Source organism: Neobacillus cucumis, from assembly GCF_023715505.1.
Map to the genome: position 1 here is coordinate 1 of NZ_JAMBOH010000035.1, position 44,719 is coordinate 44,719.

Annotated in this window: 35 protein-coding genes, 1 rRNA gene and 3 pseudogenes; 30 read left to right on the forward strand and 9 right to left on the reverse strand. The window is 38.3% G+C overall.

What is annotated here, in order from left to right:
• Positions 1 to 889 precede the first annotated feature (889 nt).
• Positions 890 to 2,245 (forward strand): MFS transporter, encoded by a 1,356-nt coding sequence (locus M3226_RS27450; RefSeq protein ID WP_251572134.1) that lies wholly within the window; start codon positions 890 to 892, stop codon positions 2,243 to 2,245.
• A gap of 104 nt (positions 2,246 to 2,349) precedes the next feature.
• Here M3226_RS27450 and M3226_RS27455 read toward each other — a convergent pair whose 3' ends face one another.
• Positions 2,350 to 4,314 (reverse strand): XylR N-terminal domain-containing protein, encoded by a 1,965-nt coding sequence (locus M3226_RS27455; protein ID WP_251572136.1) that lies wholly within the window; start codon positions 4,312 to 4,314, stop codon positions 2,350 to 2,352.
• Between the two features lie 250 nt (positions 4,315 to 4,564).
• Between M3226_RS27455 and M3226_RS27460 the strand changes: the two genes are divergently transcribed.
• From M3226_RS27460 to M3226_RS27520, 13 genes are all read left to right on the forward strand, one after another.
• The gene (locus M3226_RS27460) at positions 4,565 to 5,743 is read left to right on the forward strand and encodes a thiolase family protein (RefSeq protein WP_251572138.1); all 1,179 of its coding nucleotides are present in this window, start codon (positions 4,565 to 4,567) and stop codon (positions 5,741 to 5,743) included.
• Between the two features lie 23 nt (positions 5,744 to 5,766).
• Positions 5,767 to 6,222 carry a Zn-ribbon domain-containing OB-fold protein gene (locus M3226_RS27465; protein ID WP_251572139.1) on the forward strand — a complete coding sequence of 152 codons (456 nt, stop codon included), beginning with the start codon at positions 5,767 to 5,769 and terminating at the stop codon, positions 6,220 to 6,222.
• Between the two features lies 1 nt (position 6,223).
• Complete coding sequence (locus M3226_RS27470) at positions 6,224 to 7,540, forward strand: CaiB/BaiF CoA transferase family protein (RefSeq protein ID WP_251572142.1); 1,317 nt, start codon at positions 6,224 to 6,226, stop codon at positions 7,538 to 7,540.
• 13 nt (positions 7,541 to 7,553) lie between these two features.
• Entirely contained in the window at positions 7,554 to 8,762 is a 1,209-nt protein-coding gene (locus tag M3226_RS27475) for a CaiB/BaiF CoA transferase family protein (protein WP_251572144.1), read from the forward strand.
• Positions 8,763 to 8,946: 184 nt separating this feature from the next.
• Positions 8,947 to 9,393, forward strand: a complete 447-nt coding sequence (locus tag M3226_RS27480) for a hypothetical protein (RefSeq protein WP_251572146.1) — start codon at positions 8,947 to 8,949, stop codon at positions 9,391 to 9,393.
• Entirely contained in the window at positions 9,384 to 9,602 is a 219-nt protein-coding gene (locus M3226_RS27485) for a hypothetical protein (protein WP_251572148.1), read from the forward strand. The genes M3226_RS27480 and M3226_RS27485 overlap by 10 nt, the downstream gene beginning before the upstream one ends.
• Positions 9,589 to 10,254 (forward strand): hypothetical protein, encoded by a 666-nt coding sequence (locus tag M3226_RS27490; RefSeq protein ID WP_251572150.1) that lies wholly within the window; start codon positions 9,589 to 9,591, stop codon positions 10,252 to 10,254. Before M3226_RS27485 ends, M3226_RS27490 begins: the two co-directional genes overlap by 14 nt.
• Before the next feature lie 89 nt (positions 10,255 to 10,343).
• Positions 10,344 to 11,585: a dipeptidase gene (locus M3226_RS27495; RefSeq protein ID WP_251572152.1), complete on the forward strand. Its 1,242-nt coding sequence runs from the start codon at positions 10,344 to 10,346 to the stop codon at positions 11,583 to 11,585.
• Positions 11,586 to 12,099: 514 nt separating this feature from the next.
• Positions 12,100 to 13,380 carry a Rieske 2Fe-2S domain-containing protein gene (locus tag M3226_RS27500; protein WP_251572154.1) on the forward strand — a complete coding sequence of 427 codons (1,281 nt, stop codon included), beginning with the start codon at positions 12,100 to 12,102 and terminating at the stop codon, positions 13,378 to 13,380.
• 252 nt (positions 13,381 to 13,632) lie between these two features.
• Positions 13,633 to 15,051, forward strand: coding sequence for an amidase (locus tag M3226_RS27505; RefSeq protein ID WP_251572156.1), 1,419 nt, complete (start codon positions 13,633 to 13,635; stop codon positions 15,049 to 15,051).
• Positions 15,052 to 15,119: 68 nt separating this feature from the next.
• Positions 15,120 to 15,506, forward strand: a complete 387-nt coding sequence (locus M3226_RS27510; protein WP_251572158.1) for a VOC family protein — start codon at positions 15,120 to 15,122, stop codon at positions 15,504 to 15,506.
• A 224-nt stretch (positions 15,507 to 15,730) separates the two neighbouring features.
• Positions 15,731 to 16,645, forward strand: a complete 915-nt coding sequence (locus M3226_RS27515; protein WP_251572161.1) for a catechol 2,3-dioxygenase — start codon at positions 15,731 to 15,733, stop codon at positions 16,643 to 16,645.
• Positions 16,646 to 16,693: 48 nt separating this feature from the next.
• The gene (locus M3226_RS27520; protein WP_251572163.1) at positions 16,694 to 17,023 is read left to right on the forward strand and encodes a 2Fe-2S iron-sulfur cluster-binding protein; all 330 of its coding nucleotides are present in this window, start codon (positions 16,694 to 16,696) and stop codon (positions 17,021 to 17,023) included.
• A 762-nt stretch (positions 17,024 to 17,785) separates the two neighbouring features.
• Here M3226_RS27520 and M3226_RS27525 read toward each other — a convergent pair.
• Positions 17,786 to 18,345: pseudogene (locus M3226_RS27525) on the reverse strand (IS4 family transposase); the annotation flags it as partial.
• A gap of 290 nt (positions 18,346 to 18,635) precedes the next feature.
• Here M3226_RS27525 and M3226_RS27530 point away from each other — a divergent pair.
• The 3 genes and pseudogenes from M3226_RS27530 to M3226_RS27540 all read left to right on the forward strand — a co-directional run.
• Positions 18,636 to 18,875, forward strand: a complete 240-nt coding sequence (locus M3226_RS27530) for a hypothetical protein (protein WP_251572165.1) — start codon at positions 18,636 to 18,638, stop codon at positions 18,873 to 18,875.
• Between the two features lie 210 nt (positions 18,876 to 19,085).
• Positions 19,086 to 19,295 (forward strand): TM2 domain-containing protein, encoded by a 210-nt coding sequence (locus M3226_RS27535; protein ID WP_308211996.1) that lies wholly within the window; start codon positions 19,086 to 19,088, stop codon positions 19,293 to 19,295.
• Positions 19,296 to 19,534: 239 nt separating this feature from the next.
• Positions 19,535 to 20,093, forward strand: a pseudogene (locus tag M3226_RS27540) (IS3 family transposase); the annotation flags it as partial.
• 132 nt (positions 20,094 to 20,225) lie between these two features.
• On the opposite strand, the gene M3226_RS27545 reads toward M3226_RS27540, so the two are convergent.
• The 5 genes from M3226_RS27545 to M3226_RS27565 form a co-directional block, all read right to left on the reverse strand.
• Positions 20,226 to 21,503 (reverse strand): MFS transporter, encoded by a 1,278-nt coding sequence (locus M3226_RS27545; RefSeq protein WP_251572167.1) that lies wholly within the window; start codon positions 21,501 to 21,503, stop codon positions 20,226 to 20,228.
• Between the two features lie 93 nt (positions 21,504 to 21,596).
• Complete coding sequence (locus tag M3226_RS27550) at positions 21,597 to 22,733, reverse strand: mandelate racemase/muconate lactonizing enzyme family protein (protein ID WP_251572168.1); 1,137 nt, start codon at positions 22,731 to 22,733, stop codon at positions 21,597 to 21,599.
• A 333-nt stretch (positions 22,734 to 23,066) separates the two neighbouring features.
• Complete coding sequence (locus M3226_RS27555) at positions 23,067 to 23,831, reverse strand: SDR family oxidoreductase (protein ID WP_251572201.1); 765 nt, start codon at positions 23,829 to 23,831, stop codon at positions 23,067 to 23,069.
• A gap of 42 nt (positions 23,832 to 23,873) precedes the next feature.
• Entirely contained in the window at positions 23,874 to 24,890 is a 1,017-nt protein-coding gene (locus M3226_RS27560) for a zinc-dependent alcohol dehydrogenase (RefSeq protein WP_251572170.1), read from the reverse strand.
• A 410-nt stretch (positions 24,891 to 25,300) separates the two neighbouring features.
• Entirely contained in the window at positions 25,301 to 26,095 is a 795-nt protein-coding gene (locus M3226_RS27565; RefSeq protein WP_251572171.1) for an IclR family transcriptional regulator, read from the reverse strand.
• Positions 26,096 to 26,835: 740 nt separating this feature from the next.
• Between M3226_RS27565 and M3226_RS27570 the strand changes: the two genes are divergently transcribed.
• From M3226_RS27570 to M3226_RS27595, 6 genes are all read left to right on the forward strand, one after another.
• The gene (locus M3226_RS27570; RefSeq protein WP_251572173.1) at positions 26,836 to 27,066 is read left to right on the forward strand and encodes a hypothetical protein; all 231 of its coding nucleotides are present in this window, start codon (positions 26,836 to 26,838) and stop codon (positions 27,064 to 27,066) included.
• Between the two features lie 323 nt (positions 27,067 to 27,389).
• Complete coding sequence (locus M3226_RS27575; RefSeq protein WP_251572175.1) at positions 27,390 to 27,581, forward strand: hypothetical protein; 192 nt, start codon at positions 27,390 to 27,392, stop codon at positions 27,579 to 27,581.
• A 2,229-nt stretch (positions 27,582 to 29,810) separates the two neighbouring features.
• Positions 29,811 to 30,749 carry a 1-phosphofructokinase gene (gene pfkB, locus M3226_RS27580; protein WP_251572177.1) on the forward strand — a complete coding sequence of 313 codons (939 nt, stop codon included), beginning with the start codon at positions 29,811 to 29,813 and terminating at the stop codon, positions 30,747 to 30,749.
• A 13-nt stretch (positions 30,750 to 30,762) separates the two neighbouring features.
• On the forward strand, positions 30,763 to 32,184 hold the full coding sequence (locus M3226_RS27585; RefSeq protein ID WP_251572179.1) for a PTS fructose transporter subunit IIC: 1,422 nt from the start codon (positions 30,763 to 30,765) through the stop codon (positions 32,182 to 32,184).
• Between the two features lie 17 nt (positions 32,185 to 32,201).
• Complete coding sequence (locus M3226_RS27590; RefSeq protein WP_251572181.1) at positions 32,202 to 32,654, forward strand: PTS sugar transporter subunit IIA; 453 nt, start codon at positions 32,202 to 32,204, stop codon at positions 32,652 to 32,654.
• 79 nt (positions 32,655 to 32,733) lie between these two features.
• On the forward strand, positions 32,734 to 33,735 hold the full coding sequence (locus tag M3226_RS27595) for a tagatose 1,6-diphosphate aldolase (protein ID WP_251572183.1): 1,002 nt from the start codon (positions 32,734 to 32,736) through the stop codon (positions 33,733 to 33,735).
• Between the two features lie 656 nt (positions 33,736 to 34,391).
• Here the strand turns inward: M3226_RS27595 and M3226_RS27600 are convergent.
• A complete protein-coding gene (locus M3226_RS27600; protein ID WP_251572185.1) occupies positions 34,392 to 35,168 on the reverse strand; it encodes a MurR/RpiR family transcriptional regulator in 777 nt (258 codons plus the stop codon).
• A gap of 652 nt (positions 35,169 to 35,820) precedes the next feature.
• Between M3226_RS27600 and M3226_RS27605 the strand changes: the two genes are divergently transcribed.
• The 6 genes from M3226_RS27605 to pfkB (M3226_RS27630) are packed head-to-tail and all read left to right on the forward strand — an operon-like array spanning position 35,821 to position 42,119.
• Positions 35,821 to 36,777: a substrate-binding domain-containing protein gene (locus M3226_RS27605; protein ID WP_251572187.1), complete on the forward strand. Its 957-nt coding sequence runs from the start codon at positions 35,821 to 35,823 to the stop codon at positions 36,775 to 36,777.
• 60 nt (positions 36,778 to 36,837) lie between these two features.
• On the forward strand, positions 36,838 to 38,328 hold the full coding sequence (locus M3226_RS27610) for a sugar ABC transporter ATP-binding protein (RefSeq protein WP_251572189.1): 1,491 nt from the start codon (positions 36,838 to 36,840) through the stop codon (positions 38,326 to 38,328).
• A 41-nt stretch (positions 38,329 to 38,369) separates the two neighbouring features.
• Entirely contained in the window at positions 38,370 to 39,335 is a 966-nt protein-coding gene (locus M3226_RS27615) for an ABC transporter permease (RefSeq protein ID WP_251572191.1), read from the forward strand.
• Positions 39,336 to 39,348: 13 nt separating this feature from the next.
• Positions 39,349 to 40,278 carry a sugar kinase gene (locus M3226_RS27620; protein WP_251572193.1) on the forward strand — a complete coding sequence of 310 codons (930 nt, stop codon included), beginning with the start codon at positions 39,349 to 39,351 and terminating at the stop codon, positions 40,276 to 40,278.
• Between the two features lie 46 nt (positions 40,279 to 40,324).
• Positions 40,325 to 41,194, forward strand: a complete 870-nt coding sequence (locus tag M3226_RS27625; protein ID WP_251572195.1) for a tagatose bisphosphate family class II aldolase — start codon at positions 40,325 to 40,327, stop codon at positions 41,192 to 41,194.
• Positions 41,181 to 42,119 (forward strand): 1-phosphofructokinase, encoded by a 939-nt coding sequence (pfkB, locus tag M3226_RS27630; protein ID WP_251572197.1) that lies wholly within the window; start codon positions 41,181 to 41,183, stop codon positions 42,117 to 42,119. Before M3226_RS27625 ends, pfkB (M3226_RS27630) begins: the two co-directional genes overlap by 14 nt.
• A gap of 1,451 nt (positions 42,120 to 43,570) precedes the next feature.
• On the opposite strand, the pseudogene M3226_RS27635 reads toward pfkB (M3226_RS27630), so the two are convergent.
• A pseudogene (locus M3226_RS27635) lies at positions 43,571 to 44,023 on the reverse strand (IS4 family transposase); the annotation flags it as partial.
• Positions 44,024 to 44,622: 599 nt separating this feature from the next.
• Between M3226_RS27635 and M3226_RS27640 the strand changes: the two are divergent.
• Positions 44,623 to 44,719, forward strand: a 16S ribosomal RNA gene (locus M3226_RS27640); the annotation flags it as partial.

The following is a 44,719-nucleotide window of genomic DNA, read 5'->3' on the forward strand; positions in this document are numbered from 1 at the left end:
GGTCTAATTGTAAATAAATTTCCAAATGGATGGAGCCACCTTTGATTGGGTATTTACTTTTTTGGCTCTAAATAAGAAAGATGACTAAACTGAAAATTACGACATTTTTAATGCAACACTAGTGAAAAATAACATTAAACTATATATGTAAACATATATGATAAAACATATTGTAAAATATATTATGAAAAAATCTGGCTTACTGTATTCTTCTTATTATGGTCTATGATCCTAAGATGCATGTGGTATTCAGCCGGTTCTGGATAAGGAGTTAATTTTTGAAAAAAAGTCCCCCTTTTCATGGGGGATTTCCTATGGGGCTAGAATCTTGTTGTACTAATAATATACCCTTCCCTTAATAATAGTATGAAGGGATTATGTAAGATGGGATAAATTTGTCTGATTCAATTTTTAAAATTAATCTCATTTCACGGACGCTGTTTTCAGGGGTAGTGGCACTTGCCTTTCTTTTCAGTGGTCCAGTTGCAATTGGGCCCCTAATTATAGTCGTTTCGCTGGGGCCGATTGTCGCGTTCTTTTACCCACGGATGGAGCATCTTTTTCTGAGATTAAACTATAAAAGTTAGATTGTTATTAAAACAATAAATAGAGAAGGATAAAAATATCATGAAAAAACCCTATATAGAAAACAGTGGAAATCGGTTGGTTCTAACTTAATGATACAGAATAATTAAATTTTTCCTGCAGGTTCTGCAGGATACAAATTGATTAAATTTTCTGTATAATCAATTTACAACTAAGTCATAGTAGAAAAAAGGAGGTATGAATCTAAAATAGTTGTTCTAATAGAAAAAGAAAGGTCATGAGAGGTTTGTTAAGAAATGGGGGTAGCCTTGCCCGCAATTGGAATCTATCGGAGGTGTAAATATTGTCTAGCATTCATGCAAATGAAATCTCACAAAAAAAAATGTCAAGAAGGGCACTAATTGGATCTACCTCTGGTGCGATTATCGAATGGTATGACTTTTCGCTTTATGCTACTGCTTCAGCTGTCATTTTTCCAGAACTATTTTTTCCGAATACAGACCCGTTTATCGCAACGATTCTGTCATTCGCTACTTTTGCCTCTGGTTTCTTAGCAAGACCGATAGGAGCGATTATCTTTGGACATTTTGGGGATCGAATTGGACGAAAGAAAGCATTAATTGTTACCTTATGGATGATGGGTTTGAGCAGTGCCGCAATGGGATTAATACCAGGCTATGACACGATTGGAATATGGGCTCCCATCTTGCTTGTGTTGATGAGATTAATTCAAGGAATAGGCGTTGGAGGCGAATGGGCAGGAGCTATCCTATTATCAATGGAATGGGGAAAGAAAAAGCAGCAAGGATTTATGGCTAGTATCCCAAATGCTGGAGTAGGAGCGGGGATGTTACTTTCTTCTGCGATAATAGGGTTGTTTATTACTCTAGGTGGGGACAATTTCTACGTATGGGGATGGAGAATTCCGTTCTTAGCTAGTTTATTGCTATTAGTGGCAGGGCTTATTATTCGCTCAAAGATCGATGAAACACCATCCTTCCGCAAAGTTCAAGATGGCGAAAGTGTTTCAAAACTGCCAATTCTAGATGTTATGAAAAAACATCCAAAACAGATACTTTATTCAGCATTAGTTAAATTAGCTGAACATACGCCGTTTGCTATCTATACAACATTCTTGATTAATTACAGTATTAATAATTATCATGTGAGTTCGTCCTTTATGGTCAATGCGAATACCGGAGCAAGCTTCTTATTATGTATTTTCATCCCGCTCTTTGGCTACCTTTCTGATAAGGTTGGAATTAAACGTATGTCTAGGATGGGGATCGCTGCCACACTGATTTGGGGATTTGTATTTGTAGGGTTAGTCAATACAGGTGTACATGCTCTCATCGCAGCTGCTATGATTATTTCTATGGTTCCATTTTGTATGCAGACAGGTGCACTTCCTGCTTTAGCTTCACAGGCATTCCCTGCCCGGTTACGCTATAGCGGTGCTTCACTAGGTACGCAAATCCCTGCCATCTTTGCAGGAGGGATTGCTCCAATGGTTTGTACGTATTTGATACAGGAAACAGGTACAATTTGGTCACTTGGAATTTATATCGCGGTTGTGTCTATTCTTGGCCTGATTGGTACATACAAACTTAAGAATCTAGCAACTGAACAGGAAGGTACAGTAAGTGCAGGCCGTGAAAGTGGATTGATCGTAAAAACTCCGGAAGATTTAAAAGCATAATAGTTGTTTTAAAAACAGGCTTCTTTATGAAATGGTAAAGAAATGTCCTTCATCAAACGATGAAGGACATTTTTTTATAGGATTCGGTCTAATGAGAGGAAAAATTAATATTCTATCGTATCTTCCTCATGCTCCAGTAAGCTGTCAGGCAGTTTTCCAAAAGCAACATATATATCTAAGGCCATTTGTACCTCACGTCGTGTAGCGGAATCCATCATATCAATGTTAAATCTATCTTTTAAATTCGCAAGGCGGTAACGCATGCCGCCAATGGACAGGTTAAGGATGCGGGCGGTTTTATGCAAATTGCATTCATTATTTAAATAAAAATAAAGGGTTTTCAACAGTTCTGAGGACTTCTGAATATCATAGTCATAGATAGAACCTAAAATGTTATCGGCATAGTTCTCTAATTCTTGCGGATTTCTGGCATCTAATAAAATGGAAATATGTCCAATCGCCGAGAATAAGAACACTTGCTGTTTTTGCTTATTGATTTGAGCAATTTCTAATGCCTTTTTAGCTTGTTTGTAACCTTCGTGAGTTCTATGAATACTTGGACATATATTGCTTATTCCAATACGTAGCTGTGCTGAAGGTAATTTCTGCTTTACTTCTTTTAATATGTATATCACGAATTTTTCTTCGCTCATATGGCAAGCCTTTAATAAATCTACGGAAATAAGTGCTTGAATCTGTCCAAACGAGTGCGAGATTAGTATATTTTCTCCTGCAATAGAAGATGAATATTTTCGAAGGATATTCATAATCACTTCCTTTTCATCATTTACAAATTCATCTTTTGGCAAATCAAAGGATTGATTTTGTAAGTGAAAAATAAACACATAATGAGGTTTGTTAATCTTATAGCCTAGTAAAGATAATTTTTTCGTAATGTTAGCATCTAAATTTGGCTTTAGTAAGACCTCGTCTAATAGTTCTCCTTTCATTCGCTGCTCTGTATCAATAGCGGTTTTTTCATTTAGAATGTGCAGTGCACAAATATTTGCTGCCCGCTCGGCAAAAGAAGACTCTAGTTCTTCCATTTCTTTTGAGTTTTTAATGATTGAAATATAACCATATACACGGTTTTGTACGATAATCGGTGTAATTAACGGATAGTAAGAGAATCCTTGTTCCTTTAAAAAATTTAGTTGGATAGTAGTGGCTCGCTGTTGTAACATCTCATTGATTTTATCCTTGTCTGATGAGTGAAGATGTACCTTGTTCTCGATAATGTTTTTTAAAGAATAATCTAATATATCCCCATATTCTGACAGGGTTTCAAAATCCTTGTTGGATATAACAATGCCGCATTTCAAGCTGCGTCCAAGTGTCTGGGCGATTGAGTCAAGCCCTTTTCCTTGTAAGACAATTTCTGTCAATTGGTTGCTTAACAAATTCATTCGTTTTAATATTTCCCTTTGTCTTTCGATTCGTTTATGTGCTTGATCCAGTTCGTCTCCAATATCTTCACGTTCGTAATCAACCAATTCAGGTGAAATATCATCTCCCCAAAGATCCAATGTTTTTCCGATAAAATGGCAATTAGGATCCCCTTTTCCGATACACTCAACTTCTTTAAATACTACTCTTTTGCCTAATGAGGTGCTGCAGTAGCCGCTTGCATATCCTTCTAAAAAGTAGCAGACAGGTTCGGAATGAGTGGGGAAGTGCTGCAAATATTGTTTCGCTTCATAAGAATCATGCCAAAACCCTTCCACATCAAGTTCTTTTTTATCAGCATCGATATGAACCTTTATGGGAACCGATGATGAACGTCCCGAGAGGTTATGCATCGTGACTCCGCCCATAATCCATTCTTTCTGATTTTCCCAATTAAACATATCCTTCAGTATTAAGGCTTCATGCCTTCCGCATTGATATCCATAACGTAAAAGAAAGCGTTTGGCTCTTTCAATTCCTAGAGCTAAAACTAAATCTTTGATTAACGCTCCCCAAGCATCTGCGCTTGAAATAAACATTCGATGAGACTGAAGAAAGTTGCCCTTCTCAGTGTTTGCTTTAAATAAATCACTCAAGGTAATTGTGTTTGCTTTTATCGCCATTTTTTACCCTCCAATACGAATAGATGATTGATTATTATACTATCATAATCGGATTGAATTTTCTAAAAATTAATAACTGTACATTTCGGCTGTAAAAATGAATTTTTCCTACCTAATCGTAAATTGTTTCAGGTTCCTTATCTAAATAAAATATTAATATAGATTTAATTTTCTGAATAGTTTTTCGGCATACGATAGAAACGGCAAGAATAAATGAAGTTTTTCATTTAAACGTAAAGGGGAATAAAAGATGAGACGTTCATTAAGTGATCAAGTGTGCATTGTCGGAGTAGGTGAAACGAACTTTGTAAGGGGTACAGATAAGTCATTAACACAATTATTAACGGAAGCAGCGGTGAACGCTTGTCAAGATGCCGGGATTCATCCTTCTGAGATTGATGGTGTCATTAATCCATGGAGATATAATGTCCGCTGTGAAGATTTGGTTGCAGGTTTAGGAATAAAAGAACTTAAGTTCAGCGGCAGAAGTGAAATGGGAGGAGCCAGTGCGATTGCCGCGATTCAGCAGGCTGCTCTTGCTGTAGAACATGGTGTAGCAGAATATGTGGTTGTCACTACAGGGCAAAAAGGATTTTCAGGACCGAGATTAGGAGGAACGGATCCGAGAATACTAGACTTTAATAATACAATTATGCCAAATCCAGAGTATCGGGATAATATGGAATACCCATATGGATTAATGGTTCCGATGCAGTATTTCTCTCTTCATGCGAACCGCTGGTTTTACCAATATAATCCAGACCCAATCGGCATGCAAATTGTGGCAATGACGTGCCGGGAGCATGCTCATAATAACAATAACGCCTATATGAAAGGGAGAGTGATGACAGAGGAAGACTATCAAAACTCCCCGATGCTGGTTACTCCTTTCCGATTATTCGATTGTTCTTTAGAGGTAGATGGTGCTGGCGCTGTCATTGTCACATCTAAACGCAATGCCCACCGTTTCAAAAAGCCAATATATATTGCCGGCATAGCAGAAGGTCATCCGAATCAGCCTGATGATATGCCAACGCGTCCTGACATTTTGGATATGGGAATTAAATATGCGGCACCAAGAGCTTTTGAAATGGCCGGAATCTCAAGAGATGAGATCGATTTTGCTGAAATCTATGACTGCTTTACGTTTATCGTCTTACGACAAATTGAAGAAATGGGCTTTTGTGAAAGAGGTGAAGCGCCAGAGTTTGTCAAAAATGGACGAATTACGTATGGCGGACAATTGCCGATTAATACACATGGCGGCTTATTATCACAGGCACATATTGTCGGAATTAATCATGTGGTAGAAGCGGTCCATCAGTTACGAGGCGAAGCAGGAACTGCACAGGTACAGGATGCAAAAATAGGGTTAGTGACTGGATATGGCGATATGGGTGACGGATCCATTGCCATTTTACACAATTAATTTTTTGAAAGAGGGGTTGTCATATGAATCAAGTAGAAATGCAGATTATTAGACCATTACCAAATAGAGATTCTGATTGGTCACGTGATTGGAATTTATATAAACCTTTTTGGGAAGGAACAAAAGAAGGAAAGTTACTTGTTCAGGAATGTACCGCTACCGAAAAGAAAATATGGCCGCCGAGATTTTTATCGCCGCATGAACCTGGCGCTGAGGTAAGGTGGGTTGAGGTAGGGAGGACAAGAGGGGTTATTTACACGTTTAATATTGTTCATCGATCCTTTTATCCATATTTTAATGATCAGGTTCCATATGCTCTTGTTGTAGTGGATGTAGGAGACGGAGTCAGATTTCTTGGCAATACCGTTGGAATGGACCCTACAAAAGTAAAAATAGGTATGGAAATGGAAGCGGTGTTTGAAAAAGTGGATGATGAAGTGACGTTGGTTCAATGGAAGCCTGTGAATGGAGGGTATTAACATGAACATCCAACAGGATCTCTTAACTGGTATCAGAGTTCTTGATTTTACCTGGAGTGTTTCTGGTTCGACGACAACAAGAATTCTAGCAGCCATGGGGGCAGAGGTCATTAAGGTAGAATGGCCAAAGACACCTGATATGATGCGGTTTTCCATGTATGCCAAGGAGGATGAACCTGGCTTGGATAACGGTGCGTTTTTTAACAGTTTAAATGTTGGAAAAAGAAGCTTTACCATTAATATCAAATCCGCTGAAGGCATGAATATTGTGAAAGATTTAATTCGAAAGTCAGATGTTATTACAGAAAACTTTAGTGCTGGCGTTTTTGAAAAATGGGGATTGGATTATGACTCTTTGAAAGAAATAAATGAAGGAATTATTTATATGAGTATTTCCGGATTAGGCCATACCGGAAGACAAAAAAATTATGGGACATGGGGTCCGACAGCTGCCGCTCTTTCAGGCATGACTTATATCTCCGGCTTGCCTGATACACATCCAAGCGGCTGGGGCTATTCGATTTTGGATATTGTTGCCGGATATACAGGTGCCTTTTCCGTCTTAACGGCATTGTTCCATAAAAAACGAACAGGGGAAGGTCAATATATTGATATCTCTCAAGTAGAAACCGCATTGCCTTTGGTTGGTACCAATTTATTAAATTATTTTGTTAATGGCCGTTCCTCACATCCAACCGGTAATCGTTCTGTCCTTTCAGCTGATTTTAACAAAATCGACTTTAGAGGACCTGCTGCTTGTCCGCAAAACACTTACCGTTGTGCGGGTGATGACGCGAATGATTATTGTGTGATCGCCATTTACGATAACAATGAATGGGAAAGATTTAAAGCGGCAATCGGCCAGCCGGAATGGGTGAATGATGAGAGATTTGCAGACCTCAATGGGCGTATTCAACATCAGGATGAGTTAGATCAGTTTATTGAAGAGTATACAAGCAGGTTTACGAAATATGAAATCATGGAGAAATTACAGAAATATGACCTGGTTGCCGCCGCGGTTCAACAAAATGAAGATATCATTGAAACGGACGCTCAATTACAGTTTAGAGGCCTGTTTGAACCTATTAACCATCCACTTTTAGGTGAAAGATTAGTAGAAGGTATTCCGATTAAAATGTCCGAATCCTCTCCTTATATTCATAAATCTGCTCCATTAATGGGAGAAGACAATGATTATGTATTAAAAGAAATCCTGCATTTTTCAGATAAGGAAATAGAACTGATGCATGATCATGGCGTCTTTTGGCCATTGGATATGTCAAAGGATTCGTTTAAAGCAGTAAGGCCATTATGGTAAAAGGAAGGAGGAAATGATGGTGGAGAAGGCAGCTTTAAAAGGAATAAGGATACTTGAGATAGGAGATCAATTCACTCAATTTGCCGGAAAGCTGTTGGCAGATATGGGAGCAGAAGTGATCAAGGTGGAACCGAAGGAGGGTGTGCCCTCAAGAAAGATAGGCCCATTTTACAAGGATATTCCTGATAAAAATGGAAGCCTGTATTTCTGGAATTACAATACATCCAAAAAGTCGATTACCTTAGATATCACGACAAAGGAAGGGCAGGAAACAATTGTCCGGTTACTAACTCAGACAGATGTAATTCTTGAAGGCAATAAACCAGGTCAGATGAAAGAATGGGGCTTGGATTATCATACCTTATCAAAAGAATTTCCCAAACTGGTATATTGCTCTGTTACCCCTTTTGGCCAGGAAGGACCATGGAGTCAATACCAATCATCTGACATTGTCCAATTAGCTCTCGGCGGTATAATGGCTGTCACCGGGTACGATGATGTACCTGATGCTCCTCCTATTGCCCCAACCGGTGGACAATCCTACCATCTTGCAGGATATTTTGCCGCGATGGGGATTGTAAGTGCTTTACTATATCGGGATTTTAAAAATCAAGGGCAATTCATCGATATATCCGTACATGATTGTGTGACTGTCTCTACTGAGATGTCTCTGCCTTATTGGATTTATCAAAAAGAACATGTCATCCGTCAAACAGGCCGGCATGCCCTGCCTAATCGCTCAGTGCGCTGGAATCTCAAATGTAAGGATGGAAAATATATTCTCGTTTTAAATACTTATTTGGATGTAAAGAGATGGAAAAGCTTGGTTTCTTGGCTGTCATCGAATCAGCTTGAAGAGGATTTGGGAGACGAAAGATATGTAAATGATCGGTTCCGTGCTGAAAGAATGGAGCATGTAACAGATGTATTAGAGCGTTTTTGTATTCAATTTGAATCAGACTATATATATCATACTGCACAGAGTATCGGCCTTCCTTGGGCACCGGTTCGCGCACCGGAAGATATGATTCATGATCAACATTTAGCTGAAGATCGACAGGTCTTTGAATCCGTTTATCATCCTGAAGTAAACGAATGGTTTACCTATCCGGGTCCGCCATATAAATTTCATGAGACTCCTGGGAGTATCACACGACCTCCATTAGTAGGGGAACATAATGAAGAATTGCTATCAAATTTAAAAACGAATCTTACTAACTAGCACATGGGAGTTTTATTTATGTGATAGGACTGTTAAATCATGTTAGAGGGATTATTCCTATTCAGTTAATGAGTTGATTTAAGAGTCAACTCATTAACTAATATATAGAAAAAATCCGTTTTTTGTTTTTAAACTACATGTTTTGCTGGTAGTGATGTGTTGTAAATAAAGGAGTTTTACAATCATGAGTACATTTTCTTCCTGGGTGAATAGTCATTTGTATATTCTATATACACTTACTTTTTCGTTTTACATATTTACGGTTTTTTTGCCGAATGAAATCATCCGATACTTCATTGGAGTAATGGCTATTATTCTCGTAATTATCTCTTTCAAAGGAGCAAGTAAATTATTTAAAATTTTATGTATCATTTTTAGTTTTACGGGTTTGCTATTTTTAATGAATGCGGGATTATCTATTGTACTTCTGCCTCTATATATGTCTTCAAACATGTCATTGCTGGCTTTGTTGACGGTTCTTCCTCTTATGACCAGTGTTGTCCATGCCGGTAGATTTGACAGAAGACTAAATGAATTAATGAAAGGAAAAGTAGATAATTTAGGAAATCTATATGTTAGGAGTTCGATTACGACCTATCTATTAACAGGGTTTATTAATATATGGCCTTAACATTATCGCAGGAGGTTTTACAATCAAGTTTACAAAATATCCCGCAAAAAATAAGGAAAATCTTTATTAGTAAAACCACCCTAAGAGCGCTGGCTCTAGCATTAATCTGGAGCCCGACGGAGATTATTGTGGCCATTACAGTAGATTCAACAGGTATCAGTTATTTATCCCTATTGCCATGGCTGTTCCATTATTGTGATTTCCCTTGATTGGATCATTGGGAAAAAAAGCTTTCGGTCGATAAACGTTGAACACGATAAACGTGTAAACCAGAAGATTGATTTCAAAAAAATCACGATTCAAATCATCAAACTAGTAATGGCTTTAGCCATTTTTTTAATCGTTGTTGTTCTGACCGGAAGTTTGTTACAACTAAGTTTTATTTTATCAGTTGCACTTGTGATTCCGGTGTTTTCTCTATGCTGGGCCATTTTTATAAAAAGATGGAAAAGTTATAAGGTGATTGGTTGGAAGACTTGGCGGGAGCGCATCAATAAAATGCAGAATTTTGTTGTCTTGTTTCTTTCCCTTTCGCTCTTTTCCAGTAGTTTAAACGAGACTTCCTTTCAAGATGTTATCAAACAGCCGTTTCTTGCCTTTAGTGAGTATCCCATTGTGATCTTAATTTTTATTCAGGTTGTTTTTTTGCTGGGGGGATTAATCGGTGTACATGCGATCGCCACGATTGGTGTTTTATTTAAAGTGATCCAGCCTTTATACGGGATGGTAAATCCACTTAGTATTGGTATCGTGATGATTACAAGTGCACTGGCTACCGCAACAGTCGGAGCTTACGGGGTAACCAGTTACCATGACTTCCGTGGCAACCCAGCAAAATCCATACCGGATTACGTTAAATAACTTGCCGTTTTCCTTACTTTTCGGAGCCATTGGTATATCGATCGGCTATTTTCTCTTGTAAACTATGAAACATTTTAGGAGGTAGAAAAATGGTTATGACGCCGCAAAAAAAAGAAGTGAAAAGCAGGATCGAAAAGAACTATGACGGCTATCAATCCTTTCAATACTTAACTCCAGGAAAACATTATAAGCCATTTCAGCTGCCGCAGTCAGAAAAATATCGGCAGACAGTTGAAATCAAGCTTAGAGAAGATCAGGAAAGGATTTTTGAAACCTTATTAAAATATTACCCTATTGTATCTCTTAGAGATCACGGTTTTGTAGTACCAAAAAAACAAGAGGATATTATTCCTTATTGCCGGCAGCTCCACACTGCATTTGACTATGAAGGGCTGGCCTTATCTGGCGTGGACGTTATATTTGAAAATTTTATGGATGGAATCTCGATTTTGACTTCTACGAATGGGCTAAAATGGGATGATGTGATTTTAACATTAGGTATTCGTTATTGTGATATGGCGAAACAAACTACCGCTTATCTTGCGAAAAATTATCAGGATTTACTGGATGCAAAAAAAACTGACCGCATTGCGATTCTGCCTTCATTAGAGGCAGCAAGTATTCTAGAAAATGAAGTGGACCGTGTAGATGTTTTATATGGACTAGGGATTCGATGCATGGGCATTACCTATAATGAAGCCAATACATTAGGATCCGGTTTAATCGAGAAAAATGACAGCGGGTTAACGAAATTCGGCCACAAGGTTGTTGAAAGAATGAATCTGGTGGGGATGGTCATTGATATCTCGCATTGTGGTGACTTGACGAGTTTGGAAGTCATTGAGGCAAGTGAAGACCCCGTTTTTATTACACATGCAGGAGCACGTGCTGTTTGGAACTCCCCAAGAATGAAATCGGATGAGGTAATAAAGGCTTGTGCTGAGAAGGGTGGCATCATCGGGGTTTGTGCAGCACCGAATACCACTCTTTCATCCAAAAATCCAAACCAGCATACGATTGAATCTGTCATGGAGCATTTGGAGTATTTAATTAATCTAGTTGGAATTGACCATGTAGGTCTCGGCCCTGATACATTTTTTGGCGATCATGTGGGATTGCAGCACGCATTTGATGACATGTTATCCCTTAGTGAATCGCATGGAGAGCAATTTCAAGAGTCCTCCTATGTAAAAGGGTTGGAAAATCCGACTGAAGCAATGAAGAATATGATCCGATGGATGATTAAACATGACTATACGTTTCAAGATATTCAAAAGATTATTGGAGGGAATGCTCTAAGGGTATTAGAGGATATATTATCCCACTCCTAACGGGCATTAAGATTCCCACCTGAATTTGCTGGTGGTTCAATAAGATGCTAGGTGGATGATCCAACTGCCGTAAAGGTCCGATAAGTGCGACTAACCATCAGAGGGGATGAAGGAAAACCCCCACTGATGGAAGTCTTTTATAAGGTTCATGGGGACGAGTACTATTGCTTCATAGGAAGTAATAGTACTTGTCCCCATTTCTTTTTTTACAAGTGAGGAATGAAAGATTTTTTAATTTGGTTGTAAACAACAAGTAAAAGAACAAAAACAGCCCATCGATGAGTACTTATGGTAAGTAATCAAAAAAAATAGATTCTATTATTTTTCAGTAAGGCTTGTAAATCTATTTTCTTCTAAAAATTTATGGGAAATAGCTACTGTATGTTTCGGTTGTAGAAATGAAAAAATTTCGAACCGATTCATACATTGAATACAATCATTTATTTCACTAGTATATAATTATAAATTTGAAATTTTCAGATAATATTTTCGGTAAATTAGGAGGAATTTACACATGCTATCAAAACAAGATAATCATTTATTAACACGTACAGGCCCTGGCACACCAATGGGTGAATTATTCCGCCACTATTGGATTCCAGCGTTAAAGTCAGATGAAATAAAACCTGATGGAAAACCGCAGCGTGTGAGACTGCTTGGGGAAGATTTAATCGCTTTCCGTGATACAGAAGGAAAGGTCGGTTTGATGGAGGAGGCCTGCCCGCACAGAGGGACTTCGCTATATTTTGGGATTAATGACGGCTGCGGACTCACCTGTATGTACCATGGCTGGAAGTTTAATACGAAGGGTGAATGTACGGACATTCCATCCGAAAAAGGCGATCCAAAGTTTAGAAAGAAAATCAAGATTAAAAGCTATCCGGTGAAAGAAGTAAAAGGCATGATTTGGACGTACATGGGCCCGGAGGAAGAGCAGCCGGAATTCCCTGAGTTCTATTGGATGGGGCTGCCGGATGGTTATATGATGTCCGAACGGGTATGGCAGGAATGTAACTATGCACAGGTAATGGAAAATGATCTCGATTATGTACATGCGGCGTTTCTACACAAAGCACATGGCAAACAGGAGGTAGGCGAAGGCATTTTAAGTACCGATTTAGGAATTGACCCTAACCATCCGCTCGTGAAAAACCCTCCGGTTGATCAGGATGTCGAGGATACAAATTATGGAAAGCGCTGTGTGGCAGTAGGAATCGGCAACGAAAAAGATAATGCCTTTATGGAAATCCACTATATCATGCCATTCTATACGTACCCACCTCGTTTTGAAGGTGAGGACGGCATGTGGCATGCATTCATTCCAAGGGATGACTACAGCACATGGTCTTGGGACGTCCAGTTTTCCCATACCCACCCGATTGATGTCCAGGCTAATCATGACCGCCGCGGCTTGAAGCTGGATGAACATTTCAGAAAACAAATGAATTTGGAAAATGAATATGAGCAAGACCGTGAGCTGCAAATCACAGGCAACTTCTCCGGAATCCGCGGTATCGCGAACCAAGACCATGCGGCAACAGAAACAATGGGAGCGATTGTAGACCGCTCTAAAGAGCATCTTGGAACAAGCGATCTGCCAATTATTCATATGCGCCGCTTGCTGCTTCAGCAGGTGAATGCTTTCCAAGAAGGCAAGAAGCCACTTGCTCTGGATAATGATTCCTTGAAAAATCTGTACAGTGCCGGACTTTACGACAGCAATGAAAAGTCCTGGCAGGAGGCCTTTCCAATGAACGACCAATTTAAAAAGGATGGGCAAGAAGTGAAGTCTTAATTGAAAAGAGATTCTTTTTAATAGACTTGGGTTATAGATAAAGCGGGATGATGAATCTCTCAGGAACCTTTCAAACAGTTCTTGGAAGGTAAGTCTCCCATTTAGACCGTGAACAAAGAATTTATAGTGAAAGCAGGGATGACATGACATTGGAGGAATATTTGCGCAGTATTTTAGACGATGAAGAAATAGAATTAGCAACCCTAGAGCCAGCCTTCACTTTTAATCTAGAAGATTATGAGGATACAGGCCATGAATGAATTACTTTTTGAAACCATTGAAATCGTTGGAACCGCGATTAAAAATAAACAGCTGTCACCCGTTGAATTAACAAAGATGACCCTTAAACAGATTTACGAACATGAACCTAAATTAAATGCCTTTATTACTGTGATGGAAGAAGAGGCTCTGGCTCAGGCGAAGCAGCTGGAAACAGAGATGATGAACAATCATGATAGGGGACCGCTGCACGGGATTCCAATAGCAGTCAAGGATATTTTACAAACAAAGGGTGTGAAAACAACCTGCGGCTCGAAAATTTTTGATAGCTGGATCCCTGACCATGATGCCACAGCCGTTCAAAAGCTAAGAGAAGCCGGTGCGATTATCATTGGAAAATCAAACTTGCATGAATTTGCCATGGGTGCAACAACGGAAAATCCTCATTATGGAAGTACGAAGAACCCTTGGAATGTAAAAAAAATTCCCGGCGGATCAAGTGGCGGGTCAGCCGTAGCAACTGTAGCAGGAATGGCCTTTGGTGCTGTCGGTTCCGATACAGCTGGCTCCATTCGACTTCCAGCGGCGTTCTGCGGCACGGTCGGATTTAAACCAACCTATGGATTGGTCAGCAGATCAGGTTGTCTTCCTTTCAGCTGGTCTTTGGATCATGTCGGTCCAATGACAAGGACGGTAGAGGATGCAGCCATCATGCTCGAAGTGATGAAGGGGCATGATCCAAAAGATCGTGTATCTGTAAAAAGAGATGATCCTGTCTTTTTTGAAGAGCCATTAAGAGACCTAAAAGGTGTAAGGCTGGGCTTCTATGAGCCATATATGTTTGCCGGAATTGATACTGATGTGAAACAAGTGATTGTCCGGGCATTTAGTCAATTAGAATCACTTGGGGCAGAAATCATTCCAATTGTCTTACCGGGAATTGACAAAGCTCTTGACGCTTTAAAAGCAATTGCCCAATCAGAGGTTGTCTCTGTTCATGAGACGTTTTTGAAAAAATACGGACATTTATACGGCGATGATTTGAAATATCGCTTTGAATTTGGCAGTGAGGTTTCCGCAACTGCCTACCTCTGTGCCCAGCGCAGGAGAGACCAATTTGTAAGAGAAACGATTAAGCAAATGAAGGAACAAGGAATTGACGCATTAGTCGGTCCAACCAATGTCCAGCCGCCGTTTGAAATCGGCACGATGGTTCCTTCCATGGCCATCAGCAATATGTTTACCCTTGGCAAAACGCCATTAGCGAATATCCTAGGCTTTCCGGCCTTATCCGTTCCATGTGGTTTCACATCTGAAAACCTCCCTGTCGGACTTCAGCTTATTGGTAAACCGTTCTCCGATCAGAGGGTACTTCAAATTGGTGATTGCTACGAAAAATCGGTTAAATGGGTTAAAGCACTAAAAGAGAATTTACACTATATTCAGCAATAAAGGATGCAGGGAGGCTCATGACCTCCCTACTGCTTTCCCAAAATTAGTGAAGAAAATGAGGGGACAAAATGATTAGCAAAATGGAGCATGTGGCCATAATGGTTCAAGATATCAATCAATCTATTACTTTTTATTCGGAAATTTTTGGTTTTAAAGTTCGCCTTCGGGGCAGCAGACCAGGTCGGGAAATAGCCTTTTTATATCTCGAATCACAGCAAGATATGGAAATTGAGTTAATTCAAGAACTAACGGCTAATATCGAGTACAGTCAAACTGGAATTGTCAATCATCTAGCTTTTACAGTAGAAAACATTGTTGAAACCATTGAATATTTAAAAGAAAAAGATATCGTATTTACTTCAGAAGAAGTTAAGCCAACTCTTGAAAGAGGGTGCATGATCCATTTTCAAGGACCAAATCATGAATTAATACAATTAGTAGAACGAGTAAAATGAGGTGGATGGGGTTTTCCCTCAAAATAGTTGGATTTGGATTTACTTGTTAGTCATATTCCGATGAATTATATTGGTGGCACCTGGATTTGAAGAACTATATGAGAGTATATGTAAAGAAATAATCGTTAATTCAAAGGTAAGGATAAGGCCCAGATTTATGGTCATGGCAATTGAAACGATTGGATTTACTTCTAATTTACATTTATTTTAGTAGGAGGATAAAAATGGCAAAAATTTTGCGTATTGGTAGAGTTGAATTAAATGTATTAGACTTAGAGAAATCAGTAGACTACTACACAAATATTATCGGGCTAGAAGAAACCGGTCGAATGGGTGACAGTGTCTATTTAAAAGCATGGGATGAATTTGACCATCATAGCGTGATTTTAACAAAATCATATTCTCCAGGAATGGCTCATGTAGCATTTAAGGTTGAGACATTAGATGATTTAGCCTATTACGAAAAGAAAGTAGAACAGTTTGGTTGTACAACGTCAAGAACTTCAAAGAATAGTAGATTGGCAGAGGGAGAAGCAGTTCATTTTATTTTACCAACTGGACACCATTGCGAATTATATCATGAAATTGGTTTCCTAGGAACAGCAGTCGGATTTAGAAATCCACATCCTTGGCCACTAGGTTGGAAGGGAATTGCACCACATCGTTTAGATCATATTTTATTAACGGGTGAAGATTTAAAAACTGTTACTAGATTTTTTGTTGAAGCCCTTAACTTTAGACAAAGTGAAAGAGTCGTTACTGAAGGTGAAGAGGAGTTATTAGGAAGCTTCCTATTTACAACGAATACTGCACACGATATTGCATTTGTAAAAGGCCCTAATTCTAAGCTTCACCATGCAGCTTTCCATGTTGATTCCATTCAGGATGTCTTTAAAGCCGCAGATTTATTGTCAATGTATAATGTTCCATTTGATGTAACTCCCACTCGCCACGGTATTTCAAGAGGGGAAACAATCTATTTCTTTGATCCTTCTGGAAATCGTAATGAAGCCTTTGCCAACGGATATATGAGCTATGCAGACATGCCAACAATAACATGGGATGCATCTAAAATTGGAACCGGAATTTTCTATCATGCAAGAGAATTGTCTGAATCATTTATGAAAGCGCTAACTTAATTTATATAGAATAATTTAATGGATTGATTAGTAGAAGGAGGGAGACCAATGTACAAAGTTAATCTTACGTCTAGGGGGCAACAATTTGAATTTAACTCATCTCCAGACCAATCACCTCTTCAAGCAGCTCGAAATGAATTTATTCCATTTCCATCTGGATGCCGTCGAGGAGGATGTGGTATGTGCAAGGTGAAAGTATTGAGTGGAGAATACGAACAGAAGTTGGTTCGTTCACATGAGGCACTATCTGATCAAGATTTAGAAAACCGCTATGCCTTAGCGTGTTGTATGACCATTAAGAGCGATCTTGATCTAATTACTATAGAAGATTATGAGAAATATATGCAGAAAGACATTCTGGAAAAGACGACGAAATAAAATCGTCATATCAAAAATATAAATTAACGTATTAATAGCACTAAAAATTCTAGGCGATTACAAACAATGCGTAGATACAGAATCTAGAATGACCACAGTATCCGAGGGTGCATGACATGTTCATGATACCGTATGCCAATAAAAAGAACGCTAAACAGGTTGTTCCTTTAGAAACGGAAATCAAGCTGTATGACAATTGTGCAGTCATCACTTTATCTGCAAAAGTGAGTGAATGTCATTGTTTTAGGTATACAATAAAAGATACCTAGGGCATGTTTGTGAAAGCAAGCATCCCTCAAATTTCACCTCTTGGCTGGGAGCAGATGCCACAATCCGTGTTGTCCCAAATGTTGGAAGGGGAGATTATAGAGAAATATTGTTTAAGTAATGTCTAAGTGAACATAATGATTCAGTTGAATGTGATAATGAGAAAGTATTGGAAATCTTTTTTATTGATAGGAACGATACAACCCCAACTTTTCAATTCTCTAGCAAATGACTGGTTGGACAGAACCTAAGAATTCTATAAATTAATAATTTTGACGAAGTTCCTAGATTACCAATTATGATTTATTTTTCTCAGTTTTCTCCACAAGAATCGAGTGGTCTAATTGGACATGTTAGACTTATAACTTTTAAACCTTCTTATCTTTTTCTTTATTAAGATGAGGAGGTTTTTTAATCAAAAAATGAAATTTCAAGACTTCGTGATAATCAAACGGAAAAACGTTAAAAAAAATCGTAAAAATAGTAGAAATTAACTCAACTTTCGCAGACTGAAATAGGCAGGTATGCCTTGATATAGTTAGGTAGACCTGCAATCCATTGCTGTAGTTGACTTTTTATTAACTTTTGAATTTTTTTGTTACTCTCTTTAAGGGTATCTTCAAGAAGCTCGATTAATTGATGTAGCGCAATAGCCCAATCGAGGTCACTTATTTCATCACAAAGTTCATAAAACAACTGCCGAGTGTTCTTTGATCTGTGCTACATCGGTTTTGCCGGGATAAAACGATATAACGTGCAAAGACAATCGTTGTATGACTGATTAAAGAATCATACGAGCGACCTTGAAACTCCTTCTGGAGTTTTAATAGGGATTTAGTTGTTTTGAAAAAGACTTCTATGTCCCATCTCATACCGTAAATTCTGATAATTTCTTGGTCACTTAACGTACAGTCTGTACTCAGAATCGCCAGCCATTCACTCTTTTTATTACGGTTGCGAACAAAAACTACTTTGACTTGAACATTATTAGCTTGGATTGTATGAATGGAACGAAGAAGTCCCTTTTTCCCTTGAATTGGTGCTGCTAAACGATAGAAAGTCAGTGAATTTTCAGAAAGAAAATAGATCCATATAAAAATAAAAGTTTAGAATAGATGGGACATAGGGTTAGGTTCCTTGTCCCAGTAGGTGATATTTAATATATCTTTTGCTTGTTCAACAGTTTTGTAGGATCTTCAATTGAATGGCGCTATTCTTGAGGATTGGCGCTCATTTTGCAATTTAGTGCCATATTGTTGAATTGAATATTGTTTGCGATTTTACTTTATAGATAATTAATGGATGGTATAATAAGATCAAGAACAATTGGACGGGGGAGTAATTTGTGGAAGAAATCTTAAAGCAAATTTTGAATGAACTAAAAGAAATGCGCGTAGACATAAATGAATTGAAACAAGGACAGAACAGACTGGAAGTTGGGCAAGAAAAATTACACAAGAATCTTGTCGATAGTTTAGGATTATACACAGATAAAATTGTTGATCATATCGATGATAAAACTGAAGTATTAAACAAAAGAGTCTACAAAGTAGAAACAGAGATTGAACGATTAAGCAGACAGTAGGGAATCATACAGCCCTTACTGTCTTTTAGTTTATATCTCAAAAACTAACCGGAAATCTAAGTGTTATTCTAAAAACTGGCCATTATCTACAGTATCTTCATAAAAAAGTTGATAGAATAGCTCTTTTATCATTGACTATATGTAGCCATTGATAAGGTGTTTAAGGATTTGACTTGGAGCCTCTGTGGGCACGATTTGTCTTGAAAGTGTATCTTTGGATTAGCAGGTCTTCACCGTTTCTATATTGGTAAGATTGGTACAGGTGTTCTTTACTTAATCACATTCGGATGGTTCGGTATTGGTTTAATCTATGACCTATTTACTATTCCATCACAGGTTAGAACATACAACGCGTTAAAGAGTGCTTCAAATCATCAACATGTTGTCGTAAATGTTGTTAACAATAATTCAATTAACTAAGGGATTGCCACAAGGTAGTCTCTTTTTTTATGGGTAGGCAGTACCCTTTACTAAGTCTTATAAATAATTAAAGTCCTAATGACAAAGAGAAAGTTATCGGAAAGCGTTGGTTGGTCATAATCAAAAGCAATGGTAGGAGATAGGTAAAACAATTTAAAGAGTATATTCCGTATATTAAAGAAGGAAATAGAGACCTATTTACAGAAGAATCTAAAAAATTCGGCTTTGCAGAGCCATCTCGTTCTTACCGTGGAAATGTAGGGAAAATTACCCCTAATATCCTGGAGCGCGAATTTAAGGCTTCAGAGCCGAACGAGAAGTGGGTAACGGACGTAACAGAATTTCATTTACACGGGGAGAAGCTAGATTTGTCCCCTGTTCTAGATTTATACAACGGAGAAATCATCGCTTATAACATAGAAAAACGTCCTGTTTACCTACTTGTTTCAAAAATGTTGGACAAAGCTTTAGAGCGTTTAAAAGATGGAGACGCCCCCATCCTCCACTCTGATCAAGGTTGGCATTATCAAATGAAGCAGTACCAACATGCTTTAAAAGAACATGGAATCACTCAAAATATGTCACGTAAAGGGAATTGTTTAGATAACGCAGTCATGGAGAATTTCTTTGGGTTATTAAAGTCTGAATTACTCTATTTAACAAGAATTTGAGAGTATGGAGCAATTTAAAGTAGAATTAGAGAAATATATTTATTACTATAATCACAAACGGATTAAGGCAAAATTAAAAGGCATGAGTCCGGTTCAATACCGAGCTCATGCCCAAGTAGCTGCCTAAATTTTTGTGTCTAACTTTTTGGGTTCAGATCATTTTAGTGTGGTCTTTTTCCTAAATAACTATCAACACCAGTAACGCTTACATCATTTATTTTTGTCCTCCAGAAAACACTCTCATTTAATGACTATTAGCTTAAGCTACTTTTGTTCCTTTTTTGCTTTTTTCCATTGGTTTTACAAAGATGTAAACAAGGATGCTTGCCACAATTGCGAACCCTCCAGCTAAGAAGAAGGCGCCTGTATAACTACCTGTTGACTGAACAACAAATCCTGTAATTGATGGTGCAACGATACCTGCTGTATTTGCCAGAAAATGAACAAATCCACTTACGCCTCCAACATTTGTACCTTTTACACTGTCTTGAACAATTGCCCAATAACAGGAGGTTGTAATATACATGAAGAAGATTCCTACTGACATTAATGCCAGTGCTGAACCTAAAGTAGATGCCAAACCTGTCATCCCAACACAAACGGCAGAAACTAGCAATCCAATTACAATGATAATCTTACGGGAGAAAAGTAACTTATTCGTTAGTTTATAAATATAATCTGAGATAAATCCTCCAGATGCCAGGCCTATCGCGCCAACAATCCATGGTAAGGTATTCGCATAACTCATTGATTTCATGTCTAAATGACGGGCAGAAGTTAAGTAGCTTGGGAACCATGTCATGAAAAAGAATAGAATATAGCTATAGGCAAAGAATGCAAAAGCTGTGAACAAAATCGACGGCTGACGAAGGTAAAAACTTAGTTTTTTATTATCTTTTTCAGCAGTACCTTTTTCTGGGTGTAGACTAGCTTGAAGTTCAGCGATTTCTTCTTTGGTGATACTTTTTAATTGACTTGGGTTCTCTTTTACAATGAGTAACCAAGCTGCTACCCATATAAGGCCGATAAGACCAAGGATTATAAAAGATATTTTCCAACCTGCAGCTAATGCAATAGCTGTAATAATCGGAGCAGAAATAGCACCGCCAAGAGGGTTACCTGCGAAGGCAATCGCAACTGCCCTCGCGCGTTCCTTTTCTGGAAACCAGACACTTAGTGTTTTATTAGTTGCTGAACCATTTGGACCTTCAGCAGCACCGAAAATAATCCGAATGACGAACAATGAAACAAAACTAAATGAGAACGCTGTCAAAGCTGCAAATAAAGACCAAAGGCCCATAGCGCCGGCAAAAACTTTTCTAGGCCCCAATTTATCAGCAAAGTATCCCCCGACAAAACAGAATAAGGCATAACCGACGGCAAAACTACTAAAAATAATTCCCAAAGAGGCCGGATCAAGTTTTAAATCCTTTGATATCATTGGTGCCAGTACGGACAAAGCTGAACGGTCAATATAGTTAATAAGTGAGGCAATAAATAGTAATACAAGGATAATATAACGATATTTTTTAAACATGAAATTCCCTCGCTTTTATTTATTTTTTTCAAATTAATCCGCCCAAATGCGTAGCCTGTCTACTAATTGCTTTTTAAAATGGTGAAAACTTTCTTATTTCATAACACGTTCTCTGCTTTGAAATTCAGCTTTATACGGGGCCAATTTTTCAAAGTCAAATATTACCCCTGTTCCCGGAATAGTCGGTGCAATAGCTCTTCCTGTTTCCTTGTCGATGACAAGAGGACGAGTCGTATATTCATCAATTGGGAAACTGTGCACCTCCATATAAGCGGAATGCGGTATTGCGGCCATTAAGCTGACATGTAATTCCTGCATGCCATGGGTACAAATGGGCAGGTTATAGGCAGAGGCAAGTTGAGCTACCTTTAACCATCCAGTAATTCCACCTATATTAGATGCATCCGGTTGCGGAAAATCGATTTTTCCACGGGAAATCATGTTTTGGAATTCATAAATAGTATGAAGATTTTCTCCTCCAGCAACAGCAATTCCACCTTCTTCGGCAATGCGGTGGTAGCCATCATAATCTTCCGGAATCGTCGGTTCTTCTAACCAAAGGATGTTATATTCATTCAATTTTTTCGCTGCTTTTATTGCCGTTTCAACAGTCCATTTCATATTGGCATCAACAGCAAAAACAATGTCAGGCCCAATTAAATCGCGCACAGCAGCTACACGGTTAAAATCCTCCAATAGGGTCTCTTGACCAAGCTTAATTTTGACCGCTTTAAATCCTTTATCTAAATAACCCTGTATGTTGCTAAGCAATTTTTCCATTGGATAGTTCAAATCAATTGCTCCTGCATAGCATTTTGTACTATTACTTGCCCCTCCAACCAATTTATAAAGTGGCTCATTGGCTTTTTTGGCACGAAGATCCCAAAGTGCAATATCAACAGCTGATATTGCAAAAGTCGTAATTCCGCCTCTTCCCACATAATGAATTTTCCAGTTCATTTCTTCCCATAATTTCTCAACACAACTGGCGTCTTTACCGATTAGAAAAGGCTTTAACTCATGCTCAATAATACTACAGATTGCGCGTCCGCCGAGTCCACCCGTATAGGTGTATCCGACACCTTCAGATCCATCCTCTAATATAACTTTTACAATTGGTACCTCAAAATGGGTATGAAGTCCGTGCTTAGCATCACCCATCACTTCAGGTAATGGAATACTATAATATTCAGTGATAACGTCTACAATTTTTCTGCTGAATTCAGCCATAATGAACAGTCCTTTTCATATTTATCGAAAGCGTTTACAATATTTAGAATAACCGCGATATTAATATCCTTCCTAAGATTGGTAATGGAAGGTGACAGCTTTTGTATTGATATCCATAATGAATTCTTAAACTTATTTGGTAACTCGACAGATGAGTTTCTGAATTTAGACTTGCTTTATTCTCGTTCTCAAATTCAGCTTTGATATCCTCGTAAACAGCTACTTTACTATTAAAATATAAACATACTATCCATCGATTAACAATATCTCAATATCTTTTATCCTATTTACTAACTCAATTGCATTTTAAAAGCGCCAAGTTATGGATTTAATTTATCTGGAAAGCCATCCTCCGTCAACGACAGCAATGTGTCCATTCATATAGTCAGATGCTCTCGAGGCCAGAAAAACGGCAACCCCTTTAAAATCATCCGATTCCCCCCAACGTCCAGCAGGAATACGTGAAAGGATTGAAACTGATCGTTCTGAATCACTTCTTAGTGCCTCTGTATTATCCGTGGCAATATAACCAGGTGCGATGGCATTTACCTGTACTCCTTTACTTGCCCATTCATTGGCAAGCGCTTTTGTTAATTGCCCGATTGCCCCTTTGCTAGCAGCATACCCGGGTACATTTATTCCACCTTGGAAAGTCAGAAGAGATGCGGTAAATATTATCTTTCCGGATCCTCTTATTACCATATTCTTTCCAACCTCCCTACTTAGGATAAATTGGGAATCGATATTGACTCTCATCACCTGATCCCAATATTCGTCCGAATGTTCTACTGCATCTTTGCGTAAAATAGTCCCTGCATTATTGACCAATATATCAATCACCGGGAAATCTGTTTTTAATTGGTCAATGAATCGATAAAGAGCGTTGCGGTCAGCAAAATCACAGGTGTACCCCTTGAAATTGCGACCTAAAGCACGTACTTCATTCTCAACATCACTACCACTGGATTCAAGTGTTGCACTGACCCCAATAATGTCGGCGCCGGCTTCCGCCAAAGCAATGGCCATCGCCTTTCCAATTCCACGCTTTGCTCCAGTAACAAGGGCCACTTTGCCATCCAACTTAAACATGTCTAGCACTTTCATTTGTTTCACTCCTTGAGCTTGATTTAGTCCTAATCATTAATCGCAATTTATGAGAATTTTCATGGCTTTTCCACCAGCTTCCATCTGTTGGAAGCCCTTCACCAAATCCTCTAGGGGATAGGTTTCGGTTATAATTCGATCAAGTGGCAATTTTCCAAATGAGGCTAATTCAATCGCTTTTTCGAAGTCAATACGTTCATACACCCTTGCGCCTGAAAGCTTTAATTCTCTCCAAAAAAAGCGATGAAGATCTACTTTTGCAGGTTGGCTGAAAATACCGACAACGACAATTCTTCCTCTCGTGCGAGGCAGCGCTGTCATGACTTCGGCCCCTACAGCAGATGATGTTACTTCGAAGACAACATCCGCTCCGGCTCCTTTGGTTCCCCTCTGGACGTATTCGACAATATCTTTTTCTTTAGGGTTAATCGTATTGATTCCCAATTCTTTTAACAATTCCAAGCGGAATGGATTTATTTCCGATACCAATACTTCTGCTCCTGCTTCTTTTGCAACCAAAGCAATCAGCGTTCCAATAGGCCCTCCTCCGAGAACAACCACATATTCTCCTTTCTGTACTTCCCCGATCCGCACATCATGGCAAGCAACAGCCAATGGTTCTATTAACGCCCCATGCTCCAGTGACAATCCTTCAGGCAGTGGTAAAACGGTATGGGAAGGGACGGTCCAATAGTTTTGGAATGCTCCTGGTGTTTCAATACCGAGAAACCTCAGGTTATGGCAGATGTGATTGTGCCCTGCCTGGCAAGCCGGGCATTCGCCGCACGAATCCAAAGGCATTACTGTTACACAATCTCCTATTGCAAAATTGGTTACACCTTCTCCTACCGCATTTACAATACCAGACATCTCATGACCCATAATCTGTGGAAAGGTAACCCGCTTATCCATATGCCCAAGGTAAATGTGTAGATCTGTCCCGCAAATACCTGTGTGGGAAACTTTAATTTGCACTTCTCCTGACTTCGGTTCAACTTGATTAAACGTTCCAATGCGAATGGTTTTATTTCCTTCATAAAATGCCGCTTTCATAATAATCCTCCTCATTTTTTTGCTTTAATTTTTCGAAAAGAATGTAAATTTCATTTCCCTCGTAGGCTTCCAACATGCATATTTGGATACCTAGTAAGTAAAGAAGGAAATTGAGAATCTTTTCTTGAGAGACCCAATTTACTTGAACTCATGCTTTCGTTACCGCTTTCATAAAAAATTTGAAGAGTGAAATGGGTGTGGTTTCCTTGTTTGGCCTACTTAATGCTTTCTTTACTATCAGATTAGAGTTTTAGCATTTAATTGAAACCCAGTTCCTTTTTATAATAATAACTTTAATAAAATCGGAACCTTATTCCATTTTTATACTAAACCAATAAGAAAAATGTGTCAATTATTATTTTTGAACAAAAAAAAGCCAATGAATAATCATTGGACTAGTTGATATATTTCTAAAATCTATTTGAGCGAATAGCTGAAACGTAGCCAAGCCTCCTAGAAATATGCGTGCTCTTTTCTTTCAATAGCTGAGATATGGATTCTTGCTCTTCAAGGATGCGATTGGTAGGTCCTGCTACACTAATAGCGGCCACGACTTGACCGGTATAATTAAATATAGGTACCGCAATAGAGCTTAGGCCTTCATCATATTCTTCATAGTTGAGAGCAATTCCCGATTTCCTAATTTTTGAGAGTTCCTCTAGAAATTGTTCGTTATTCGTAATGGTTGTATCCGTGTACCTTTTCAATCCTTTTTGGTCGATGACCATTTCAATCTCTTCTAACGGAAAGAAAGCGAGTATGGCCTTTCCCAGCCCTGTACAATGAAGCGGATTTCTAGTTCCTAAGTTTGCATTTGTAATGACAGAAGATGTTCCCTCGACCTTATATATATAAACAATTTCTCCCTCGTTATAAACTGCCAAGAATGAAGTTTGTTTTGTAAGCGTCGATAGTTCCCTTAAATGCGGAATGGAGGCATCCACCAAATCGACATTTTTTAATCCAGACATTCCGATTTCAATGGCTTTAAGACCAATGGAGTATTTTTCAGAAGTTGGATCTTGCTCAACAAATCCAGCTTGCATTAACGTATCCAATATACGATGGGTTGTACTTTTTGGGAGTTGTACAGATTCTGACAATTCTTTAACTCCCACTTTACCGCCCGCATGTGAAAGGAATTCCAATACCAGTAATGCCCTCTCTAGTGTTGAACTTGTCTTTAATTGTTCGTCTTTTCTCATAGTAAAACCTCATATTAAGATATATTATAAATTATCTTACCAAAATTCTTTGCATTAAAACAATAAATAAATTAATTACTCTAAATTGAATTAATAGCTGGGAACCATTTTTTTGCAAAGGGAGGGGGCATAATAATCTAGTTTCTCAATGGGCTTAAACATAAAATAACAATAGCACCGCCAACAAGATATTTCTACTTTACATTCTCTCCATAAAACCATTTTCCTTAACAAATTGAAACAATATAAGAGCGAGACATCGAGAATAAATATAAAAATTAATGATACGTGTTACAAAATCCCCGAATCTTATTGACAAGGAATAGCAAGGTACCTTGGCTATACTTACATAGAATATCTAACAATTGACGAGGACTGATTGACAATAATAAACATAAAGAAATAACGTATAATTTAAGGTTTATCTCAAGATGAATTAGCAGTAATGACTGGCTATGGTCTTCTTACTATGACATATTGTATCAAATGACTACGAAGCTCTTTATGGGCCGGATAACGTATATGCTCTAGGAAATAGACTATACGCCTGGTACTGTTAATATTCGCGTAAGGACGATGCGAGTATTTCTGTGATATTGTTACGAAGATAAGATATGGTTTAGTGAGCCTATACATAAGTGCTTTAAACCGATTAAGGAGCCTGTTGAGGTGGTTGAAGCGTTAACAGTAGAAGATTATCGCCGTTTTATTGCGGCCTTGATGATGAGACCTACTTAGGATTGAGACCAAAGATTATGACGTTTGTCCTTCTTGATACAATGGTTCTTGTTTGCGAATCGGTTGATATGAAGCGCCAACATATTGATTTTAAAACCATATCTATTCGCTTGGAAGCTGCAGATACTAAGACAAGGGTAGGTCGGGTCGTTCCTATTTCCGCTAGAACTGCTAAATTATTATGCGAGTATTTGCAGGAAACTGAGGAATCGGCAATGAGTACGTATTCTTAACGTATGAAGGAGAAAAGATCGGCGAGGCTACGATCCGTGATAATCTGAGGATCTGCTCCAAAAGTGGGAAGATTAATAATAAACGTGTCAGTCCTCATACTTTATGACATACTGGGGCTTTATTCTAAAACCTTAACGGTGGGATCCGTTTAGTTTGCAACGGATACTCGTGCATCCGCATATGAACATGGTCCGTCGTTATGCAGATGACGAACATGGACGTACAGAATCAGCATAGCACTCATTCTCCGCTTAATTACGTATTTTAAATAAAAAAGAATATTCAAAAAAACTAAGCGAAATATTATTTTGGAGGTGAATCTATGTCTTTCCAAGAAGATATTATGTTAATGGTAAAAAATATGGAAGAGAATGAAGCGAAAAAGTTACTTGTTTCTATATTCTTGAAATTACAAAAGGTGAATAACTATGATTACTCAAAAGAAAATGCATACGAAGATATAAAAGAGTTATACCGAGAAGCAGTTGTCGGTAAAATGATGTTTGGTGAATAATACGTGTTCTACGCTACCTTAAAAGGTGGCGTTTTGTGCGACGGGCAGGCGCATAGAGTGTTAACTCAGTTAACACTCTTCTTTTCATTATCTGAAAGGGACGTCATCTCGGTGAAACGACTTGGGAGGATAATGAAACTGAATCCCAGATGGTGAAAATCCATACCCGAGGAGACTGATCTAGCTCGGGAAGCTTAATCTAGTGCAACACCGTGAGGGTTGTCTGAAGGAGATGCGGTAAGTCGAGAGACCCGTAAGCGAATAGGTAGACCCTAATGCAATAAGTGTGAAGCTGGCGGCGAGATAAATTGGCGTCTTTTCGAAATGTAAGGAAGCCCACTCAAAAGGCATTTCCTTTAGAAGTCAGAACGAGGAAATGTGACTTATAGCGTGGTGGTGCAGGGTATTCTTAGAAGAGATATGCGATGCCCCCGTGAGGAATCCACCCTACCGAACAGGCAGGGTTCTAGTCTTTAAGGGTAATCCGAAGTGACGATGAACGGGTGGAGTAGTCAGACATTCTCATAGTACGGAAGTAACTTGATGACCATAACATCAAGTGAACGGAAGGAGAATGACCTATGGCTCCAAGTCATGAACAAGATGTAATGTTAACAATCATGTTACTGCGGTAAAACCGTTTGAATGTACATCAAGGAAAGGCGTGGAATACGCAATGAATCAAGAGTGCAAATTTAAACTACACAGTGTTTATGGACAAATATTATTCGACCGAAAACTTACCCAATGCTTTGAACAAGTGAAAGCAAACAAAGGTGCAGGCGGAAATTGAATCAGCAGGGAAAAAACATCATTCTTGAAGTATCGGCCAAATTCCATCTTCCACAAAGCGAATATCAACTCCTAGAGTCGGGGTGTAACACACATTTTTCCCGACTTTGATACAATAATAGATTGTGATACGTAGTTGAAACAAAAGGAAACATTGAAGATTGCACAGCCGTAATGGCCGGTTTAGACAATGATCTGAATTCATTTAGATTTGGAGGCTACAGCGTTACTTATTTTCCAAGAATTAAAGTCACGCAATTTACAGCAGTTGCGCTTGGTTGACAAAGAGGCTCTGAAATTAGATGATCTTCAAATAGTAACACAAGGGAGACTTGATCCCTACCAGGTAAAGTGGTCAAAGTATGAAGGAACGATTACTTATAAGGAGTTTACATCCGAGACAAGGGGAGAACAAAGTTTATTTCGCCAATTGGTTGAAGGCTGGGTCAACTGCAAGGTAAATTTCAACATCTAACGGCAGTAGTTCACTTACTTAGCAATAATATACCGTCTGTAAATGATCAAGTGAGTGCTGATGAACTTTCACCACCAAGGCCTTTCGCTGCCTTTCTTCGTGAAGTGTGGGAGCGGCTACATCATGAGGAGGAGTCTGAAAGTTTTCAAATTCCGGCAAATGGAAAAAGACTTGGTATGAGCTCGTAGAGAAATCGCAATTAGGGGAGGACATTTTCCGGAAGTTTATAGCTAGCTGTCGTATTGATTTGGGATTTTCAATTTATGAACGTCTAACTGCCATACAGGCTGCAGAAAGAGGTTCAGTACAACAGGATATGAGCACATCCGTAATAAAGTATTTACTTTGCAAGCGATGCTTACTTTTGCTGGCATGAATTTAAAAAAGATGGCCAACTGGACATGGAAAAGTCCAGAAATGGCGTAACAATATAGGCATAGGATAGGCCTAACTTTTGCTCTTACGAGCAAAAAAACAACTAAAAGGCACCCGGATTGGCTCATCCGGATGCCTTTTGTCTACAATCTGAGTCCTTCTTAAAAGAAGGAATTTTTATGCTATAACAGGATCAACAATAAGGGTGCCTTTTCATAAAGGCTTCTCCTTTTAGAATTGAGGCTTACGTCGAATTTAAGACCATACCGGAACTATTTCCATTAATCATGCTTTCTCTAAATCCGAGGATTCGGACAAAATTATCGGATTGAATTTAGGGGCAGATGACTATCTATTAAAGCAGTCTATATGGCCATTCAAAGATAAGTTAGTATCCTTCCTCCAACAGCAATGTCCCGTTTAAATCGACTGCAATTAGTTTCCATATTAACCTCTAATAAAAACATCACGATACTACTATAAATATAATTTTACATATGGAAAAAACCCTTACATATTCTGAAAACATTTACTTCTTTATCTATGCAATAATGAAATCGTAAACAGATTAACATACATAGAAAGGAGTGATTCCTATTATTTATACATGCACACTCAATACGGCGATTGATTTATTCATGGATGTTGATTCACTTCATCCATCCGTAGTTAATCGAACGAACACAGAAGACTATCAGCCAAACGGAAAGACAATTAATGTATCAATTATGCTTAAAAGGTTAGGAGTTAATAATACTGCGTTAGGCTTTATTGGCGGGTTCACAGGAAAATATATTGAAAGTGAGCTGCAGAAATTAGGAATTATCACAGACTTTACTGAAATAGAAGGAATTACCCGAGTAAATGCTTTTGTCCGTGCCGGTGACCAGGAATTTAAACTTGTGAATAAGGGTCCGGAGATTTCATTAGATAAAAAAACGGAATTAATTAATAAAATCAACAAAATACCAAAAGGAAGCCTTATTGTAGTATCGGGCAGTTTTCCAAGGGGGATAACCGATGATATTTATGAAGAAATTGCGAACGTTTCCAAACAGAATGAACTTCGATTAGTTCTGGATATAAGTTCCAAAAAGCTGCTTAATTGCCTCCGTTACCACCCTTATTTAGTGAAACCGAATAGGGAAGAGCTTGCTAGTTTCTTTGGCAAGAATGAGATAACGGATGATGAGCTACTAGAGTTAGGCAAGGAGATAATTAAGATGGGAGCACAGCGGGTGCTTGTCTCCTTAGGAGAGGAAGGATCACTATACATCTCTGAGAGCGAAGTTGTCCGAGTTACGACCCCTCAGGGAAAAGTGATTAATACAGCTTGTGCCGGCGACGCACTATTAGCCTCTTTCTTGGGAAAAATCGTGCTTGGAGAAACAATTGAAGAGGCACTTCGCTTTGCTTCAGCAACTGGTGCCGCGACTGCTTTTTCAATGGGACTTGCAGATCTTGAAGATGTACCAGGCTTAATGAAATCAATTAACGTTTATCATATTACACAGCCAATAAATTAAAGGTGGGAAGATTGTGAACAAGATTAAAATTATTGCCGCAACCGGGTGCCCAACGGGGATTGCCCATACATTTATGGCGGCAGAAGCGTTAAAGATTGCTGCTAAAAAACTAGGGGTAGAAATTAAAGTCGAGACACACGGCCAGGTCGGAATTGAAAACGCTCTTACGGAAAAAGAAATTCGTGAAGCGGATGGAATCATTGTCGCAGCGGATAAAGATGTCCAAGTGGAAAGGTTTGCCGGCAAGCCAGTCGTCGATGTTCCAGTGGCAAAAGCAATCAGAGGAGCGGAGGAATTAATCAAGTCAATCATCGATGGAAAAGCACCTGTTTATAAAGCTAGCAAAAAAGCGGTTGCCGCTGCGGAGGAAACACAAGCAGGAGCTACTATCGGACGGGCGATTTATAAGCATTTAATGAATGGGGTATCACATATGCTTCCGTTTGTTGTCGGCGGAGGGGTGCTAATTGCAATATCATTTTTATTCGGTATTCATTCAGCTGAACCAAAGGATCCAACCTTTAATCCGATTGCTAAACTGCTGAAGGACATTGGCGGATTTGGGTTTCAAATGATGGTACCAGTCCTGGCTGCCTATATCGCAGCATCGATAGCGAATCGGCCGGGTCTCGTTGCCGGGTTTGTCGGAGGGATGATTGCCTCTACTGGAGGAGCAGGTTTCCTGGGCGGTATTGCCGCTGGTTTCCTTGCAGGTTATGTGCTTGTCCTTCTTTCTAAACTTCTGCAAGGAATGCCAAAGTCGTTAGAAGGATTAAAAGCAATTTTCCTCTTCCCGGTTTTAAGCCTTTTAATTACAGGAGCAATCATGATGTATTTGGTTGCACCGATGACGGCAATTAATGAAGGTATGAAGGTGTTCTTATCCAACTTCCAGGATGCCAACCCATTATTATTAGGACTTATTATCGGCTGCATGAGCGCATTTGACATGGGCGGTCCGATAAACAAAGCTGCTTATGTTACAGGTACAGCATTGTTGGCTGAAGGAAATATGTACTTTATGGCTGGGGTATCAGCAGCATGTATTACACCACCGCTTGTAACCGCCTTTGCCACTGTCTTATTTAAAAAAGAATTCAACGTATCAGAACGAAATGCAGGCCTTGTCAACTTTATCTTAGGCTCAACACATATTACTGAAGGTGCCATTCCATTTGCTGCAAAAAATCCGGTAGTGGTTATTCCAATCTTAATGGTTGCTTCATCGATTTCAGCGATTTTAACGTACTTGTTTAAAGTACAAGTACCGGCACCGCACGGAGGATTTTTGGTTCTGCCGGTTGTAACGGGAGCACTTCAATGGGTGATTGCAATCCTTGTAGGCTCCATAGTCGGAGCGATTTTATATGGATTTTCTCGTAAATTAAGCAGAAAAAAAGTTCAGGAAACCGAAGAAACAAACATGGTTGCATAGAAGGGAGCTTTATAAAGATGGATATTTTTAACCTCAATTGTATTCATATAAAAGAAAATTTGCACAGCCAAAAGGAAGCGTTTGAACGAATTGCGGAGCTTGCGGTGCTGCATGGACTGGCTATTTCACAAAAGCCTGTTGTGGAAGGTTTGTTTAAGCGTGAACAGGAGGGAACTACCGGATTTTTAGATGGTTTTGCAATTCCGCATACAAAATCAGCAGCCATTCAAAAGCCAGGGGTAATTATCCTAAAGTCAGCCTCAGGAATTGAGTGGGAATCAATGGATGGAACAGATGTGAAATTTATTATTTCGCTGCTCATTCCTGAAAATGAAGCGGGAACCACCCACCTAACACTGTTGTCACATATCTCAAGAATACTGATTCACAACGATGTTCGTCAAAACTTATTAGATGCTACTACACCAGAAGAGGTTATTACAGAATTCACGAAAGCTGTGGAAGCCTAACGAAACCATATAGAAATCTTGCTTGATTTTCACTTGAAAAACAAGCAAGATTACAAAACAAGAGTAGGAGAGTATAGATATGAAACTATCATCTGGTAAACAAAGAGGGTTGGAATTAATTTCAAATGAAAATCATGTTATTTTAGCTACAGCCATGGATCAAAGGGGATCCTTGGGAAAAATGATTCAATCATATACGAACCGTGTATCATATGAGGAGGGCATCAGCCAATTTAAAGTAGAAGTAAGTGAAGTTTTAGGAAACGCTTCTTCTTCACTTCTGTTAGATCCGGAATATGGGTGGGATGCCACTAAAAAACTAAATGCTGACAAAGGTCTAATTATGGCTTATGAAAAGACGGGCTATGACGCGAATGAAAAAGGAAGATTACCAAACCTGGTCGACTTCTATTCAGTTCAAGATTTGGCAGCAAAAGGTGCAAGTGCCATTAAATTATTAGTCTATTATGATATCAAAGAAAAAGAAAAATATAATAAAATCAAACAGGCATATATAAAGCGTGTTGGGGATGAGTGCAAGCAAAACGACATTTTATTTATCTTAGAACCTGTCTCTTACGATGCAACGGAAGGTTCAAAAAATGAGTTTCTAAAAAGAAAGCCAGAAATCATTGAATTTTTCATGGATGAATTCTCGAAAGAGGAGTACGGGGTTGATTTGTTAAAAGTTGAAGTACCAGTCTCGATTTTCAATATTGAAGGGTACGGCCAATATGCAAATTCCCAGCCTATTTTCAGCAGAGAAGAAGCTGCAAAGTATTACAAAAATTGTTCAGATAAGAGCCGAATTCCATTTATTTACTTAAGTGGCGGTGTAACTAATGAGCAGTTCGTAGACACTTTATACTTTGCTAAGGAGGCAAAATCCCAATTCTGCGGTATTTTGTGTGGAAGAGCTACTTGGAAAGACGGAGTTAAGGTATTTGCTGAAGCAGGAGATGAAGCCTTTTATGAATGGTTAGAATCTACTGGTAAAAATAACTTAAATAAAGTAAAAGAAGCTGTAATTGAAACAGCAACCCCATGGACCGAGTTTGCAAAGACCCCAGTTGTACGATAAATAATTAAAAAGCGCCTGCTACAGGCGCTTTTTAATTTATAATTTAATAGCGATCGGGTTTACTTTGATATCAGAAAAATGATAACTTCCGATTTCGGCACTCGCATAGTGATTCATCAAGTCGACATGGACAAGTACATCATTATCGGCAGTACAAACCCTTTGATACAGTTCAGTAAAATATCCTCTATAACCAGCATCTTAACCATTTATCTCACTGTATTTTCTTAATTTTTGATTATGAATAGTGTGGACAGATCCTAAAAAAATCCAACTCAAGTAAATTGAGTGTTTCTTGATATTTCTCTTTAAGTAAATGCGACTCACAAATTTTTATTCCTGCTTTAATAACTAATTGATCCGTGAATTTTTCACGACAATACTGAATTTCGCTGTGATATTTGGAGAAATTCATATGTCCGTATGTTAGGAGCAAGAGGGATAAGAGAAAAGGGTTCAGTAACAGATTTCTTTAATATTTTTTCAATGGCTCTTCTGCAAACATCTTCCATCACAGCAGTGGAATCAAAAGAATTATTGGTGGTGATGTTAAACTATTAAATACATAAAACTCACCTATATCATCATTTTATCTTATCAAAAGTTAAAAGAGCGCCATCTTGGACGCCCTTATTTTTTCAAGTTCTTGAAGCTTATTACATCATCCGGATGACATAGGCATCCAAAATAATTCGTGAAATCACTTGTAACGGAAGACGAGAGCGGACCTCATAATCCGGGAAAAAGGAGTGGGCTCCTTTATATCCAACAAGGGTAATTTCAGAAAGCCTTGCCAGCGATGAGTCAACACGTGTAGTCAATGTAATGGAGCTAATGTTATTAATATTACAATTTTTACATGCCTCAACAATTTCTTTTGTTTCCCCGTTGAGGGAGATAAAAATAGCCAGTTCTTTTTGTTTCAGCTTTCTGGAGATAACCCGAATGATATTAGGGTCGTTATGCATTTCGCAGTTTTTGCCTAAGAGCTGAAGCTTGATCGTGATTTCGTTGGCAATCATTTCAGAAAAACCTCTGGCAAAAACAAACACCTTCTCTGCGTCATGGATCTTTTGAATGGTGTCTTCAATGTTTCCGCTGTCCAGCATTTTAATAGTATTCAGTACTTCCAGCTCATTTTTATAAATTGCCTGCTTGATTCTTTCCTCAATTTCATCAATCGTGTCAATGTCTTTCTGCGACTTTAGGTGATCTTTGATGCCGTATTTAAAGGAAGTATAGCCATCAAACCCGATTTTCTTCATAAGTCTTACGATGGTAGCGGTAGAAACATTCGCCGCTTCGCTTAGTTTGACAATGGATTTTTCAGGGATTTCCTCAATATGCTCAAATATATATTGAAGTAAATATCGCTCAGATTCACTTAAGGACTGGTATTTTTCGGCAGGTATATCAAAAATAAAGTCGATCATAGGAATTCCCCTTTAGGAACGAAATAAATTGACTTCATTATAGCATTTTTCCATACTTACTTCCAGAAAGAATGGAAGGTGACACGCACCTTCCTGCGGATTATGCAATAGGACATAGTATAGGATCTTAGCCCAAAACCATACATAGATTTGTTAGACGTTTGCTGATAGTTTAAAGGACTATCCTTTTTTTATGCAATAAAAAGCCGACAGGCTAGGGAGTGAAAATAATCCTTTATTTATAAATAGGGTACCGTTCAAAAAGGAAGATTCCCGCTATAACCAGAAATCCTGTTGCTTGGTTCGCTTTGCTCCTAGTAAATGAAAGCGTGTTACAAACGACGAAAACCCTTACATTTTCCGAAAACATTTACATTTTTATCTATGCAATAATGAACTCATAAACAAGTAAACATACATTTGAAAGGAGTGATTCCTATTATTTATATAATGCACACTCAATCCTGCGATTGATTTATTCATGGATGTTGATTTAATTAATCAATTAATCAAACGAACAAATACAGAAGACTATCAGCCAAACGGAAAGTCAATTAATGTATCAAGATTTCATCATGCGAAAGAGTTGTAAGAGTTACCAGATAATACACTAAAACCATTTAATGATTTATTCAAAGGAGGATATCCAAAAATGAAAAAGATATTAACACTTATCGTGATTGTAGCTGTAATGGCTTTATCTGCTTGTAGCGGAAGTAATAAAGCAAGTTCGGATAAATCCCAAGACATTACAGTTGGTGTTTCGCTTTTAACTGAATCCCACCCATTCCAAATAGCAATTAAGGATGCAATTCAAAAAGAAGCGAAATCTGAAAAAGTGAATGTAGATGTTCAAATTGCAGACCAAGACTTAAACCGTCAGATTTCCGCTGTTGAAGACTTTATTAATAAGGGTGTAGACGCGATTATCCTTACCCCTGTTGATTCTGATGGAGTTAAAGGTGCAATTTTAAAAGCAAATGATGCAAATATTCCAGTCATCACAGTTGACGTTAAAGCAAATGGTGGACAAGTCGCTTCCCATATTGCAACGGATAACTACACAGGTGGTATGATCGCAGCAGAAGCAATGGCTAAATACCTTGGAGATAAAGGTGAAGTTGGTTTAACTACATATCCAGAAGTACAATCCGTTCGTGACCGTATCGATGGATTTAAAGCAAACATTAAGAACCATCCAAATGTGAAAATTGTTGCCGAATTACCTGGCCGTACAAGAGAAGAAGCAAAGAAAGCATCTGAAGATATGTTAACTGGACATACTTCTTTAAATGGTATTTTTGGATTTGGTGATGATATGGCAATTGCCGCTACAGCAGCAATAAGTGAAAGAAATGTAAAGGGCACAGTAATCGGATTTGACGGTCTTGAAGAAGCTCGTAAGTCCGTTGACAAAGACAATGCATTCCAGGCAGTTGTTGTCCAATTCCCTGACAAAATGGGTAAAATCGCTGTTCAAAATGCTGTAAAAGTGGTGAAAGGTGAAAAAGTAGAAAAACAAGTTCCAATTACTCCAGGACTTTATGTTCACGGAAAAGGATTTGTTGATGTAAAAGTTAATGACGGTAAAGTAACGATTGCTGAATAACTATAATGAGAGGAAATGCATATTTTGTAACATTTCCTCCTTTTTAAAGGACGTGATACGATGGGCAAAATTCTTGAAATGCAGGGAATTCGAAAGGAATTTCCAGGCGTCATGGCACTCGATGGAGTAAATATTGCTCTGGAAGAAGGAAAGGTACTAGGGCTATTGGGGGAAAATGGTGCTGGGAAATCAACATTAATGAAAATTCTTTCTGGCTCGTATCAGCCAAATGGCGGAGAAATTCGATTGTTTGGGAAAAGGGTAGATATAAAGAATGTTGTGCATGCGAAAGAACTTGGGATTAGTATCATCTATCAAGAGCTAAGTTTAAGTCCTAATATGACGGTTGCTGAAAACATTTATGCTCTCGATGAACCAGTAAAGTTCGGACTAATTGATGATGCAGAAATGAATCGACAGGCTGAGCTGCTGCTCAATGATTTGGATATTTCAATCCTTCCAACCCAATTGGTGAAGGACTTATCGATTTCAAACCAGCAAATGGTGGAAATCGCAAAAGCCATCGCTTTTCAGCCTAAAATTGTGATTATGGATGAACCAACATCCGCCCTTAGTAGTAAAGAAACCGAAGCTCTTTTCAAAATTATTAGAAGATTAAAAGAAGCAAACTGCGGTATTATTTATATTTCTCATAGAATGGAAGAAATTTTTGAAATCACCGATTATATAAGTGTCCTTCGAGATGGCAAGTATATCGGAACAGTTCAAACGAAAGACACGACATCCGATGATTTGATACACATGATGGTTGGCAGAAACATGGATGAAGTATACCCGGAGAAAAACTTCCCATATGTAAAAGATGAAAAACTCCTTGAATTAAAAGAATATCATTATGAGGGTAAGTTCCATAATATTTCCTTGCATGTTCGTCCTGGGGAAATCCTTGGTCTATATGGACTAATGGGATCGGGGAGAACGGAAATTGCACAAGGCATTTTTGGTCTTTTGAAAAAGGAAAAAGGGGATATGTTTATTCATGGAAAAAATGTTAACATCAAACGTCCGATTGATTCAATTGAGAATCGAATCGCTTTTGTCACTGAAGACAGGAAACATGAAGGACTGATCCTAACCGCAAGTGTCTATGAAAATACAACCATTGCAAATTTAAATAAAGTAATAGGCAAATTCGGGCTAATCCAGCATGAAAAGGAAAAATCGATTACGAGTCATTACATTAAAAGTTTAAAGACGAAAACGCCAAGTATTTATCAAACAGTAAATAAATTAAGCGGAGGAAATCAGCAGAAAATTGTATTATCCAAGTGGTTTGAAATTGACCCAGAAATTCTTATTCTTGATGAACCAACAAGGGGAATTGATGTTGGTGCAAAGTTTGAGATCTATAAGTTAATAATTGAACTCGCAGCCAAAGGGGTCGGAATTATTTTGATTTCTTCTGAATTACCTGAGATTCTGAATGTTTCAGACCGGCTTTTAGTGATCAGGGATAATGAGATTGCAGCAGAGCTCAATCCTAAAGAAACAACGCAAGAAGAAATCATGAGCCATATAACCAAAAAATAGTTTGCAGCCACATTATATAGAGTAACGGGAAGGTGAAAAGAATGAATGGGAATAAAATTTTCAGAGAGAATAGTTTAGTAAAAACCTATGGAGGGGTATTACTTGCACTTATTTCCCTTTTGGTACTATTTTCCATATTGAGTCCGCACTTTTTTAATCCAAATAACGTATTAACCATTTTTGCGCAGGTGTCAATCATTGCGATTATGGCCTTTGGTATGACCTTTGTATTGATGATTGGTGAAATTGATTTATCTGTCGGCAGTATTGCGGCTCTTTCTGGACTGGCACTTGGCTTAATGCTTAGTTATGGAATATCCGCTCCTTTTGCCATTCTTATCGCCCTTTTGGTGGGAGCACTTGCTGGTTTTGCAAACGGTATGATCAGCTCACGTTTACGAATTCCAACATTCATTGTTACGGTTGCTACAATGGGAATTTTCCGGGGCATCGGCTATGCGCCAACAGATGCAAAACCAATCAATATCGAAAATTCTGCGATTCTTGCATTAGGTAATAAAAAACTTTTTGATATAATTCCGATTCCAGTTGTTATTGTGCTTATTCTATTGGTTATTTTTCATATCGTTCTTTCAAAAACCAAGTTTGGTAGACGTGCAAAGATGGTTGGGGGTAATAAAACAGCAGCTGAATATGTAGGGATTAATACCAAATCTTTGCAAGTTAAGATTTTTGCTATCTCCGGTATTGCATCGGCAATCAGTGGAATTTTACTTACGTCAAGATTATATTCTGCCCAGCCAAACTCTGCTGTAGGGTACGAACTTGATGCCATCGCAGCAGCAGTCCTTGGCGGTACAAGTTTGACTGGAGGTTATGGTACTGTTTTTGGTACTTTCATTGGGGCGCTAATTATGGGAGTAATCAATAACGGGATGAACCTAATTGGATTACCATATTTTTATCAGCAAATTGTTAAAGGACTCATAATTATTGTTGCAGTATACTTGGATGTTCGTAATAAAGAACGAATTTTAGGGAAATAGAGGGTGAGTATTGATGGCAGATATATTAACTATTGGAGAAATTGTTGTTGAAATAATGGCAAAGCAAATTGGACAAACCTTCGAAGAAACGGCTGAATTTGTAGGCCCTTTTGCCAGCGGGGCTCCAGCAATTTTTATCGACCAGGTAGCAAAAATAGGCAGCAGTGCGGGAATTATCTCTGCAATTGGTAATGAGGGGTTTGGGAGATTGAATCTCGAAAGGCTTCGTCAGGATGGGGTCGATGTAAGTTACATAAAAGTTTCCCATGATCTGACCACTGGGGTGGCGTTTGTCACCTATAAAGAAAATGGCGATCGCGATTTTATTTTTCATCTTAAATCCTCTGCTGCAAGCTTAATAGGACCAGATGATGTGAAGAAGGAAGATTTTGAAAGATGCAAGTTTTTCCATATTATGGGTTCTTCCTTGTTTAATGAAAGCATTCGAGCAGCTGTTAAAAAGGCGATTGAACTTTGTAAAAAAACTGGCACAAAAATATCGTTTGATCCAAATATCCGGAAAGAACTGCTTCAAGACTCAGAAATGAAAGAATTTTTAGGTTACGTTCTTGACAATTGCAATATATTCCTTCCTGGAAAAGAGGAATTAGAGCTTTTGGTTGACGGGGAGGATGATGAAGCGAGAGTACAGCGCCTATTGTCAAAAGGTGTAGAGTATATTGTTGTAAAACGGGGTAGTAAAGGCTGCAAGGCTTACAGCAAGGAAACCTCTTTTTCACTGGAGCCTATAAAGGTAGTTGAGGTTGACCCAACGGGGGCTGGTGATTGTTTTGCGGGAACCCTGATTTCTTGTCTAAATAAAGGCTATGGATTTCGGCAATCCACCATGTTTGCCAATACGGCAGGAGCATTGGCCGTTACTAAAAAGGGACCAATGGAAGGCAACTCATCACTGGAGCTAGCGAAGGAATTTGTATGTTAAAAAACTTTAGCATAAATGATCGTCTTTTAAGAGGAGGAAAAAAGAAATGACTACAAAAACAGGTACGATAGTAAATACGGTTGAAATGTTCCAAGAGGCTCAGAAAGGAAAATATGCCATTCCTGCTTTTAATGTCCACAATCTTGAAACGATTCAAGTAGTGATTGAAACAGCTGCAGAGTTATCCTCACCTGTAATTTTAGCTGGAACTCCTGGTACCATTTCCTATGCCGGTGGAGATTATTTGGTTTCGATTGTAGAAACGGCTGCTAAGAAATACAATATTCCAATTTCCCTGCATCTTGATCATTTTGAGACTTTTGATGAAATTAAAAAGTATATTGACATGGGTGTAAAATCTTGTATGATTGATGCCTCCCATCATCCTTTTGAAGAAAATATCCAGGTTGTCAAAGAAGTGGTAGATTATGCCCGCAAATACGGTGTTTCAGTCGAGGCAGAGTTAGGTCGTTTAGGTGGAGTAGAGGACGATTTAGTTGTAGACGAAAAAGATGAGAAGTTTACCTCCCCTCTCCAAGCACTTGAATTCATTGAAAGAACCAATATTGATTCCCTTGCTGTCGCCATTGGAACAGCTCATGGTTTATATGTAGGTGAACCGAAAATTGACTTTGAAAGGCTAGAGGAAATTCATAATATAGTAGATATCCCATTAGTGCTTCATGGTGCTTCAGACGTTCCAAATGAATATGTTAAGAGAACGATTGAATTGGGAATTTGTAAAGTGAATATTGCGACCGATTTAAAAATTCCTTTCTCCAACGCAGTGAAAGAGTATTTCCGTCAAAATCCTGATGCAAATGACCCGCGTAAGTACATGACACCTGGCAAGATTGCAATGAAAGAAGTTGTAGTCGAAAAAATCCATATGTGTGGTAGTAATGGAAAGGCCTAATATTGCCACTGTTACCTTAAACCCTGCGATTGATACGGCTTACAGACTTGAACGGATTGTGATTGGTTCAGTGGTTCGAACGCAAAACCCATTAAAATCAGCAGGTGGCAAAGGGCTAAATGTAACAAGGGTAGCAACATTACTAGGTGAAAAGGTGATTGCAACCGGCTTTGTCGGAGGTCAAAATGGTCAATTTATTCGTCAGCAATTGGAAAATCTAGAGGTGATTGACCGATTTGTCCAGATTGAGGGCGAAACCAGACAATGCCTGGCTTTTCTTGATAACATGAATAATCAAACTGAAATTCTCGAGGAAGGGCCTGTTATTAAACACGATGAACAGGAGTACTTCAAAAAACAACTCCATATCGTTTTAGAGAATATACGTGTTTTAGTCATTAGTGGGTCTTTACCAAAAGGAATTTCAGTTGAATTCTATCAATTTATCATTAAGGAAGCAGCAAAACAAAAGATCAAGTTGATCCTTGATACAAGTGGATTAACATTAACAGAATGCTTAGCCTATCAACCATTTATGATCAAACCAAATCGTGAGGAACTAGAACAAATTTTAAATCGAACACTTTCAATGGAAGAAGATATATGGCAAGCAATGGAGGCCATCCAGCAAAAAGGTATCGAACTAATTGTGGTTTCAGATGGTTCAAATGGCTCTTATGCGCTTTACAATAATTCCCGATACAAGGTTTCTACTGCCTCCATTTCTACAGTAAATGCTGTTGGTTCAGGAGATTCTTTTGTAGCAGGTGTAGCAACAGGATTTGCAAGGTCGATGCCGATTGAAGAAGTTTTAGCACTGGCATCTGCTTGTGGTGCTGCCAATGCAATGGAAGACAAAACTGGCTTTATTAAACTAGAAAATGTAAATAAAATCTTAAAAGAAATAAAAGTTGAAAAAAAGTAGCTTTGGCTGCTCTGAGGATGTTTCAAAAAGAATTGATATATTCTAATGAAACATCTTTTTTTTATTTGTTAAAAATAAATTATAGTAAAGCAAGTAACTTAAGAAACTTGTAAAAAAGGTTAGGAGAGAAAGCATAAATTTCCCCTTGTTTAATGAAAAATAAATGGTATCGTTTTTAGAAGTGTTTCAAATACTTGTTAGGGAAAATCATAGCTGGGAATTCAGAAGAGCCAATGAAGTTAAATATGGAGCTGCTTTTCACTATAATTGAGGGGGAAACCCCTCTTTTTGCGTGTCAAAGAGTAAATAAGAGGATTTTAAAGGAAAAAACCTTGCGTATATGACGAATTTACCCCTATAACTACTCACGAAAGAGTTTCTAACTTTGCGTATTACCTCGCTAGAAGCACGACAAATAGCCAAAAGGAGCTACCTTTCAGCTAAATTCCGTCTCACTCGTCAGTTAACTCAGGAATTTCCTCCGGAGGATTTGTCGTTTTTGCTAACTAGGAAGCTGGCTAGCTTTCAATCCTATTCGCATTATCATTATTGATAAGATTCTGAAAGCTTATACAAAGTCTACAGGTCTCGACATTCCTTTCAATAAATTGGAGTTAGAAATTTAAGATTGGCACGGGTTTAGCATAATTTTAATCAAACATTTGTTTAATAGGGAATCATATGTAAAAGGGAAGAATGATGTCAGTTCAAAATAAACCGATAGAATTTTTCGAGAAATTGTCATCTTATCTGGAAATTTCTTAAGGAGTAAGCGACAATCTTTTTTGCAAGTCTAAGTCTAATAGAGAAAATCATCCAGAAGAATAATTAAGGCTTTTTAATTAAACGTTTGAATAGTTCAGCATACAGGGAATGATGTCGAAATTAACTAATTGTAGAATCGTCATCTTTTCATTTACAGTTATTTTTAATTAATGTGGACCCTTTCTTTATTCACCACAAATTTCTATTTGATATGGTACGCGTTTCATAATTTATATTCTAATCAAATCACAGAAAGTGAGGTAATTATTATGTATGAATTAATTATTCTTTGCTTAGTTCAATCCTTTGCAGCTTACTTTTGTTTAAAAGCGTCTAAACAATCACTCGAAGTAACACCAGTTGACTCATTTGAGGATTATTTTACATTCAAAATTAATAAGCGAATAATTTAAAGGGACAAAGTTTTGAACATTAGTATCGGAAATGAGAATGTAAAAACGGACAAGTTTTATTAAAGGTTGACCTGGTATACATTAAGGAACATGCTACTTCTACTGCTAACAACGATTGTATTTACAAACCTACATGAGGGTGAATCGATCACTATTAATAAAAAAGATTGGTTCATGTTAAAGGAGCAAACATCGTGATACTGTAATGGATTTTTCACCATAAGTGTTTCAAAGAAAGACTAGAGGTACTTGTAGTATTTATTGATAAATTACTCAACTTTCGCACACTGAAACAGGCAAGTATGCCTTGATATAGTTGGGTAAGCCAGCGACCCATTGTTGTAGTTGACTTTTAATTAACTTTTGAATTTTCTTGTTACTCTCTTTAAGGGTATCTTCAAGAAGCTCGATTAATTGCTGAAGCGCAATAGCCCAATCGAGGTCACTGATTTCATCACAGAGTTCATAAAACATACCGCCTAGTGTTCTTTCGTCCGTGCTACATCGGTTTTGCCATGACAGCACAATGTATCGTGAAAAAACAATCGTTGTGTGACTAATTAAGGAATCATAGGAACGACCTTGAAACTCCTTTTGGAGTTTTAATAAGGATTTCGTTGTCTTGAAAAAGACTTCAATCTCCCATCTCATGGCGTATATTCTGATGATTTCTTGGTCATTTAAAGTACAATCTGTACTCAAAATAGCTAGCCACTCGGTGAACTTTTGACACACAAGAGGGTCTAGGTGTAGTGAGTCTTTCAACTCCTTAATGCTCCCTTCGGTCCGCTTACCGTTGACAGACACCATACGTGGATTTCTCGCCTTTGTGAGAGGTTGCCCTTATTTTATTTGACATTGTACGCTTAACGTTGTAAATCTGCATTTTCCTGACGGTACCCCGTTAATGGATCAATGATGGGGGGAGCCATTAAATTCAAATCGGAAAACGATGTGAACGATGAACAAATGATTATTGTAGAATAAAAAAATCTGTTGCAAGTGAGCACCATCGGTGTTAAGCTTATAAAGCTTTTTAAAAGAGTGGATACGCAAACAGGTAGAAAAAAATACTCTTGTATTAACGTACACAACGTGATAGTATATAAGAGTTGCTTTTAAAAAAGAGCATGAAAGTCAATCGGAATTAAAAAAATGATTGATAGTATCTAAGGAATGTGATAAAGTAATATTTCTTTCACTTTTTTCGAGTGATATTGTTCTTTGAAAACTAAACAAACAAAAACGTCAACAAACAATAATTATCGTGTTCCTTCTATATTATAAGGAACATGAGCCAACGTAACAAAATGAGCTAATCAACTTTCATGGAGAGTTTGATCCTGGCTCAGGACGAACGCTGGCGGCGTGCCTAATACATGCAAGTCGAGCGAATCAATAGGAGCTTGCTCCTGTTGATTA

Bases quoted from the DNA above. Each gene is read 5' to 3' on its own strand.
- M3226_RS27455 (WP_251572136.1), bottom strand. From the start codon at position 4,314: ATGGCGATAAAAGCAAACACAATTACCTTGAGTGATTTATTTAAAGCA.
- M3226_RS27520 (WP_251572163.1), top strand. From the start codon at position 16,694: ATGTACAAAGTTAATCTTACGTCTAGGGGGCAACAATTTGAATTTAAC.
- M3226_RS27500 (WP_251572154.1), top strand. From the start codon at position 12,100: ATGCTATCAAAACAAGATAATCATTTATTAACACGTACAGGCCCTGGC.
- pfkB (WP_251572197.1), top strand. From the start codon at position 41,181: ATGGAAAGGCCTAATATTGCCACTGTTACCTTAAACCCTGCGATTGAT.
- M3226_RS27460 (WP_251572138.1), top strand. From the start codon at position 4,565: ATGAGACGTTCATTAAGTGATCAAGTGTGCATTGTCGGAGTAGGTGAA.
- M3226_RS27480 (WP_251572146.1), top strand. From the start codon at position 8,947: ATGAGTACATTTTCTTCCTGGGTGAATAGTCATTTGTATATTCTATAT.
- M3226_RS27465 (WP_251572139.1), top strand. From the start codon at position 5,767: ATGAATCAAGTAGAAATGCAGATTATTAGACCATTACCAAATAGAGAT.
- M3226_RS27625 (WP_251572195.1), top strand. From the start codon at position 40,325: ATGACTACAAAAACAGGTACGATAGTAAATACGGTTGAAATGTTCCAA.
- M3226_RS27615 (WP_251572191.1), top strand. From the start codon at position 38,370: ATGAATGGGAATAAAATTTTCAGAGAGAATAGTTTAGTAAAAACCTAT.
- M3226_RS27590 (WP_251572181.1), top strand. From the start codon at position 32,202: ATGGATATTTTTAACCTCAATTGTATTCATATAAAAGAAAATTTGCAC.
- M3226_RS27470 (WP_251572142.1), top strand. From the start codon at position 6,224: ATGAACATCCAACAGGATCTCTTAACTGGTATCAGAGTTCTTGATTTT.
- M3226_RS27505 (WP_251572156.1), top strand. From the start codon at position 13,633: ATGAATGAATTACTTTTTGAAACCATTGAAATCGTTGGAACCGCGATT.
- M3226_RS27610 (WP_251572189.1), top strand. From the start codon at position 36,838: ATGGGCAAAATTCTTGAAATGCAGGGAATTCGAAAGGAATTTCCAGGC.
- M3226_RS27560 (WP_251572170.1), bottom strand. From the start codon at position 24,890: ATGAAAGCGGCATTTTATGAAGGAAATAAAACCATTCGCATTGGAACG.
- M3226_RS27510 (WP_251572158.1), top strand. From the start codon at position 15,120: ATGATTAGCAAAATGGAGCATGTGGCCATAATGGTTCAAGATATCAAT.
- M3226_RS27475 (WP_251572144.1), top strand. From the start codon at position 7,554: ATGATGGTGGAGAAGGCAGCTTTAAAAGGAATAAGGATACTTGAGATA.
- M3226_RS27515 (WP_251572161.1), top strand. From the start codon at position 15,731: ATGGCAAAAATTTTGCGTATTGGTAGAGTTGAATTAAATGTATTAGAC.
- M3226_RS27485 (WP_251572148.1), top strand. From the start codon at position 9,384: ATGGCCTTAACATTATCGCAGGAGGTTTTACAATCAAGTTTACAAAAT.
- M3226_RS27600 (WP_251572185.1), bottom strand. From the start codon at position 35,168: ATGATCGACTTTATTTTTGATATACCTGCCGAAAAATACCAGTCCTTA.
- M3226_RS27550 (WP_251572168.1), bottom strand. From the start codon at position 22,733: ATGGCTGAATTCAGCAGAAAAATTGTAGACGTTATCACTGAATATTAT.
- M3226_RS27595 (WP_251572183.1), top strand. From the start codon at position 32,734: ATGAAACTATCATCTGGTAAACAAAGAGGGTTGGAATTAATTTCAAAT.
- M3226_RS27575 (WP_251572175.1), top strand. From the start codon at position 27,390: ATGTCTTTCCAAGAAGATATTATGTTAATGGTAAAAAATATGGAAGAG.
- M3226_RS27495 (WP_251572152.1), top strand. From the start codon at position 10,344: ATGGTTATGACGCCGCAAAAAAAAGAAGTGAAAAGCAGGATCGAAAAG.
- M3226_RS27620 (WP_251572193.1), top strand. From the start codon at position 39,349: ATGGCAGATATATTAACTATTGGAGAAATTGTTGTTGAAATAATGGCA.
- M3226_RS27545 (WP_251572167.1), bottom strand. From the start codon at position 21,503: ATGTTTAAAAAATATCGTTATATTATCCTTGTATTACTATTTATTGCC.
- M3226_RS27605 (WP_251572187.1), top strand. From the start codon at position 35,821: ATGAAAAAGATATTAACACTTATCGTGATTGTAGCTGTAATGGCTTTA.
- M3226_RS27565 (WP_251572171.1), bottom strand. From the start codon at position 26,095: ATGAGAAAAGACGAACAATTAAAGACAAGTTCAACACTAGAGAGGGCA.